Origin of the sequence: Citrifermentans bemidjiense Bem, assembly GCF_000020725.1 — a bacterium.
GTDB lineage: Bacteria > Desulfobacterota > Desulfuromonadia > Geobacterales > Geobacteraceae > Geomonas > Geomonas bemidjiensis.
The window spans coordinates 3,704,605-3,762,275 of sequence record NC_011146.1 but is presented as its reverse complement, the minus strand read 5'-3'; the positions used below and the strand labels follow the sequence as shown (position 1 = coordinate 3,762,275).

The 57,671-nt window shown below is 57.7% G+C and carries 52 protein-coding genes, 1 tRNA gene, 1 pseudogene and 1 riboswitch (2 of these 55 only partly in view); of the genes and pseudogenes, 44 read left to right on the top strand and 10 right to left on the bottom strand.

Translation table 11 applies throughout. The features are described from left to right. A protein-coding gene (locus tag GBEM_RS16305) for an HDOD domain-containing protein (protein WP_012531697.1) crosses the window boundary here: on the bottom strand, window positions 1–744 show its 5' portion. 87 nt of this gene lie to the left of the window's left edge; only the first 744 of its 831 coding nucleotides appear in the window; it begins with the start codon at window positions 742–744; the stop codon falls past the left edge of the window. 220 nt (window positions 745–964) lie between these two features. Between GBEM_RS16305 and mnmA the strand changes: the two genes are divergently transcribed. Next, on the top strand, window positions 965–2,032 hold the full coding sequence (mnmA, locus tag GBEM_RS16300; protein ID WP_012531696.1) for a tRNA 2-thiouridine(34) synthase MnmA: 1,068 nt from the start codon (window positions 965–967) through the stop codon (window positions 2,030–2,032). Window positions 2,033–2,218: 186 nt separating this feature from the next. Here mnmA and rdgC read toward each other — a convergent pair whose 3' ends face one another. After that, on the bottom strand, window positions 2,219–3,409 hold the full coding sequence (gene rdgC / locus GBEM_RS16295) for a recombination-associated protein RdgC (RefSeq protein WP_012531695.1): 1,191 nt from the start codon (window positions 3,407–3,409) through the stop codon (window positions 2,219–2,221). 359 nt (window positions 3,410–3,768) lie between these two features. On the opposite strand from rdgC, the gene GBEM_RS16290 reads away from it, so the two are divergent. From GBEM_RS16290 to GBEM_RS16215, 16 genes are all read left to right on the top strand, one after another. Beyond that, window positions 3,769–4,050: a DUF503 domain-containing protein gene (locus GBEM_RS16290; RefSeq protein ID WP_012531694.1), complete on the top strand. Its 282-nt coding sequence runs from the start codon at window positions 3,769–3,771 to the stop codon at window positions 4,048–4,050. Window positions 4,051–4,130: 80 nt separating this feature from the next. Next, window positions 4,131–5,345, top strand: a complete 1,215-nt coding sequence (locus GBEM_RS16285) for an efflux RND transporter periplasmic adaptor subunit (protein ID WP_012531693.1) — start codon at window positions 4,131–4,133, stop codon at window positions 5,343–5,345. A gap of 2 nt (window positions 5,346–5,347) precedes the next feature. After that, window positions 5,348–6,037, top strand: a complete 690-nt coding sequence (locus GBEM_RS16280) for an ABC transporter ATP-binding protein (protein WP_012531692.1) — start codon at window positions 5,348–5,350, stop codon at window positions 6,035–6,037. Next, complete coding sequence (locus GBEM_RS16275; protein ID WP_012531691.1) at window positions 6,038–7,204, top strand: ABC transporter permease; 1,167 nt, start codon at window positions 6,038–6,040, stop codon at window positions 7,202–7,204. A 202-nt stretch (window positions 7,205–7,406) separates the two neighbouring features. Next, a complete protein-coding gene (locus GBEM_RS16270) occupies window positions 7,407–8,564 on the top strand; it encodes an ABC transporter permease (protein ID WP_012531690.1) in 1,158 nt (385 codons plus the stop codon). A 171-nt stretch (window positions 8,565–8,735) separates the two neighbouring features. Next, window positions 8,736–9,479 carry a hypothetical protein gene (locus tag GBEM_RS16265; protein ID WP_012531689.1) on the top strand — a complete coding sequence of 248 codons (744 nt, stop codon included), beginning with the start codon at window positions 8,736–8,738 and terminating at the stop codon, window positions 9,477–9,479. A gap of 128 nt (window positions 9,480–9,607) precedes the next feature. Next, window positions 9,608–10,687, top strand: coding sequence for a prephenate dehydratase (pheA, locus tag GBEM_RS16260; protein ID WP_012531688.1), 1,080 nt, complete (start codon window positions 9,608–9,610; stop codon window positions 10,685–10,687). A gap of 12 nt (window positions 10,688–10,699) precedes the next feature. Then, entirely contained in the window at window positions 10,700–11,560 is an 861-nt protein-coding gene (locus GBEM_RS16255; RefSeq protein ID WP_012531687.1) for a prephenate dehydrogenase, read from the top strand. Between the two features lie 14 nt (window positions 11,561–11,574). Beyond that, a complete protein-coding gene (gene aroA, locus GBEM_RS16250; RefSeq protein ID WP_012531686.1) occupies window positions 11,575–12,864 on the top strand; it encodes a 3-phosphoshikimate 1-carboxyvinyltransferase in 1,290 nt (429 codons plus the stop codon). Next, complete coding sequence (gene cmk / locus GBEM_RS16245; protein WP_012531685.1) at window positions 12,861–13,562, top strand: (d)CMP kinase; 702 nt, start codon at window positions 12,861–12,863, stop codon at window positions 13,560–13,562. The genes aroA and cmk overlap by 4 nt, the downstream gene beginning before the upstream one ends. A 2-nt stretch (window positions 13,563–13,564) precedes the next feature. Beyond that, window positions 13,565–14,416: a 4-hydroxy-3-methylbut-2-enyl diphosphate reductase gene (locus tag GBEM_RS16240; protein WP_012531684.1), complete on the top strand. Its 852-nt coding sequence runs from the start codon at window positions 13,565–13,567 to the stop codon at window positions 14,414–14,416. Window positions 14,417–14,484: 68 nt separating this feature from the next. Continuing rightward, window positions 14,485–16,239, top strand: a complete 1,755-nt coding sequence (locus tag GBEM_RS16235; protein ID WP_012531683.1) for a 30S ribosomal protein S1 — start codon at window positions 14,485–14,487, stop codon at window positions 16,237–16,239. A 50-nt stretch (window positions 16,240–16,289) separates the two neighbouring features. Next, window positions 16,290–16,571, top strand: coding sequence for an integration host factor subunit beta (locus GBEM_RS16230; protein WP_012531682.1), 282 nt, complete (start codon window positions 16,290–16,292; stop codon window positions 16,569–16,571). Between the two features lie 18 nt (window positions 16,572–16,589). Further along, window positions 16,590–16,676, top strand: a tRNA-Leu gene (locus GBEM_RS16225). Between the two features lie 178 nt (window positions 16,677–16,854). Next, window positions 16,855–18,075, top strand: coding sequence for a tyrosine-type recombinase/integrase (locus tag GBEM_RS16220; RefSeq protein ID WP_012531681.1), 1,221 nt, complete (start codon window positions 16,855–16,857; stop codon window positions 18,073–18,075). Window positions 18,076–18,089: 14 nt separating this feature from the next. Next, window positions 18,090–18,653, top strand: a complete 564-nt coding sequence (locus tag GBEM_RS16215; RefSeq protein ID WP_012531680.1) for a hypothetical protein — start codon at window positions 18,090–18,092, stop codon at window positions 18,651–18,653. 134 nt (window positions 18,654–18,787) lie between these two features. On the opposite strand, the gene GBEM_RS22205 is transcribed toward GBEM_RS16215, so the two are convergent. Beyond that, the gene (locus GBEM_RS22205; RefSeq protein WP_041262833.1) at window positions 18,788–19,093 is read right to left on the bottom strand and encodes a hypothetical protein; all 306 of its coding nucleotides are present in this window, start codon (window positions 19,091–19,093) and stop codon (window positions 18,788–18,790) included. Between GBEM_RS22205 and GBEM_RS16205 the strand changes: the two genes are divergently transcribed. Together GBEM_RS16205 and GBEM_RS16200 are read left to right on the top strand one after the other, a co-directional pair. Then, complete coding sequence (locus GBEM_RS16205) at window positions 19,083–19,430, top strand: immunoglobulin domain-containing family protein (protein ID WP_226373880.1); 348 nt, start codon at window positions 19,083–19,085, stop codon at window positions 19,428–19,430. The genes GBEM_RS22205 and GBEM_RS16205 overlap by 11 nt on opposite strands. Before the next feature lie 169 nt (window positions 19,431–19,599). Then, window positions 19,600–20,241: a hypothetical protein gene (locus tag GBEM_RS16200; protein ID WP_012531677.1), complete on the top strand. Its 642-nt coding sequence runs from the start codon at window positions 19,600–19,602 to the stop codon at window positions 20,239–20,241. A gap of 7 nt (window positions 20,242–20,248) precedes the next feature. Here the strand turns inward: GBEM_RS16200 and GBEM_RS22120 are convergent, their stop codons facing one another. Further along, on the bottom strand, window positions 20,249–20,581 hold the full coding sequence (locus GBEM_RS22120) for a helix-turn-helix domain-containing protein (RefSeq protein WP_012531676.1): 333 nt from the start codon (window positions 20,579–20,581) through the stop codon (window positions 20,249–20,251). A gap of 179 nt (window positions 20,582–20,760) precedes the next feature. Here GBEM_RS22120 and GBEM_RS16190 point away from each other — a divergent pair, with 179 nt between their 5' ends. The 10 genes from GBEM_RS16190 (at window position 20,761) to GBEM_RS16145 (ending at window position 33,364) form a co-directional block, all read left to right on the top strand. Next, the gene (locus tag GBEM_RS16190) at window positions 20,761–23,007 is read left to right on the top strand and encodes an N-6 DNA methylase (protein WP_049762689.1); all 2,247 of its coding nucleotides are present in this window, start codon (window positions 20,761–20,763) and stop codon (window positions 23,005–23,007) included. Between the two features lie 53 nt (window positions 23,008–23,060). Beyond that, a complete protein-coding gene (locus tag GBEM_RS16185; RefSeq protein ID WP_041262830.1) occupies window positions 23,061–24,425 on the top strand; it encodes a restriction endonuclease subunit S domain-containing protein in 1,365 nt (454 codons plus the stop codon). Beyond that, window positions 24,422–24,838, top strand: a complete 417-nt coding sequence (locus GBEM_RS16180; protein WP_012531674.1) for a hypothetical protein — start codon at window positions 24,422–24,424, stop codon at window positions 24,836–24,838. The genes GBEM_RS16185 and GBEM_RS16180 overlap by 4 nt, the downstream gene beginning before the upstream one ends. Before the next feature lie 237 nt (window positions 24,839–25,075). Next, window positions 25,076–26,023, top strand: a complete 948-nt coding sequence (locus tag GBEM_RS16175; RefSeq protein ID WP_012531673.1) for a hypothetical protein — start codon at window positions 25,076–25,078, stop codon at window positions 26,021–26,023. A gap of 3 nt (window positions 26,024–26,026) precedes the next feature. Then, window positions 26,027–26,641 carry a hypothetical protein gene (locus GBEM_RS21325; protein WP_012531672.1) on the top strand — a complete coding sequence of 205 codons (615 nt, stop codon included), beginning with the start codon at window positions 26,027–26,029 and terminating at the stop codon, window positions 26,639–26,641. Between the two features lie 361 nt (window positions 26,642–27,002). After that, window positions 27,003–28,295, top strand: a complete 1,293-nt coding sequence (locus tag GBEM_RS16170; protein WP_012531671.1) for a hypothetical protein — start codon at window positions 27,003–27,005, stop codon at window positions 28,293–28,295. Window positions 28,296–29,043: 748 nt separating this feature from the next. Continuing rightward, window positions 29,044–29,571 (top strand): Fic family protein, encoded by a 528-nt coding sequence (locus GBEM_RS16165; RefSeq protein WP_012531670.1) that lies wholly within the window; start codon window positions 29,044–29,046, stop codon window positions 29,569–29,571. Between the two features lie 94 nt (window positions 29,572–29,665). Then, a riboswitch (M-box (ykoK) riboswitch) is annotated at window positions 29,666–29,835 on the top strand. 342 nt (window positions 29,836–30,177) lie between these two features. Beyond that, complete coding sequence (locus tag GBEM_RS16155; protein WP_012531669.1) at window positions 30,178–31,428, top strand: magnesium transporter; 1,251 nt, start codon at window positions 30,178–30,180, stop codon at window positions 31,426–31,428. A 61-nt stretch (window positions 31,429–31,489) separates the two neighbouring features. Beyond that, entirely contained in the window at window positions 31,490–32,716 is a 1,227-nt protein-coding gene (locus tag GBEM_RS16150; protein WP_012531668.1) for an Nramp family divalent metal transporter, read from the top strand. A 75-nt stretch (window positions 32,717–32,791) separates the two neighbouring features. Then, window positions 32,792–33,364 (top strand): dihydrofolate reductase family protein, encoded by a 573-nt coding sequence (locus tag GBEM_RS16145; RefSeq protein WP_201764284.1) that lies wholly within the window; start codon window positions 32,792–32,794, stop codon window positions 33,362–33,364. A gap of 49 nt (window positions 33,365–33,413) precedes the next feature. On the opposite strand, the gene GBEM_RS16140 is transcribed toward GBEM_RS16145, so the two are convergent. Both GBEM_RS16140 and GBEM_RS22200 read right to left on the bottom strand, forming a co-directional pair. Beyond that, entirely contained in the window at window positions 33,414–33,848 is a 435-nt protein-coding gene (locus tag GBEM_RS16140; protein ID WP_012531666.1) for a pyridoxamine 5'-phosphate oxidase family protein, read from the bottom strand. A 135-nt stretch (window positions 33,849–33,983) separates the two neighbouring features. Next, window positions 33,984–34,427 (bottom strand): hypothetical protein, encoded by a 444-nt coding sequence (locus GBEM_RS22200; protein ID WP_041262828.1) that lies wholly within the window; start codon window positions 34,425–34,427, stop codon window positions 33,984–33,986. 108 nt (window positions 34,428–34,535) lie between these two features. On the opposite strand from GBEM_RS22200, the gene GBEM_RS21535 reads away from it, so the two are divergent. Then, the gene (locus GBEM_RS21535; RefSeq protein ID WP_169308691.1) at window positions 34,536–34,706 is read left to right on the top strand and encodes a hypothetical protein; all 171 of its coding nucleotides are present in this window, start codon (window positions 34,536–34,538) and stop codon (window positions 34,704–34,706) included. Window positions 34,707–34,807: 101 nt separating this feature from the next. Here GBEM_RS21535 and GBEM_RS16130 read toward each other — a convergent pair whose 3' ends face one another. Then, window positions 34,808–35,251, bottom strand: a complete 444-nt coding sequence (locus tag GBEM_RS16130) for a BON domain-containing protein (RefSeq protein WP_012531664.1) — start codon at window positions 35,249–35,251, stop codon at window positions 34,808–34,810. A gap of 382 nt (window positions 35,252–35,633) precedes the next feature. Here GBEM_RS16130 and GBEM_RS16125 point away from each other — a divergent pair, with 382 nt between their 5' ends. Together GBEM_RS16125 and fusA are read left to right on the top strand one after the other, a co-directional pair. Then, complete coding sequence (locus GBEM_RS16125) at window positions 35,634–36,569, top strand: 1-phosphofructokinase family hexose kinase (protein ID WP_012531663.1); 936 nt, start codon at window positions 35,634–35,636, stop codon at window positions 36,567–36,569. Between the two features lie 41 nt (window positions 36,570–36,610). Then, window positions 36,611–38,700, top strand: a pseudogene (gene fusA / locus GBEM_RS16120) (elongation factor G). A gap of 173 nt (window positions 38,701–38,873) precedes the next feature. Here the strand turns inward: fusA and GBEM_RS16115 are convergent. Further along, window positions 38,874–41,618, bottom strand: coding sequence for a PAS domain S-box protein (locus tag GBEM_RS16115; protein ID WP_012531661.1), 2,745 nt, complete (start codon window positions 41,616–41,618; stop codon window positions 38,874–38,876). 308 nt (window positions 41,619–41,926) lie between these two features. Between GBEM_RS16115 and GBEM_RS16110 the strand changes: the two genes are divergently transcribed. The 10 genes from GBEM_RS16110 (at window position 41,927) to GBEM_RS16065 (ending at window position 54,825) form a co-directional block, all read left to right on the top strand. Next, entirely contained in the window at window positions 41,927–42,877 is a 951-nt protein-coding gene (locus GBEM_RS16110) for a YbgA family protein (RefSeq protein ID WP_012531660.1), read from the top strand. 49 nt (window positions 42,878–42,926) lie between these two features. Continuing rightward, window positions 42,927–44,912: a heterodisulfide reductase-related iron-sulfur binding cluster gene (locus GBEM_RS16105; protein WP_012531659.1), complete on the top strand. Its 1,986-nt coding sequence runs from the start codon at window positions 42,927–42,929 to the stop codon at window positions 44,910–44,912. Between the two features lie 233 nt (window positions 44,913–45,145). After that, a complete protein-coding gene (locus GBEM_RS16100) occupies window positions 45,146–46,975 on the top strand; it encodes a transporter substrate-binding domain-containing protein (protein ID WP_012531658.1) in 1,830 nt (609 codons plus the stop codon). A 2-nt stretch (window positions 46,976–46,977) separates the two neighbouring features. After that, window positions 46,978–48,384 carry a sigma-54-dependent transcriptional regulator gene (locus GBEM_RS16095; protein ID WP_012531657.1) on the top strand — a complete coding sequence of 469 codons (1,407 nt, stop codon included), beginning with the start codon at window positions 46,978–46,980 and terminating at the stop codon, window positions 48,382–48,384. A gap of 490 nt (window positions 48,385–48,874) precedes the next feature. Further along, entirely contained in the window at window positions 48,875–50,194 is a 1,320-nt protein-coding gene (locus tag GBEM_RS16090; protein WP_012531656.1) for a dicarboxylate/amino acid:cation symporter, read from the top strand. 495 nt (window positions 50,195–50,689) lie between these two features. Then, window positions 50,690–51,859, top strand: a complete 1,170-nt coding sequence (gene sucC / locus GBEM_RS16085; protein ID WP_012531654.1) for an ADP-forming succinate--CoA ligase subunit beta — start codon at window positions 50,690–50,692, stop codon at window positions 51,857–51,859. 12 nt (window positions 51,860–51,871) lie between these two features. Further along, a complete protein-coding gene (sucD, locus tag GBEM_RS16080; RefSeq protein ID WP_012531653.1) occupies window positions 51,872–52,744 on the top strand; it encodes a succinate--CoA ligase subunit alpha in 873 nt (290 codons plus the stop codon). Window positions 52,745–52,783: 39 nt separating this feature from the next. After that, on the top strand, window positions 52,784–52,948 hold the full coding sequence (locus GBEM_RS16075; RefSeq protein ID WP_012531652.1) for a DUF6290 family protein: 165 nt from the start codon (window positions 52,784–52,786) through the stop codon (window positions 52,946–52,948). A gap of 361 nt (window positions 52,949–53,309) precedes the next feature. Next, on the top strand, window positions 53,310–53,879 hold the full coding sequence (locus GBEM_RS16070; protein WP_012531651.1) for a DUF4124 domain-containing protein: 570 nt from the start codon (window positions 53,310–53,312) through the stop codon (window positions 53,877–53,879). 25 nt (window positions 53,880–53,904) lie between these two features. After that, window positions 53,905–54,825 carry a M28 family peptidase gene (locus GBEM_RS16065; protein WP_012531650.1) on the top strand — a complete coding sequence of 307 codons (921 nt, stop codon included), beginning with the start codon at window positions 53,905–53,907 and terminating at the stop codon, window positions 54,823–54,825. On the opposite strand, the gene GBEM_RS16060 is transcribed toward GBEM_RS16065, so the two are convergent. Further along, window positions 54,737–55,714, bottom strand: a complete 978-nt coding sequence (locus tag GBEM_RS16060) for a CHAD domain-containing protein (protein WP_012531649.1) — start codon at window positions 55,712–55,714, stop codon at window positions 54,737–54,739. The genes GBEM_RS16065 and GBEM_RS16060 overlap by 89 nt on opposite strands. Before the next feature lie 77 nt (window positions 55,715–55,791). Continuing rightward, window positions 55,792–55,956, bottom strand: coding sequence for a hypothetical protein (locus GBEM_RS21530; protein ID WP_012531648.1), 165 nt, complete (start codon window positions 55,954–55,956; stop codon window positions 55,792–55,794). A gap of 314 nt (window positions 55,957–56,270) precedes the next feature. On the opposite strand from GBEM_RS21530, the gene GBEM_RS16055 reads away from it, so the two are divergent. Further along, a complete protein-coding gene (locus tag GBEM_RS16055) occupies window positions 56,271–56,645 on the top strand; it encodes a hypothetical protein (protein ID WP_012531647.1) in 375 nt (124 codons plus the stop codon). Between the two features lie 312 nt (window positions 56,646–56,957). After that, window positions 56,958–57,671, top strand: partial view of a UDP-glucose 4-epimerase GalE gene (galE, locus tag GBEM_RS16050; protein ID WP_012531646.1) — the 5' portion only. 276 nt of this gene lie beyond the right edge of the window; 714 of the gene's 990 nt are visible here — the first part of the coding sequence; the start codon lies at window positions 56,958–56,960; its stop codon lies off the right edge, out of view.

Here is a 57,671-nt window from a genome sequence, read left to right as displayed (position 1 = left end):
CTCGCTTTCGAGATCGATGGTCGGGTCGACGACAAGCCCGATTCCCTTCAGCTTGCATGCCTTGTTCACCAGCCGCACCGCCGTCAACACGATGTCCGTGGTCTCGAAATTCTCGTCGTGATGGTTGGCCACTACGTTGTAGTACACCTTCGGCATGTTCCAGTGCTCCATCAGGCGGCACCCCTGCTCCACGTGCAGTTCCTCGAAAATCTCCAAAAGCAGGTCATCCTCCAGCGCGGCTTGCGCCACACCCGACTGGTTCAGCCGCTCTAGTGCTTTCAGCAGGTAGAGCTTCCCGATGTCGTGTAAAAGCCCCCCCATGTACGCCTGGTCCGCGTGCTGCGGATAGCCGGCGCTGCGGGCCAGCCAGCGGCTTCCCATGGCGCAGGCATGGCTGTGCAGCCAAAGCGACTGCATGAATCCGTTGATGACGCGGTTGTCCGATACATGGAGCCCTGCCTGCGAAGCCGCCATCGCCAGGTTGCACACCTGCTGGGCGCCTAGCCTGATTACCGCGTCCTTGATGGTCTCGGTGCGGACCCGCCCGATGTACATGGCGGAGTTGGCCATCTTCAGGATCTGTCCCGCCAGCGACTGATCCTCGTTGGCCAGCGTGACTACCTGGGCCATCGAGAAGTCCGGGGTTTCAAGGAGGTGCTGCAGCCTCAGCGCCACCGGGTGGAAGACCGGCAGATCTATCGGCTGGTTGGTCAACAGGCGCCTGATGGTGAGCGATAAGGGCATAGCGGTTCTCCTGAGCAAGGATTCGAGCCACTCGACAGTTTAAAGCAAGTGCCGGAAAGATAACAACAGCAAACTGTTGTGTAGCCGGAACTTTCTGATCCTTTTTTCATCTGTTCCTCTGACTGGCAAGGGAAGCGGCACTGTCCGATAAAAACAGTTGCCATGGGAATGCGAATTGGTCAACTATGGATGCGCCTGTAGTAAAGCAAACGGAGATGTTATGTCAGGGAATTTTAAAGGGAAGAAAGTAGCCGTCGCCATGAGCGGCGGAGTCGATTCGTCCACGGTCGCCGCCCTCCTCAAAGAGCAGGGTGCGGAGGTGATCGGTATCAATATGAAGCTCTTTGCGCGCGACGGCGAGGATCCGCAGGCCAAGGGCGACGCGCAGATCGTCGCCGAGTACCTGGGGATCGAATTCCACCTGGTGCATCTGGAGGAACAATTCTCGCGCCTCATCATGGAAGACTTCCGTGCGCAGTACCTGGGGGGCGAGACCCCCAACCCGTGTGTCCGCTGCAACCGCTACGTCAAGTTCGGGCTTCTGTTGGACAAGGCGCTGGAGCTGGGGGCGGAGTACCTGGCCACCGGCCATTACGTGAGGACCAGCAGGGACGATGGCGGTAGCTATCACCTGCTGAAGGCGGCTTTTCTCGCCAAGGACCAGTCCTACTTCCTCTACACGCTGACCCAAAAGCAGCTCTCCCATGTGGTCTTCCCGCTGGGGGACATGCCGAGCAAGGACGAGGTGCGCAGGCTTGCGGAAAAGTTCGGGCTCCCGGTGGCGCAAAAGAGCGACAGCCAGGAAATCTGCTTCGTTCCCGGCGACGACTACGTCGCCTTCCTGGAAAAAGGGGGGCGGGTTGCGGGAAAAAGCGGCGACATCGTCCATGTCGACGGGACCGTGCTGGGAAGGCACGGCGGCACCCACCGGTACACCATCGGCCAGAGGCGTGGGCTCGGCGTTGCCTGGAAAGAGCCGCTGTACGTGGTGTCGATCGATGCGCTTCAGGGGAGGGTGGTGGTCGGCGAAGCCGGACAGCTCTTTGCGTCTGGGCTCGTGGCCTGCGATCTGAACTGGGTGGTGCCGGTAGAGGGGGAGACCTTCGAGACAACCTGCAAGATCCGCTATCGGCAACAACCCATAGCGTGCCGGGTCAAGCTTTTGGGCGAGGGGCTGGGCGAGGTTTACTTTGCCGAGCCGCAGAAGTCGGTGACGCCGGGGCAGTCCGTGGTCTTCTACCGCGAAGACGAGCTCCTGGGCGGCGGCCGCATCGTCGGGAAGATCTAGGCGAGGGAGTTACAGGAGCTCCTCCCCCCGGAGGGGGGAGGTTGGGAGGGGGGATTGTGGCAGAACCGTCTTCCCCCTCCCTGTCCCTCCCCCTCCGGGGGAGGGGACGTCTAGGCCACCGAAGGGGGGAAACCTGGAGGCAAGGGGGACAGGCACCTTGCGGAGCCAGTCCCCTCACACCCGCCTCTACGCCAGCGACCCGTTGCAGAAGCTGCAGACGTTGAGCCACTTCTGGATCGCCTTCTCCTGCTCGACCCACTCGCTGCCGAGCCTTAACTGCAGGAAGGTGGCGAACACCGAATCGAAAAGCTGGGTCCCTTTCTCCAGTAGCATCATCCTCTCGAAGAAAACCGCCTCCCGCTCCATCGCCTCGTCCACGCTGCTGTCCTTTTCCAGCTTTACCGCCGGCGACTTGAAGGACGCCAGGTGGAAGAGCTCGCCCTTGAGCGTCAGCTTCCAGTGGTCGTCGCCGGTCTCAAGGTGCAGCGTCGCCTCGGTGATCTGCTTCTTGTTCAATAGCGCGCTTCTCACCTCGTTGAAGTGGTCCTGCGGCCCTGCGACCGTGATCTTCTGGGCGCCGTTTTCGCCGGAGCCTAACAGCACCACGCGGTCGTCCAGGTAGGCCACGAACGGTTCCTTCGCCAGCAGGATACCTTCCTGGTTGACGCTGTACTCGGAGGCCTCGTTCATGGTCTGGTACATGAGCCAGAGCATGAAGTCCGTGCCCAGCCACTGGTTCTCCTTGATCAGCTCCAAATAGTTGTCGCCGCCGGCCTTGTTGGCCTTTTTGAGGAGCACCAGGTTCCCTTCGTCCAGAACGTTCTCGGCGCGGGCGTAGGGGTGGAACGCGGAGACGCGAAGCCCTTCGAAGGTCTTCTTGAACTGCTCCTCGAAGAGTTCGATGACCTTCGGGGAAAGCGAGGTGAAGGTGAGGATGCCGCTTCTGGTGTCCCACACAGCGTCGTAGGTGGCCGGGGTCGGGAGCGTCTGCGAAAGGAGCATCGCCTGCACCGCTTCCTTCAGGTCCTCCCGCTTCTGCTTGGGGACCTTGGTGAAGCCGGGGTTCTCCGCGAGGAACTCGTCCTGCGCCTTCTCCAAGTGTGCCTTCAGGATGGCCGAGGGGACCGAGCGCTTGTCGCGGCGCAGGGTGAACATGAGGTAGTGCTCGCGGCAGCAGGCCGCGGGGGTCTCGAAGTCGCTTGCTTTCGGGTCGTCCAGGTGGACCCAGCCGATCGACATTTCTTCGCTTCCCTGGTCGATCGGATTGAAGCGGTTCGCCGCCAGTTGTTTGGTGACCCAGGTGTAGAGGTCCTGGGTCGGGAGTTCTCCCTGGACCTTGAAATGGCAGACGCTTACTGTGTTGGCGAGGATGCCCATCTTCTTCTCCTTCGGATTGTGCGTTTATCTAGTCCGCTTTAGCGGGACAGCATGGATACACCTTTTGCCGGTTGCGGGCAAGCCAAAACTAAAAGGCCAAACCCTCTGCCACGAAGAAAATCTGAGAGAAACAAAACCTAGGCGAGGGGGGTAAGGCGATATCCGTGCATGGCGCCCCGTTTTTGGCACTGCGCAGTTTAGCTTAAGTCGCGCCGGCAAGACAACAGTAACTAGATCGTTCGCGTCCCGTGCGCCAGTATACGCCCCCCTGCCTGCGCGCCCGGTATGGTAGAATCCTGAAGTTCGAATAGAAGGGGCTGTCAGATCTTCGCGGCCTGTTGAAGATGAAGGGGGGATACATGCATGTGGCACTGTTGCAGATGAGGCTGTTACTGCCAAGCCGCACGCTCAAAGAGAAGCGCGCCATCGTAAAGAGTGTGCTCTCCCGGGCGCGCAACCGGTTCAATGTCGCCTGTACTGAGAGCGAACTGCACGATCAGCCCATGGATGCCGAGCTTTGCTTCGTGACCGTCGCCCCCAGTGTTGCCCGCGCGAAGCAGATACTGCAGGAGCTCGAATCCTGGCTGGTATCTGAGCGTCCTGACCTGGAAGTAAGCGACGTGCAGGTGGAGGAGTTGTAGCCTCATTTGCACGCTATACAGTCCAGGCGAAATGTGTTAGCTTCCGCTCGTTATGATCTTGTAAACCGGGGTGAAACCGCATGGCACAGGACGACCTTAACAAGCTCACCATCGACAAAAAACGCTATTCCCCCGCAAGCGGCGGCAGCCCTTGGCGCTCAAGGATCATAGCGGCGTCGCTGGTGATCCTCCTCTGCTTGGCCCTTTTCGCCTGGGCCATGCGGCGCAGCGTCCAGGTCGAGGTCGCCACCGTCTCCCTGGTTTACCCTTCCCAGACTTTTTCCCTCTTGAACGCGAGCGGCTACGTGGTGGCGCAGCGAAAGGCCGCCGTCTCCTCCAAGGCAACCGGCCGCCTGGAATGGTTGGGGGTCCAGGAGGGGAGCGTGGTGCGGCAGGGGGAACTTCTGGCCCGTCTGGAAAACCGGGACGTCGCCGCGCAAAAGGGGCAGGCTGCGGCGAGCGTCTCTGCGGCCGAGAAGAACCTGGAGCAGGCCCGGGTGGAGCAAAAGGACGCTGCGCGCAACTTGGCGCGCATGAGGGAGCTCGTTTCCCAGGGGATCGTGGCGCAGGCCGATTACGATACGGCGGAGGCGCGTTACCAGCGCGCCGTTGCGTCGAGCGCCGCTGCCCAGGCGAATCTGAAGGGGGCTGCCAGCGCCCTGCAGGGGGCCGAGGCGTCGCTTGACTACACGTTGATCCGCGCCCCCTTCGACGGTGTGGTGCTCACCAAGAACGCCGACGTGGGGGATATCGTTTCCCCGCTTGCTGCCGCCGCCAACGCCAAGGCAGCCGTCGTCACCCTGGCCGACATGGGGTCCCTCGAAGTCGAGGCGGACGTATCCGAAGCGAACCTCGGCAAGGTGCGCGTGGGGCAGCCCTGTGAGATCCTCCTGGACGCCCTTCCCGAGGCGCGCTTTCGCGGGGCGCTGCAGACCATCGTCCCGACCGCCGACCGCAGCAAGGGGAGCGTCATGGTTAAGGTCCGCTTCCTGGACCAGGACAAACGCGTCCTTCCCGAGATGAGCGCGAAGGTAGCTTTCCTGGAGCGGGAGCTGAAGCCGGGAGAGGGAAGGCCGCGGATAGCGATCCCTCCCGCCGCGGTGGTCAAGCGCGACGGCAAGGAGTTCGTCTTCGTCGTCGCAGGCGACCGTGCGCGGCAGACCCCGGTCACACTGGGAGGGAAACTCGGGGACATGGTCGAGGTGGTTTCCGGCATCAAGGCGGGGGACCGCATTGCCACCAAGCCTCTGGATAAGCTCAAGGACCAAAGCCGCGTCAAGGCGGCGGAAAAATAGCCATGGCAGAATCCACCCCTCCCATCGTCCGCATCCGCAACCTTTCCAAGGGTTACCGCCGCGGCACCCAGGTCATCCCGGTTCTCACCGGCATCAACGTCGACATCGCCCAGGGAGAATTCGTCGCCCTCATGGGTCCCTCCGGCTCGGGAAAAAGCACCCTCCTCAATCTCATCGCCGGCATCGACACCGCCGATGAAGGCTCCATAACCATCGGAGAGGTGGAGATCACCCATCTGAGCGAGGGGGAACTGGCCCGCTGGCGCGCCGGCAACGTCGGTTTCATCTTCCAGTTCTACAACCTGATACCGGTCCTGACCGCCTTCGAGAACGTGGAGCTTCCCCTTTTGCTCACCCCCCTGAAAAGGCGCGAGCGGCGCGAGCATGTCGAGGCGGTCCTCTCCGTGGTGGGGCTTGCCGACCGGATGGATCACTACCCCTCTCAGCTCTCCGGCGGCCAGCAGCAAAGAGTCGCCATCGCGCGCGCCATCGTCACCGACCCCGAGATCCTGGTGGCCGACGAGCCGACCGGGGACCTCGACCGCGCCTCCGCCGAGGAGATCCTGCAGCTCATGGACCGCCTGGTCCACGAGTTCGGCAAGACCGTCATCATGGTCACCCACGACCCGCGTGCCGCCGAAAAGGCCCACCTCATCAGGCATCTCGAGAAGGGCGAGTTGAGCGTGAGCTAGATGGGGATCCCTTACTCCTACAGTTTCCGCAACCTTTGGACCCGGCGGCTCACCACCCTTCTCACTGCGAGCGGGATGGGGCTCGTCGTCTTCGTCTTCGCCGCCACCCTCATGCTCACCGAGGGGTTGCAAAAGACCTTGGTGCAGACCGGCTCTCCCGACAACGTGGTGCTGCTTAGAAAAGCTGCCGGCTCCGAGGTGCAAAGCGGCGTGGAGCGCTCCCAGGCGGCCCTTTTGGAGAGCCAGCCCGAGGTCGCCATCGGCGCCGACGGAGAGCCGCTCTTAGCCAAGGAAGTAGTGGTGCTGATCAACCTGAAAAAGCGGGTGGGGGACAAGCCTTCCAACGTCGTCATCAGGGGGGTGACCCCGACTTCGCTCAAGCTGCGTCCCGCCATCCGGCTCAAGGAGGGGCGCATGCCGCGGTCCGGTTCCGCCGAAGTAATCGCCGGCGAGAGCATAGCCCGGCGCTTCAAGGGGGGCGGGCTGGGAGAAACCATCAGGTTCGGGATGAGGGACTGGCGGGTTGTCGGCGTCTTCGACGCAGGTTCCACCGGCTTTTCCTCCGAGATCTGGGGGGACGCCGACCAGTTGATGCAGGCCTTCCGGAGGCAAGCCTACTCCTCCATCATCTTCCGGTTGCGGGACTCCACCGCTTTCGATTCCTACAAGGCGCGGGTGGAGAGCGACCCGAGGCTTACCGTCGAGGCCAAGCGCGAGACCCAGTATTACCTGGACCAGTCCGAGGCGATGTCCAAGTTCCTCAACATACTCGGGATGGTGTTGACCGTGGTCTTTTCCATAGGCGCCGTGATCGGGGCGACCATCACCATGTACGCCGCCGTCGCCAACCGCGTCACCGAGATCGGGACTTTACGCGCTTTAGGGTTCCAGAGGAAGAGCATCCTCTCCGCCTTCATCGTCGAGGCGCTTTTTCTGGGGCTTTGCGGCGGGGGGCTGGGGCTCTTTGCCGCGAGCTTCATGCAGCTCATCACCATTTCCACCATGAACTGGGCCTCCTTCTCCGAGCTGGCCTTTTCCTTCACGCTCAACTTTTCCATCGTGTGGAAGTCGTTGCTTTTTTCCGCCGTAATGGGGCTAGTGGGAGGCACCCTCCCGGCGTTCCGTGCCTCGCGGATGAATATCGTGGAAGCTCTGAGGGCAACATAGGGGCAAACCGAAAACCGTTAACAAGGAGGACATCTGAGGACTTCTGAGACGACAAAAACAGGAGAGATTCTTTTTTATGTTTTTCTCTCAAGGTTGTAGTTTCATTATGTTACAGGATGTTAGGTTCTCTCAAGCCTTTGCTTTTACTCAGACGTCCTCAGATTTTCTCCTTGTTAATGGTTTGGTTTTTTGAGGGTTTTTGATGTTCATGCTGAAATACATCATACGGAACCTCTTCCGGCACAAGCTCCGCTCGGTGTTGACGGTGGTCGGCGTCGCCGTCGCTGTACTCGCCTTCGGGCTTTTGCGCACCCTGGTCGGGCTTTGGTATGCCGGCGCGGAGCACGCTTCGGACACGCGGCTCGTCACCCGCAACGCCATCTCGCTCGTCTTCCCGCTCCCCATCTCCTACCTGGACCGCATCCGCGGCGTCTCCGGGGTGAGTTCGGTCTCCTACGGCAACTGGTTCGGGGGGATCTACATCGAGGAGAAGAACTTCTTCGCCAACTACGCCGTCGAGCCGCGCACCTACCTGGCCCTCTACCCCGAGCTCGTCCTCTCGGAGAAGCAGAAGAACGACTTCATCCTCGACCGCAAGGGGTGCATCGTCGGAGAACGGCTGGCGAAGACCTACGGCTGGAAGGTGGGGGATCTCATCACCCTCAAAGGGACCATCTTTCCTGGCAACTGGGAGTTCGTGCTGCGCGGGATCTACCACGGCGCCGAGAAGGCGACCGAGGAGCGGCTGCTTCTTTTCCACTGGAGCTACCTGAACGAGAGCGTGCGCCAGAGCTTCCCCAGCAGGGCCGACCAGGTCGGGTTCTTCATGATCGGAGTGAAGCGCCCGGAGCTCGCCCCCGAGGTTTCCCTTGCCGTCGACTCCATGTTCAAGAACTCCCTGGCCGAGACCTTGACCGAGACCGAGAAGGCTTTCCACATGGGGTTCATCGCCATGACCGAGGCGATCATGGTGGCGATCCAGATCGTCTCCTACATGGTCATCGCCATCATCATGGTGGTCGCGGCCAACACCATGGCGATGACGGCGCGCGAGCGGATCGGCGAGTACGCGACCTTGAAGACGCTGGGTTTCAAGGCGGGGCATCTGGCGGGGCTCATCTTCGGCGAGTCCGTCGCCATCTCCGTTTTGGGTGGCGTCTTGGGAGTGGCGGCAACCTTCCCCGTTGCCCACTGGATCGAGGTGGAGCTCACCCAGTACTTCCCGTTTTTCAGCGTCTCCATGGAGACCCTGCTGCTGGAGTTGCTGGCCGCCCTTTCCGTCGGAGTCGTCTCCGGGATTTTCCCCACCTGGCGCGGCGCCACCATCCGCATCGCCCAGGGACTGAAGCGTATAGGCTAACCCCCTAAACCTCTAACAAGGAGAACATCTGAGGACGTCTGAGTAAAAGCAAAGACTTGAGAAAACCAAAGATTAGTTTCTCTCAAGATTCTGTTTATCCTCAGATTTTCTCAGAAGTTCTCCTTGTTAAAGGTTTTCGGTTTTGTTTTTCTCGTCTTCTAGGAGGTTTAATTGAGATTCATCCGCATGCCCCACGACCGCATCGTCTACCTGCTGCTCCTCGTCTCCGTCGCCCTCTACCTCATGGATTACTTCCTCTTCGGCCGAATGGGCGAGATCGGCTTCGGCTTCATGTCCAACGTCGCCTTCCTCCCGGTCTACGTCCTCTTCGTCACCCTCATGATCGAGCGGGTCTTGAGGGAGCGCGAGCGCGAGGCGATGATCAAGAAGCTCAATATGGTGATCGGCATCTTCTTCAGCGAGGTCGGCACGCAGCTTTTGCGGGACTTCCTCGAGTTCTTTACAGACGGACAGGGCCTTAGGGGAAAGCTCAACGTCACCGTGCGCTGGCGCGAGGAGGACTACCGCGCCGCACGCGACTTCATCAAAAGCCATGAGATCCGTCTCGACGCGCGCCTTGGGGACCTCCCCCGCCTGAAAGAGTTCCTCTCGGAGAAGAAGGGGGTGATGCTCTCGCTCATGGAGAACCCGAACCTCCTGGAGCACGAGTCCTTCACCGACCTGCTCTGGGCCGTCTTCCACCTGATCGAGGAACTGCAGGCGCGCCAATCCTTAGCCTCCCTCCCCGCGAGCGACCTGGAACACCTGGCAGGAGACATGAAAAGGGCTCACAACCATCTCCTCATCGAGTGGCTCTCGTACATGGCCCACCTGCAAAAGGATTACCCCTATCTCTTTTCGCTGGCCGTCCGGATGAACCCGATGAACCCGCAGGCGCATGCCGAGGTGGCCTGAGCCGGGTTAAAAAAGTCAGAAAAAAGTTGCATATTTGCATCCGGTGTCTTATAAATATCAGCCTCGCTGAATGCCGCATCAGACTCGTGTAAAGCCACTATCCCCCTCCTGAAAGGTGACCGAACGCTTTGAAAGAAAAGCAGACCCTGGAAAAACTCCGTCAGGAAATAGATACCGTCGACGACCATATCCTCGACCTTTTGAACCAGCGGGCCAAGCTGGTGATGGAGGTCGGCGCGGTCAAGGCCAAAAGCCACAGCGATTTCCACGTCCCCAGCCGGGAGAGGGAGATCTACGAACGCCTCACCGCGCAGAACCCGGGCCCCTTCCCGTCGGACGCTGTGCGCGGCGTATTCCGCGAGATCATCTCGGCTTCGCTCGCGCTGGAAAAACCCCTGAACGTCGCCTTCCTCGGACCGAGCGCCACCTTCAGCCACCTGGCTGCCATGCAGCACTTCGGCCTTTCGGCCTCGCTTTCCCCGGAGCGCTCCATCCCCGCCGTCTTCGAGGCGGTGGAGAAGGGTGAGGCATACTACGGCGTGGTGCCGGTGGAAAACACCACCGAGGGGATGATCTCCCACACGCTGGACATGTTCATGGAGAGCGAGCTGAAGATCAACGCCGAGGTGCTCCTGGAGGTTTCCCACTTCCTCCTTTCCCGCACCGGGCGCTTCGAGGACATCAAAAAGGTCTACTCGCACCCGCAGCCCTTGGCCCAGTGCCGCAAGTGGCTCGCCGAGAACCTCCCCAACGTGCCGCTGGTCGACGTCGCCTCCACCACGCTCGCGGCGCAGATCGTGTCCGAAGACTACACCGCCGCGGCCATCGCCAGCGAATACGCTTCCTCCATCTACAACCTCAAGGTGGTCAAGGCCCGCATCGAGGACCAGGTCAACAACTTCACCCGCTTTTTGGTCATCGGCCGCAAGATGGCCGACAAAAGCGGAGACGACAAGACCTCGCTCATGTTCTCGGTTCGCGACGAGCCCGGCATCCTGCACCGGATGCTGGAGCCTTTCGCCCAGCGCGGCATCAACCTCTCCAAGATCGAATCCCGCCCCCTGAAGCGCAAGGCCTGGGAATACATCTTCTACCTCGACCTGTCCGGCCACATCTCCGATCTGGAAGTCGCCGATGCGGTCAAGGAACTTTCCGTCTGCTGTCAATTCGTCAAGGTGCTGGGCTCCTACCCCCGGGCGCGTTCATGAGGGAGAGCTAGCATGGTGGTATTCAATCGGATGGCCGTGATCGGCGTCGGACTGATCGGGGGCTCGCTTGCCCGCATACTGCGCGAGAAGGGTGCGGTAAAGGAAGTGGTCGGGATCGGCCGCGGCGAGGAGAACCTGAAGCGCGGCGTCGAATTGGGGGTCCTGGACCGCTACACCACCGATGCCAGGGAAGGCGTTGCCGGAGCCGATCTGGTCTTCGTGGCGACGCCGGTCTGTTCCATCCCCAAGGTGGTGGCCGAGATCGCACCGTTTTTGGCGCCGGGCTGCATCGTGACCGACGGCGGGAGCGTGAAGGAATTCGTGGTCGAGGCGTGCGAACCGCTCATGCCCGAAGGGACCTTCTTCGTCGGGGGACACCCGATTGCCGGGACCGAGCACTCCGGGGTCGAGGCATCCTTCTCGACGCTGTACCAGGGGAAGCGCTGCATCGTAACGCCGACCGCCAAGACCAATGCCGCGGCGCTGGATAAGGTGGTGGAACTCTGGAAGATAGCCGGCTCCTCGGTACCGCTCATGGACCCGGTCCAGCACGACCGCGTCGTCGCCGCGATCTCGCACCTGCCGCACATGGTTGCCTATTCGCTGGTCAACGCCGTCGACGGTTACGACCGTTTCGGCGGGGATCTTTTATCCTTCTCCGCCGGCGGTTTCCGGGACTTCACCCGCATCGCCTCGTCCGACCCCGTCATGTGGCGCGACATTGCGCTCACCAACCGCGACGCCATCCTGGAGATGATGGATTTCTTCTCCGGGTACCTGGAAACGCTGCGCGGTCTGGTCGCGGAAGGTGACGGCGAAGGGCTCCGCAGCTTCTTCCTGAACTCGAAAGAAAAGCGCGACGCCATTTTGTAGAACCAGGGGTACTCATGCAAAACTATACCGTTCGACCCGCCAAGTCGGTGCGCGGCGAAATCAGCGTCCCCGGCGACAAGTCCATATCGCACCGCTCCATCATGTTCGGCTCCATCGCCTCCGGCGTCACCACGGTGACCGGTTTCCTCCGTGGCGAGGACGCCCTGGCCACCCTCGAAGCCTTCCGGGCCATGGGAGTGCAGATCGATGACGACGGCGAGACGGTCACCATTCAGGGACGGGGGCTGCACGGACTGAGCGAGCCTACCGACGTCCTCGACTGCGGCAACTCCGGGACCTCGATGCGCCTTTTGACCGGCCTGCTTGCCGGGCAGAACTTCTTCTCTGTCCTCTCCGGAGACAAGTACCTGCGCGCCCGTCCCATGAAGCGCGTGGTTGGGCCTTTGGCCCAGATGGGCGCCCGCATCTCGGGGCGCGCCGGCGGCGAAAAGGCCCCCCTTGCCATCCAGGGCTCTAAACTGAAAGGGATCGAATACGACTCCCCCGTTTCCAGCGCACAGGTCAAGTCGGCCATCATGCTGGCAGGGCTTTACGCCGGAGGCGAAACGGTGGTGCGCGAGCCGCATCTCTCCCGCGACCATTCGGAGCGGATGCTGCGCGCTTTCGGCGCCCATGTCGAAACCTTCCCGGGCGGCGTCAAGGTGCGGGGCGGGGCGGAACTTACCGGACGCGACATCGTGGTGCCGGGCGACATCTCCTCGGCCGCCTTCTTCCTGGTCGCAGGGCTCATCGTCCCGGGTTCAGATCTCCTCATCCGCGGCGTCGGCGTCAACCCGACCCGTACCGGCATCATCGATGTGCTGAAGGGTATGGGGGGCGACCTGGAACTTATAAACCAGCGCGACGAATCGGGGGAGCCGGTCGCCGACATCCGGGTGCGCCACTCGAAACTCACCGCCATGGAGATCTCCGGAGACGTAGTGCCCCGCGCCATCGACGAGTTTCCCGCCATCTGCGTCGCCGCTTCGCTGGCACAAGGGACCACCGTGGTGCGCGACGCCGCGGAACTCCGCGTCAAAGAGACCGACCGCATCTCCGCCATGGCCGACAACCTGAAGCGCGCGGGGGTCAGCATCGTCGAGACCCCGGACGGCATGGAGATCACCGGCGTTTCCTCTTTAAAGGGATGCGCCGCCGACAGTTTCGGTGACCACCGGATCGCCATGTCCATGATGGTCGCCGGGCTCGTCGCCCAGAATGAGACCAGCGTTTCGGACGTCGAGTGCATCGCCACCTCGTTCCCCGGCTTCGTCAACCTCCTTGAGGGGGTGGTGCAGCGGTGAGCGCAGTAAGGGAAAACGGAGTAATCGTAGCCATAGACGGCCCGTCCGGGGCCGGCAAAAGCAGCCTCACCAAGCTCCTCGCCAAACGTCTGGGGTATATCCACATCGACACCGGCGCCATGTTCCGCGCCGTGGCCCTTTCGGCCCAGCGCGCCGGCATCAAGAGCGACGACGACGCGGGACTGGCCGAACTTTGCCGCGGCCTTGAGATCGCTTTTGCCCGCGACGGCGAAACCTGCCGGGTACTCGCCAACGGCGAGGACGTATCCACGAAGATCAGGACCGAGGAGATCGGGCTTTTGACCTCGACCATCTCGGCCAGGAAGCCGGTGCGCCAGGCGCTTTTGGAAATGCAGCGCAAGATGGGGGCCAAGGGGGGCGTGATCCTGGAAGGTCGCGACATCGGCACCGTGGTTTTTCCCGATGCCGAGGTGAAGTTCTTTCTCTCTGCCAGCGCCGAGGAGCGCGGCCGTCGCCGTTACCTGGAACTTGCCGCCCGCGGCGAGAGCGCGACCCTCGAAGAGACCATAGCCAAGGTGATCCAGCGCGACCGGCAGGACGAGGGGCGCGAACACGCTCCACTTAAGCAGGCGCAAGACGCCGTCCCCATCGATTCCACCAGCCTCACCATCGAGCAGGTCCTGGAACTGATGGAAAGTACCGTGAAAGAGCGCCTGGCCCAAGGCGATAAGGGGTAATCATGCAAGTGATATTGGCCAAGCACGCCGGGTTTTGCTTCGGCGTCAAAAGGGCTACGCAACTGGCATTCCAAGCAGCCAACATCGGGAGCGAAACCTACACGCTCGGGCCTATCATCCACTCGCCGCAGGTAGTGCAAAGGCTTGAGGAGATGGGCGTGATACCGGTCGATAACGTGAGCGAGGTGGAGACCGGGGGCACCATCATCATCCGTTCCCACGGCGTCGCAGCCGAGGAACTGGAAGCCGCAGTTCGTGCCAACCTCGAGGTGGTCGACGCCACCTGCCCCTTCGTCAAGAAAGCGCAGGAGCATGTGGCGACTCTATCCAAAGAAGGGTACGACATCGTGGTGGTGGGGGACGCGGTGCACCCCGAGGTGCAGGGAATCGTCTCCTACGCTGCCGGGAGGGTGTACGTGGTCAGCTCCCATAAAGACGTGGAGCGCCTCCCGCGCATGTCGAAGATCGGCGTCGTGGCCCAGACTACTCAGTCGTTCGAGCATCTGCACGAAGTCGTCGCCGCCTGCCTTGCCAGGGGAGGGGAGGCCCGGGTCTACAACACCATCTGCGACGCCACGGCGGTCAGGCAGGAGGAGGCCAAGAAACTTGCCGGCGCGGTGGACTGCATGGTGGTGATCGGCGGCTTCAATTCCGCCAACACCATGAGGCTCGCCCAGATCTGCCTGGAGCTTTTGCCCCGCACCCACCACGTCGAGACCGCCAGCCAGATCGACGAGCAGTGGTTCAAGGGGGTGAAGAAGGTCGGAGTCACGGCCGGCGCCTCCACGCCGAAATGGATTATCGATGAAGTGATCGATCGTATTTCGGCGATAGATAAAGATAAAATAAGTTGATTTTTCTCGACGATGTGCTAAATTAGCCCGATTTTATATGGAGATTACACGAGGGGGTACACGTTTCAATGGGTGACGAAAAAAGGACGTTCAAGAAAAAAGATATGCCTATCAGGCGGTTACACGATAATGACGAGGAGCTGGATCAGGCCGAAATGGGTGGCGAGTTTGCCGACCTTTTCCAGGACAGTCTGAGGCAGCCGCAGAGCGGCGAGGTAGTTAAGGCCGTCGTGGTCCAGATCGAGCAGGACGTGGTGCTCGTGGACGTCGGTTACAAGTCCGAAGGCGCTATCCGCATCGGCGAGTTCATCGACGAGAACGGCGAACTCAACGTCAAGGTCGGTGACGAAGTAAACGTTTACTTCGAGCGCGGCGAGAACATCCGCGGCCACATGGTCCTCTCGAAGAAGAAAGCCGATTCCCAGGTTGCCTGGGAGACCATCGCCGCAGCCGGCGAGGGTGGCGTTATCGAAGGCAAGATCACCGGCAAGGTGAAGGGCGGCATGACCGTCGACGTCGGCGTCGAGGCATTCCTTCCGGCGTCCCAGGTTGACCTCCGTCCCGGCGGCAACATGGATCGCTTCGTCGGCCAGACCTACCAGTTCAGGATCCTGAAACTGAACAGGAAGCGCGGCAACCTGGTTCTTTCCCGTCGCGTGCTGCTCGAAGAAGAGCGCGACAAGGCAAGGACCGAGACCCTGGCGACCCTGAAGGAAGGCGACATCGTCAACGGCGTGGTCAAGAACATCGCCGAGTACGGCGCGTTCGTCGACCTGGGCGGTGTAGACGGCCTGCTGCACGTAACCGACATGTCCTGGGGCCGCCTCGGCCACCCCTCCGAGATGGTCAAAGTGGGCGACACCCTGAACGTGATGGTTCTCAAGTACGACCGCGAGAAAGGGAAGATCTCCCTCGGCCTCAAGCAGACCGTGCCCGATCCCTGGCTCAACGTCGGCGATCGCTACAAGGAAGGCGAGAGGGTGAGCGGCAAAGTCGTGAGCCTGACCGACTACGGCGCGTTCATCTCCCTGGAAGACGGCATCGAAGGTCTGGTGCACGTTTCCGAAATGTCCTGGACCAGGAGGGTGCGTCACCCGTCCGAGATCCTCAAGGTCGGAGAGGAAGTCGAAGCAGTCATCCTGGGCGTCGATCCGGGCAACCGCAGGATCTCCCTGGGGCTCAAGCAGACCGAGATCAACCCCTGGACCGTGATCGGGGAGCGTTACCCGGTAGGCACCAAGATCGAAGGTCAGATCAAGAACATCACCGACTTCGGCGTCTTCATCGGCATCGAAGACGGCATCGACGGCCTGGTGCATGTCTCCGACATCTCCTGGACCCGCCGCGTGAAGCACCCGGGCGAGATGTTCGCCAAAGGGCAGACCGTGCAGGCAGTCGTTCTCAACATCGACGTCGAGAACGAGCGTCTCTCCCTGGGCATCAAGCAGCTGGCAGCCGATCCGTGGGAAGAGATCCCCAGGAAGTACCGTCCGGGTTCCAAGGTCAAAGGGCGCGTCACCTCCGTGACCGACTTCGGTATCTTCGTCGAGATCGAAGAAGGGATCGAAGGCCTGATCCACGTTTCCGAGATCTCCTACGAGAAGGTCGCCTCCCCGAAAGACTTCGCCAACGTGGGCGATGAGCTTGAGGCAGTAGTGCTGAACGTGGACATGGTCGAGAAGAAGATCGCCCTTTCCATCAAGGCGCTGCAGACCGCCATGGAGAAGGCAGAGATGGCCTCCTACATGGGTAGCCAGGGTGAGGCCACCTCCAGCTTCGGCGACCTGCTGAAAGAGAAGCTGAAGAAGAACACCGAGGAATAGAACCAGTCACTTCGCCGACTGATTAATTTAATAGTAATTGAGGTATGCAAATGACAAAGAGCGAACTGATCGACAAGCTGGTTGAAGTACGTGGCGTGCTGACCCGCAAGGACTCCGAAGCCGTCGTTTCCATGGTGTTCGACGCCATGAGCGAGGCGCTCACCAATGGAGACAAGGTAGAGATCCGCGGTTTTGGGAGTTTCACCATCAGGGATCGCGAGCCGCGCGAGGCAAGGAACCCGAAGAGCGGCGAGATCGTCAGCATCCCGTCCAAGAAGACCCCGTTTTTCAAGACCGGCAAGGATCTTAGGGAGCGGGTGAACAACCTGTAGCAAAAGAAGACCGGATCGGCCCGGATGGCGGAATTGGTAGACGCAAGGGACTTAAAATCCCTCGTCTGAAAGGACGTGCCGGTTCGACCCCGGCTCCGGGCACCACGTAAGGCTTTAATCGAATATTAAGCAGTCCAAGAGGCTCTGAGAAATCAGGGCCTTTTCTGTTTCTAGCGTCCGATGTGGTGTGATTTGGGGTATTGACATCCGGGGGTATTGGGGGTATTTCTGTGGCTATGATACCCCCTTGTCTTTCTGTATACCCCCAGCTGGAGGCGAAACCATGGCTCTGACTGATGTTAAGGTGCGAAATGCAAAACCTGGAGAGAAGCAGGCAAAGCTATCCGATGGCGACGGCATGTATCTGCTGGTCACACCGCAAGGTGGAAAATGTTGGCGGTTAAAGTATCGGATTGCCGGGAAAGAAAAAGTCCTGGCGCTAGGCACATATCCCGAAATCTCCCTTTCAGAGGCTAGGGAACGGAAAGACGCAGCCAGGAAGCTCATTGCCAATGGGCATGATCCTGGTGAGGTAAAGAAGGCACAGAAGGCAGCTAAGACTGCTGAAGCTGAAAACACCTTTCAGGCGGTTACGCAGGAGTGGCATGGCCGCTTCAAATCGCAATGGTCGGAAAAGCATGCTGAGCAGATCCTGAGACGCCTGGAACTCGATGTTTTCCCATGGCTTGGTACACGTCCGGTTGGCGAGATCAAAGCTCCTGAATTGTTGGCGGTTTTGCGTCGGATAGAGATGCGGACTCTTGAGACCGCCCATCGGGTGCGAATTGCTTGCAGCCAAGTATTCCGATATGCCGTCGCGACCGGTCGCGCCGAACGTGACCCTGTTGCTGACCTTAAGGGGGCGCTGCCGCCGGTCAAGAACAATCACTTTGCAGCGCTGACCGATCCGAAAGCTGTTGCACCGCTCTTACGGGCAATTGACGGGTTTGAAGGATCTTTCGTAGTCAAATGTGCCTTGAAGTTAGCCGCTCTCACTTTCGTTCGACCTGGTGAATTACGGCATGCTGAATGGTCAGAGATCGATCTGGAAGCTGCGAGGTGGGAGATCCCTGCGGAACGCATGAAAATGAAAGTTGCCCACCTTGTGCCGCTTTCCACGCAAGCCGTCGACATCCTGAAGGAACTCCACCCTTTGACTGGATCAGGGACGTACGTATTCCCATGTCACCGTTCTCCGCTTCGCTGTATGAGTGAGAACGCAGTCAACGCAGCTCTTCGACGGATGGGCTTTGAAAAGTCGGAGATCACCGGCCATGGCTTCCGTGCAATGGCGCGGACCATCCTTGATGAGGTGCTGCATGTTAGGCCGGACTTCATCGAACATCAGCTAGCTCATGCCGTGAAAGATCCTTTGGGGCGTGCTTACAACCGTACCAGCCATCTCGCTGAGCGGCAAAAGATGATGCAAACTTGGGCTGATTTCCTTGATGGCCTTAAAACCGGCGCAAAGGTGCTTCCGTTTCAACGAAATGTCAGCCAGTAAGGCCGGGTGATTCGATGGAAGAAAAAGGACTGTGCTCGCTGATTATCAAGACTTTCGAAGGGGAGTGTCCCCTCGATCCTGAATCGGAGGCCGGAACGACTCGGCTCGCAGGCATCAATGCCAGCATTAGGAGGCAGATAGCTGCTGGTTATTTTGACGATGTTGTTTCTCTTCTTCAATCCGAAAGGATCGGTTATTTCGACACCGCAACCTGGAATTGCCTTGCGGAACATCTTGCAGGACGGCTGCACAAAAAGAGGGGTGCCAAGAACAAACTGACCTATTATCGTGATGAATTGATTACCCTCAAAGTCATGGAATTGGTTCTGGAGGGTAAGACGGTGACGGAAGCCATTGCCATTGTCGAAAATATCATTGGCTGTGATATGGGCTTCAAGGCCATCGAGGCAATTTATTACTCTAACAGAAATGTTTTTGCAGGTGCGCAAACTGGTGAAGGATCATTGACCCTGGAGCAAGTGAGACAGTGGGGCATAGAAGCCCAGTTGCAGGAAAATGAGCAGCGAAAGCGTCGCGGCGACAAAATGATGTTCTTCTTCTCTTCTGACCTAAAATGATCTTCGCTAGTCCCCCTCCCTAAAATATTTATATCTCTTTTTATTAGGGTTACACCAGCCTCAGACAAAACTATAACGGACCAAGCAATCCAACGAAATGCAAGGAGGTCCGTTATGTCTCTCCCCAAAACCGGCTATGTCCGGCTTTCCCAGATCCTTGGCAATCCCAAGGCAAATCCGCCGATACCTGCCATCATCCCTGTGAGCAAGTCAACTTGGTGGGCGGGGGTTAAATCTGGAAGGTATCCCGCCCCGGTGCGCCACCTTGGTCCGAGAATTACAGCCTGGAGGGCGGAAGATATCCGAGCCTTCATCGAAAGCCCCTCCAACAACCACCACGGCGAGTAGCTCATGAGTAGAGCCAAACGGTCAAAAGACAATCCGAAATTGCCGCCGTTCGTGGCGATGACCTGGGAGGTGCTGAACTCTATGGCGTACATAGACTTGCCTCCTTCCGCAGCGAAGGCACTTCCTTACTTTTATGGTAAGTATGGTAGGAAATTCAAAGTCGTCCTTTATGGAAAACGTGGCGATCACAACATTGCAGGCGACTTCGAGTTTTCTTATGAAGAGGCGGTTAGGCTCGGGTTTGCCAAGAGAACTTTTGCCCGCGTGATTGATGAGCTAATAGAGAAAGGCTTTATTGAAATGGCCGGGTATGGCGGTCTACGCGGTTTCTGCAAATCGTATAACAAGTTCAGGCCGTCTTATCGGTGGCAGCGGTACGGCCAGCCAGATTTTGAGGCAGTGCCACGCTACCCCTCAGAACTGGCGTAAGGAATGGCTATATATAGAAATGCGTTCAAAAGTGGCCGTGGCCAGCATGGCCAGATTTACTCTGTAGGTGCAAAAATGGCATCTGTGAGAATCCCAAAGTTCCTGTACCAATGCCAAAACTGAACTGAAACTGATGCCAAAACTGAACTTGACCAACGGGAGGCACAAGATGGCACATGATAAGGTAAAAAAGGGAGGGGCTGCTCCAAGGCAAAGAAAGTTTCTATGTGCTTACGGGGAGAGTTCGACGTTCAACATATCCGAGGCTTGCAAAGCCGCAGGCATTGGCCGGAGAACATTTTATAACTGGCTCACTGACGATTCCAAGTTCAAGACAGACTTTGAGGAACTGACCGAGTCCAGGCTGGATGCTATTGAATCCGCACTGCACAGTAGAGCCGTCATCGAGAAGGACACCACTGCCCTCATCTTCCTGGCTAAGACGCTCCTAAAGGACCGGGGGTACATAGAGGGTAGAGGGGCCATAGGAGAGAACGCTCCCATAGTAAGAGAGGTGATTGACGAAGTCATTGCCGGGAGCTGCACTGTTGAGATGGCGGCTCTGAGGATAGCTAGGGAAGGCAAGCCGCTCCCAAAGGTGTTGGAGATAATGCTTACAAAGCCAGATCTTGGCAACCATGAAGAGGAGTCTCCTCCGATCTCCGATGAAGAACTGGAGGAAAAGTACCAGGCGGCGTTACGTCAGGTCGCTGAACAGAGGGACAAATTTGTCCCTCAGCGCAGGGAGGAGGTTGTTGCCCTGAAGGAGGTTCTGCGTGATCAGGATTCGTTTAAACCTGGGGGGGAATAGGGGGCTATCACGCTTTTTGCCGTTGCGGAATGTCTGCTCTGGCGTTTCCAAGTACCCTGTTCAGCACAGCCATAGAGGTCTCGACATCGGCGACATCTGTGTCACTCAGCACCAGAAGGCCCCGATGTAGGAAAAGCTCAGCAATAGGTACGGTCAGTGCGTTCGCAATGCCAACCAGGGAATCCAGGCTCGGATTCCCGGTTCCCCTTTCAATCTCCCCTACGAACTTATAGCTTAAATCGGCATGCTCCCCTAATTCTTCTTGGCTCCAACCCCTCACTTTTCTTAGCGTCCGAACGTTATCCCCTAAAAGTTGTCTAATCGCTACCGGGTTTTTCATGGTGGGAATTATATGTGCCTTATCTCTGGCGGAAAACCCTCCATATGTGCTAAGGTCTAGTCGTTTTGCCACATATAGGTGCTAAGTTGTGGCGTTGATGACCAATAACGGTGCTGGAACGCATCCCTCCCCATTTTGTCGGAGGGATGCGCCAAAAACACCGGCAATAGGGAGATGTTGTGTCGGCCTTAACTATTCACACATTAGCTTCAATTTTTCGAGACGAGAAGGCGGCATTAAGCCTCACCCTTTTTAGCCAGGAGGATATTTCTACCATAGAGGGAGGCGTCTTCGACAAGAATGGAAAGGCGTATATCAAATGCTTGGTCTTAGGGAAGGAGAAACAGGCTAAACCGGAAGAGATCGTTCGCCAGCTTTGGTTGTACCGGCTAATTCATAACTATAACTATCCGGTGTCCCGAGTCACAGTCGAGTACCCTATCACATTTGGCCGTGACACAAGCAAACGTGCAGACATTGTGGTCTTTGACAAGGACCGGCCAACAGTTCCATATCTCATTGTCGAAGTGAAGAAGACAAAGTTGAAGGAGGGGAAAGAGCAACTTAAATCCTATTGCCATGCGACGGGTGCCCCGCTAGCCTTGTGGTCTGACGGCTCTCTTGTGACTTTCTGGCATCGCAAAAATCCGAATTACTTCGTCGAAATTCCTGAGATTCCATCCGCCTCCCAAACTATCGAGGAGGTGGCTGAAACCCCATGGAACATCAAGACCCTTCTGTTATTCGAACAGCAAAGGGAGCAGGACCTCCACCATACCCGTTCTTTGCGCGACCTTATTCTGGATATGGAAGACGAGGTTTTGGCAAACGCCGGAGTTGACGTATTCGAAGAGGTTTTTAAGCTGATCTTCACAAAGCTGTACGACGAGCTTACGGTCTACTCTGGGCGGCACAAGTACCTTCGCTTCCGCAACACCAATACTGCCAGTGAATTGCGTGATCGAATCCAGGCTCTCTTTGAGGAGGCTTGCGACAGATGGGAAGGGGTATTCCCTCCCGGAGACCGACTCCGCTTAACCGCTGACCATTTACAGGTCTGCATAGGCTCGTTAGAAAAATACAAACTTTTCAATTCCAACCTCGATGTCATCGACGAGGCATTTGAATATCTGGTCAGTAAGTCATCAAAGGGTGAGAAAGGGCAATATTTCACTCCTCGTTGGGTTATTGATATGTGTGTGAAGATGCTGAACCCGCAGGTTGATGAAAGTATGATCGATACCGCCTGCGGGTCTGCTGGATTCACAATGCACGCCATTTTTAAAGTCTGGCGCGACATCCTTGACCGTGAAGGGCTTGCTGCTTCCCACCTATTCACGATGGAGCGCAAGCCGGAAGCTTGTTACGATTACGTGCGAGAAAAGGTCTTCGCCATCGATTTTGACGAGAAGAGCGTCCGTGTTGCCCGCTGCCTCAATCTCATAGCTGGCGATGGTCAGACAAACGTCATGCACCTCAATACCCTTGATTGGAAGAAGTGGGATGAAACCGTCAAAGAGGAAAATTGGAACGATACTTATAACCAGGGATGGAAGAAGCTCCGCAAGCTGTTGATCGATCCGAAAGGGAAGGATTACCGCGCCTTTGGCTTTGATCTCCTAATGGCCAATCCCCCTTTTGCAGGTGACATCAAGCAGAGCGACATGCTTTCTCTCTACGAAATGGGACACAAGGAGAACGGCAAGGCAGAGTCTAAAGTCGGTCGTGATCTTCTCTTTATAGAGCGTAACCTTGACTTTCTCCGCCCCGGCGGTCGAATGGCGATAGTCCTCCCCCAAGGACGATTCAATAACGCCGGTGACAAGCGGATACGACGCTACATCGCCGAACATTGCCGGATTCTCGCGGTGGTTGGCCTCCATCCCAATACCTTCAAGCCTCACACGGGCATCAAAACGAGTGTGCTGTTCGTGCAAAAATGGAACGAAGACCCTACAGCGGGGCTCCTTTGCCCTAGGGTGGATGATTATAATATCTTCTTTGCTACGCAGAAGCTGCCGTCCAAGGATTCCTCCGGTGACAAGATCTACGTAACCAAGCCGGTCGTTTCGATTTTCGAGGAAGGCAACCCTAACGGAGAAAGTAAGCTCGTAAAATACGACCACGATGATTTCCTGAAGAGGTATGGCAGCATCAAAGCAGCTACGGTTTATCAGTTCCGGGTGAACGGCAAGAAGAAACGAATGAGCCTGGAGGAAATTGAAGAGCAGTACGGCGGTCTGGCGAATGTTGAAAAACCCATGAATATGGTCATGCCGATTGAATCCAAGGAACTTGTCCGGGATACCCACGGCCATTGGATTGTGCAGCATGACCTGTTCAATCACGAGGGACTCACGCAAAATGGTGTAGCTGAGGCGTTCATCGAATTCGCCAAGAAGGAGGAGTTGAATTTTTTTCCCTAAGCCCCTTTGACGAGGCCCGTTACCGGGGCTTGCTGGAGGGGCTGGAGGCAGTAGTGATACGTTTCTCTGAGCTGGAGCGTACTCTGCGAGTCGATGCAGAGTATTTCAGCAAATCGCGTATTGATGCTGCAAAGCGTCTGGACCAAATCCATACAGAAGCACTAGATCGCGTAGCCGACATCTCAGACGGAAACCATTTCAGTATCAGTGAAGAGTTCCAGGAAGAAGGAATCCCGTATTATCGAGGGCAAGACGTCACCGGGCATTTTTATATTGAGCAGTCACAGCCGGTCTTTATTCCGCAGAAAGCCTTTTCGGTGTCGCACATGTTGCGGTCTCACCTGCACAAGGGTGATGTGCTGCTATCCATTGTTGGCACCATTGGGGAGTTAAGCCTTGTCAGCTCTGAGTCAGATGCAACTTGTAGTTGTAAGCTAGCAATACTACGTCCTCAAACGGTTAAACCGGGTTACTTGGCTGTTTTCCTCAAGTCTAGATACGGGCAAGATCAAATCCATCGTCTCAAGCGGGGAGCCGTGCAAATGGGGTTGCTGCTGGAGGATATGGATCAACTACGCATCCCCCGTTTTTTGGGTAAGTTGGAGATCGCTGTAGAAAGGGCCGTTGAAAAGGCAAAAAACGCGCTCGATAACAGCTTCAATCTCTACCGTCAGGCCGAGGAAATCCTTCTCCGCACTCTCGGTCTTGAAGACTGGACGCCGCCGGAGCCGCTGACATATGAGCGCAATGCCAGCGAAACATTAACCGCTGGACGGCTGGATTCTCAATATTTCAGTCCACGGGTGCAAACCCTGATACAAATTCTCAGCCGAGATAACCTGAGCGTCGGCGATGTGGCGCGTCTTCGCAAAGAATATTTCATTCCATCCCGGCATGAAACCTTCGAGTACATCGAAATCGGCGGTGTTACGGCCAGCGGCGAAGTCAATAGTTCCAGCGTTCCCGCCGACGAGACGCCGGACCGCGCCACTTGGCATGTTCGTAGTGGAGATGTCATTACCTCCACCGTCCGCCCAATTAGACGCCTGAGTGCCGTCATCTACCCGGAACAGGATGGTTTTGTCTGCTCGTCCGGATTTGCAGTGCTCGAACCCTATCGTGCGTTCTCTGAACTTTTGCTGGTCTATCTACGCCTGCCGGTTATCGCTGAATTGATGGACTTGCACACTACGGCTTCAATGTACCCGGCTATTTCTGTACCAGATATTTTGAAACTGCCTTTTGTTCAACCGTCATCGGATGTAGCTGAAGAGGTTGCAAAGCTTGTACGCGATTCACACGCCGCACGCAAACAGGCCCATGCTCTGCTGGCGCGAGCCAAGTGGGCCGTGGAGATTGCCATAGAGGACAACGAAGCGGTGGGGCTCACTTTCCTTCAAAATGGAGGGTATCAATGACCAATCCAGAAATCATCGTCAACCTTTGGTACTACGTAGATGAAAATCAACAGTTTATCTCTGCTCTTGCCGGTCGGGCATACATCGCCGAGGGAAGCGATGAAGAAAAGACCTCGTTGTTGAGACACCTTGCGGGTACGGATTATCCCTTGGCTGTTCATCGTCCTGTTCCTGATCGATACGTAACCGATTTTGTGGATAGAGCGCGTCCGGGTATAGCCCAATTCTCGGAACTAGATAATCCAGCAACTCAGCTGTTTGAAGAAGTGTACCAATTTATCGAACTTGAATTGGCACAGATGGCTGAAAAGCAGAACTGGCCGGTAGACTTCAAAATTCCCGAGAATCCTCTTTACGTTATGACCGCTCTCTATCGAGATGACTTTGGGGAGGTCCACGTTTTGGGAGCTTGACAGCTCGCACTCTGAAAGAGAGATGCGGTCTGTCAAATGGAAAGGTCTTGCCGAGACGGTTCCTCTGCTGGTGGATTACATTGCCTTTTTCCCTTCCCCATGTTAAAACCCGTTATCCAGATTAAACCAACGAAGTCCTAATAACTCCAGGGGGGGCTGTTGCAGGGAACCTCTTTCTACCCCACATACCAGCCTCAAATGGGGTGCTGAGCAATACGAAAATAGGAGCTTTTCCTGATGGCTTTAACCGTAAGAGGATCGGCCTTTTATTTTGGCAGGGCCGTGGAAGCACCTGCCGCTGCCTTTCCTGATTTCTTCCGCTGGATCAAACAAACCGGAGCCGGTGTCCAATGGCCGTTCATTGTCCGGGAAGGTGATGTCGAAATTAGAAGGCGCATTTTCTGCGACCTGACCGCGACCCATTTTTACGGCATCTTCCTTTCGGCGAGAAATACAGAGTTCCAGCATTTCGTTCGCAGAGAAAATGGACGGGTGATTATTGAGGCCATCTCAACAGCTGGCAATCCACCCATTGAGATGAATTTTTTCGCGATGCGCATGGATAGCAACAAGGGGCTCTTTTCTCACTATCTGGGATCGTATCGTTTCCAACAGTTCTTGAGTGACCTTTGGGCCAGCTACCAGAATTTCGTTCAGTTGAAAAAGGCGGAAACGTTAAATGGATTAGAGGGGCGCGCGGCCAAGGCGGTCGCTGAGGCGTTTTCCTTGCGTGGGAGGTGTATGCACTCTCCCTTGTATACCCCTGGATCTTTTAATGATCTTGTTGAGCGACTTGGTACAATGTCTGAACTCAGGATGACAACGTACGATGTCGAAGATCCAGCCGACAGGCCGGTCAGTAACGTACTGAAGTCAGTCCATCGGGTTTATCGTTTTGACGCTGTTCGTGTTGATGCTGGCATAAGAGGATGGCTTCGGGATCGTAGATCAGATACCTTGCATCAACTTGCGTCAGGCAGAACAGTTTACAATGGCAGCGTTATCGGACTTCACAATGATGGTAGCCCCTTCAGTATTGACTTTGAAAATTCTCTTGAAAACTTCCTTGATTGCAAGTATGACGACATTGGTACATTCGAACTCGAAAATATTGCTGACCATCAAATCATTCGAGACATGCTGAATGCCTTAGACAATAGAATACTTTTTAGACCAGCGGGTTAGACAATGACTTTTTTGGATACTAAAAACAAACATTTTGTATATTGGGCTCTTGTTTGTGTTTGCATTGTATCCACCAAATTTTCAACCTTTTCAAATCTGAGACTCAGCCTTGATTCTATTTTCTCCGGTCTCCTAGCATTAACTGGATTTGTTTTCACTGCTAGAACATTCATCACATTTAAACTCAACGAGGTAGTATACGGTAGCCCGGAATATCGACAGTATGTAGAAAAATTAAAAAAAGATGGGGCTTATACAAAAGAGCTGTATGACCCGTTAAAGCAGATTGACACTAGCCTTGGTACAGCAACGTATATGTGTTTATGGTCAACTATTATGTTTGTGGTTGTTGCTTTTTTTCCAAAGACTGAAGCTGCCTTAGCTGTATCGAAAACTATTAGCGTTGATTATGTCCTTGAGCTTTTTAGAGTGGGCGGCTTTAAACTGTTGTCAGATGCTAATGTTTTGAAACCTACAGTGTTTAAGGTTTTTACTGATGCCTCCATGGTCTATTTTGGTTTTTGCGTGTATCAACTCATAATTACCGCTAAAGCTCTTCATCGCAACATTTCGGATATCATTTCCCACTGGGAAGAAAATTACAAGAAACCCAGTTAAATCGCGTTCCCCCTGGGATTAAATCAAGGGGTTCGGAAGGGGCTCAGATGTTACGGGCCATGTCCCCTGCAAGGTGCAAGCATGCCTCCTGACTGCTATGTGCCACAGCTAGTTCAGGGGATTTATAAGATCGTGAATCGCTTGGAAGAGCTGTTTCCGGGTCGCCTTTTCCTTGGCGAACAAGATGTTGTTACCTTTGCAGACTCCTCTAAATAGTGAGGTCTCAGGGGGGGCGGAATCATCGGAATGGGTGGCCGATTTCGATCCGAATGGGCGGCCTACTTGCCGCGGAATACGCATCCCTTTCAAGATGAGGTTGGCAGTTAGCTTTAACTCCTTCTTGTCCAGAGGATATCGACAGGTGAGTAGCGAAAGACCCACAGTTAGCCGGGAATTGCTTTACGACGAGGTTTGGGCCGAGCCAATGACGACGGTGGCGAAGCGGTATGGTGTCTCCTCCAGCTTCATGGCCCGTGTCTGTACCTCCCTCAATGTTCCGCGCCCGGATAGAGGATACTGGGCAAAGCTGGCTGCCGGGCACAAGATGCCGAAGCGCCCGTCACTGCCGGTACCTGAAACCGGGGCGTTGATTGAGTGGGTGCAGTATGGCGAGGGGAGGCGGGCTCCCATAGTTCTGCAAACTCATCAAGTGAAGGTGGTCCGCCGCAACCGCAGCGAACTTCCGAAGCTTCACCCGTTACTTGAGGGCGTCCAAAAGCAGTTGAAGGATGGGCGAGAGTCATTCTTCACGGAATTCATAAAACCGACCAAGCGGATTTCCCCCGACATAGTTGTATCTAAGCACAGCATTGATCGCGCGATAGAAATTGCCAACGAGCTTTACCTGCTTTTCGAGGAGCGCGGGCATCGAGTTATGCTAAAGCCACCAGGACCATATATGTGGCGTGCCGCCGTGGATGAACGAGAAAAAGGGGGTAGGGAGCGGCATTACTCGGATTTGTGGAGTCCTACTCGACCAACCGTGGTTTTTATCGGCAAAGTAGCTGTAGGGCTTACCATATTTGAAATGACCGAAGAAGTTGAGGTCGTACACCTCGACGATACGTACGTTAAGGTCTCTGATCTCACCCTGCGGCAATCGAAGAGGGTGCAGAGGGGGTACGGCTGGAAATCTGTTCGCGAAATGCCGACTGGCAGGCTTTGCATTCAGTTTTATTCACCATATCCCGGCGCCGGTTGGCAACGACAGTGGCGGGAGTCAAAAAATGGAGATTTTCCTGGAAAGCTGAAAGGAACTGTAAAAGAAGTTGAGGCAGAGACCGTAACTATCGTGAAGCTCCTTGGGGAGGCAGAGAAAAGGGCCGAAATCGAGAGGCAGAGGCGCAGGGAGCTTGAGATCCACTGGGAAGCAGAGAAGCTCGAAAGGGCGAAGGTGGAAGCTGAGCGCCAGCGTGTTCAGTCCATAAAGGAGAGCAGGGACAATCTGCTACGAGTGATTAGGGGATGGAGTGAGGCGAATGGTATCCTGAAATTCTTTGAGGAGATCGAGTGTTTGGCTTCTGATCTTGATCAAGAAGAAAGAGCCTGTATTATTGAGCGGCTGGAGCTGGCTCGTCAACTCCTTGGGAACGTGGATCCGTTGCAACTGCTTCGGCTGTGGAAATCGCCCGAAGAGCGGCTGATGCAGGATTGAAGATCCGATAAGCTTTGCTTCTTTGATCGGGGCGACCCAAGTTAGAGCCTACCCCCCCTGGGAATCAAATCGCATGTTTTTGAGTCTTCGAGCAGTGAAGTTTTTTTTGGTGGGGGTATTTTTAGGGGTATGTTAAAAAACCGTCTTTGGGTTTAGCGTTTAAATTCAGAATGTTACCTGGCGTATTCGACCCCGGCTCCGGCACCACGGGAAAAACTGAATATTGAAGACCAATAGTAAAGGGCCACGCGAAAGCGTGGCCCTTTTTTGCCGTCTGCTGCCGATATGTTTTCCCCGGCAAAATTGCATTCGCCGCACGCGTTTCGTCTACCTGTGCCCACCGTGTCACCGATTCTGGGGTCTTCTGCCTTCGCGCCCTTATGTAGCCGATAGGGCATTTACACAAAATCCTTCACACGCCCGACCCCGGGCAATAATGGATTGGGTGGGAATATGTCATATTCGAACCAGAAAATGACGGATTTGAATTCAAATACGTCACATTTAGAAAGAATGTGACGTATTTGAATTCAAAAATGACGCATTTGAAAAAAATGTGACGTATTTGGACCCAAAAATGACACATTTGGAAAAAATATGACATATTTGAATTGGAAAACGACATATTTAAAAAAAATGGGACCGATTCGACCCGTACACGCCCAATTCTCACTGACTTCATTAGATAAATTGACCGTTGCCTTTGTCTTGGGTAAATTGGGGCGATCTTATTGGGTAAGGCTACGGCATGATTGATGATATCAACAGGACTCTCTGGGTAACAGCCAACAAGCCGCACGCAAAGCAGGCCGGAATCCTGGCGGCTCTGCTCCCTCGCCCCCTCATCCTTTCCAGATGGAACCCTGTCTTCGCAGAAATACCCGTTGAAAGCCTGGTTCACCAACACCAACAGGAGTATTACGCCGCACTGAGTGAGAGCACGAAGCAAGGCGATTCGGCAGTCTTTGTCGAGTTTATGCTGGGAATGGTGCAACAGGCCATCGCCGAATCTCAGACCCCCCAAGTCACCGCGCAAGTCACACCGCAGATAGCACGCTTGCTTGAGGTACTCGTTGGAGAAATGTCTCGTGATAGCATTCAAAACGCGCTAGGGCTGAAGCACAGGGAATCCTTCCGTCAACTTTATCTAGTGCCCGCATTGGCGGATGGCTGGATCGAGATGACCATACCTGACAAGCCGAATAGTCGACTTCAGAAATACCGGCTGACCGAGCAGGGGAGGGCATGGCGTTCCGAGAGGATGAAAGGCAGGTAGAGTCGATGTCACAGATGTTCAGATGTGTTAAACAAGTTATAATTTCCACAGCTTTCAAAAACATTGACATTAAATGCTGTCGGAAGTATCTAAAACTGTTCCTCGTTAGCATGAGGCGTTTGCACAAACAGAGGCTACTGCCCAAAAACGTCGAAAGACGCCAATGGGTAGACCAGGGCTTGCCGGATTAAGGCTTGACCTAAGGTAGCTGGTTCTTCCTGACCTACGTTGTGCACTGCTGAAAACCTACGAGTGGGGAACCACGGCATGATATGTATCCAGGCCACGGTTCCCCGTGGCCTTTTTTCGTTGTACCCATGCCGAAACGAAAGGTGATGGTTATCTCAATTGGGCAGTCATAGTTGTATCTTAGGCAATCAATATCGTTCGTTCCGGCATTAATCCATACACCTCCGCTCTGTTATGGCCTTTGCTGACACGCGAACGTTGGCCATAACGGGGAATATCAGGCAACCTCTGCCATTCCCTCCATTACACACAATTCATCGCTGTCCTTTTTCCAGGGCATGCTCCTGCATGCGCGTGGATTTTGGTATGGTCTTGATTAGATTCGCACGGGCTTTGGTCTGTGTATCGGGGTGTCGCATGCAGATTACAACGGAGTTGTATGTCAGCTCAGTGCTGAACAAGCAGGTCATCAACCCGGCTGGTAAGTCGGTCGGGAAATTATGGGATATTGCCATTGTTCCTGGTGAAGGGCTGCCGGTCGTTACCGGACTCCTGATAAAAAAGGGGAAGAAAATCCATATTGCTTCCTGGCACTCGGTACTCCTGTTCAACCCGATTGTCGTATCAATTGCCGGAGCAATTGAAAAGATGCCCCTCTATGAACGGCAATCCGACGCGATTCTTTTGGCCCGTGATGTACTCGACAAGCAGATAGTGGATGTGAATGGTGCCAAGGTCGTCAGGGTTAATGACGTGAAACTTGCACCATACGGGAAAATGTTATGCATCTTCTCGGTCGATATAGGTTTCAGAGGTCTTTTGAGAAGGCTTGGTTACGAGAAGGTCTGGTCTCTTGTGCAGAAAGAGATTCCGCAGAAGGAAATCGGCTGGCAGTTTGTCAATGCTCTGGAAATAAACACTGCCGGACTCACCCTCTCCAAGGCCCGTGAGCAGTTGGCGGAAATGCATCCGGCTGACATCGCCGGTATCATATCTTCTATCCCGAGAGCGTCCATTCAAAACCTGCTGAACAATCTTGACTATGAAACAGCAGGGGAAGCCATTCATGAACTGGAGCCGGAACTTCGCACCCAGATAATCAGCCAATTGGACAGTGAACAGGCTTCTGACATCCTCGAAGAGATGCCGCCTGATGAAGCTGCCGATGTGCTGGGCGACTTGCCGGAAGAGATGGCGCAGGAACTGCTGGGATTGATGGACAAGGAAGAGGCAGATGAAATCCAGGAACTGATGGAGCATGAGGACGATACGGCTGGCGGTCTCATGACCAGCGAGTTCATTGCCATATCCGCTGAAACCACCGTGGCACAGGCTATGGAAGAATTGCGGCGGCAGGCGGAAGAAATTGAAATGCTTTATTATGCCTACGTTCTCGATGCCCAAGAAAAACTGGTCGGAGTTGTAAACTTCAGAGACCTGCTTATCAGCAATCCCGACCTTCCAGTATCCGAACTTATGACCGAACAGCTCAAGACGGTCACTGTCGATGCCGAGCCGGAAGATGTGCTGGAGTTGCTGGCTAAATACAACCTTGTTGCCGTTCCGGTACTTGAGGATGACAGGACGATGGCTGGTATTATTACCATAGACGATGTAGTTGAGCTGTTTCTCCCCTATGCCCTGAAGCGGAGACGGTACCCCTCGTAAGAGTGGCAACTTGCGAATAAAAGGCAAGACCGTATTTCAGGCATAGGAATGGAGAATAGATATGAAGCTCAACAAAAAAAACATCCTGATGTTTCTCGCAGTACTCGGGCCGGGGATAATCACGGCAAACGTAGATAATGATGCAGGCGGGATTACTACTTATTCTGTTGCCGGGGCGCAGTTCGGCTATTCGCTGCTCTGGACGTTGATTCCGATTACCGTTGCCCTGGTGGTTGTTCAGGAGATGGTTGCCCGAATGGGAGTGGTTACGGGTAAGACCCTTGCCGACCTGATACGGGAGCGGTTCGGCGTAAAGACCACCTTTTATCTGATGATTTGCCTGCTGCTTGCTGATTTGGGGAATACGGTTGCGGAGTTTGCCGGATGGGCGGCAAGCATGGAGATATTCGGGGTCAGCAAGTACATCTCAGTGCCGATAGGTGCTTTCTTGGTCTGGTGGCTGGTAGTGAAAGGTACCTACAGGATTGTAGAGAAGATATTCCTCTTCTCCTGTACCATCTTTGTCACCTACATCGTTTCGGCAGTTCTGGCTGCTCCACCATGGGCACAGGTGTTGACGGAAACAGTCAAGCCGACCTTCTCCATGAAACCGTCCTATCTGATGATGATTATCGGGGTGGTTGGAACAACTATTGCGCCATGGATGCAGTTCTATCTGCAATCGGCAGTGGTGGAAAAGAACATCAAGATAGAGCAGTACAAAGCAAGTCGTCTCGATGTCGTAGTCGGCTGCATTATCACTGATGTGGTGGCGTTTTTCATCATTGTCGCCTGTGGTGCAACCCTCTATGCCCACGGCATAACCATCAATGATGCTGCTGATGCGGCAAAAGCCCTTGAACCGCTGGCTGGGAAATATGCATCGGTGATGTTTGCCATCGGTCTGGCAAATGCCTCTCTGTTTGCCGCCTCAATTCTGCCGCTTGCTACTGCCTATTATGTTTGCGAAGGGATGGGGTGGGAATCCGGCATTGACCATAATTTCAAGACAGCACCGCAATTCATGTGGCTTTACACTGGACTAATCGCTATCGGTGCCCTGATCATTCTGTTCCCAAACGCCCCATTAGTGGCCATCATGCTCATCTCTCAGGTGGTTAACGGCGTGATGTTGCCGTTCGTTCTGATATTCATGCTGATTCTCATAAACAGCAAGAGCCTGATGGGAGAATATACCAACTCGAAATTCTACAACGTCATATCCTGGGCTACAGTATTGGTTATGGTCGTTCTGACCCTGGCACTGGTTGCAACTTCAATGACATAAAATTAATCTATGAACGTGATGTAGGGTCCGAAGTGGGGTTAAGGGCGGCGACGATGAGAGCCGGCACGAGAGGTGATGGAAGTTATGAAGACCCAGTACTACACCGCATCGAGTCTGGATGGATTTATCGCGACAGAGGACGACTCGTTGGAGTGGCTCTTTTCTCTTGGGAACCTGGAGGAGTCCAGCTACCCGGAATTCGTTGCTGAGGTTGGCGCACTGGCAATGGGATCGGCCACCTACGAGTGGATGGTCCGCAATGCAGCCAAGGTCGCTGCCGAGACCGGTTCTCCTTGGCCGTACACCCAGCCTGTATGGGTATTTACCAGTCGCGCACTCTCGGCAATTGAAGGTGCAGATATCAGGTTCGTGAAAGGCGACGTATGCCAGGTTCACAACGATATGCGTCTGGCCGCAAGGGCAAAGAACATCTGGATTGTCGGGGGCGGGGACTTGGCGGGTCAGTTCTATGATGCAGGGCTTCTGGACGAACTCATTATCCAGATTGGCTCGGTTACGCTGGGCAAAGGCAAGCAGTTGTTTCCGCGCCGTGTCCTGAGCCCGATCCTGCGCCTTTCCTCCGTTCGCCAGATGGGGACCGGCATGGTTGAACTGCGGTATGAGGTAGGGAAACAGGGTGGTAGTTAAAAAAAAGGCCGCTCCAGGGCGGCCATTTCGTTCCTGAGTGCTCTTTTATCTACAGCTGGATGAACTCTTTGGGCTCGGTGTTGGTGGCCATGGTCCAGACGGTCGCCACGCCGTTTCTCAACCTGTACACGGCCAACTGCTCGTACCCCACCTTGTCTATCCACGGCTTCAGGAAATCGCGCTTTTGCACTATCTCCTTCTTCAGTTCCAGGTCCTCCAGCGCCTCGACTATTCCGGTCACCCTCACTTGGATCAGGTTTTCGAAGATCCCGTTGGTGAAACACATTTCAACTTTGGGGTTTACGCCCAGCTGCCGGTATAGGTCCTTGATCTTGCCGGTATTGAAGACGATGCCTTCGTCGTCGGCCCTGAACAAAAGCATCCCACGCACGTGAGGGGTGTCGCCGTCGACGGTCGCCATGTGGAAAATGGGATTTGCGTTAATGAACTCCAAAATCTGTTTCTTATCCATCTCTACTTTCATAGCTGCCTCCTTATCTGCAGTTCCAACGCAGCGGCCTCCTTCGTCGCGACGCTGAAACTTGATCTTTGCTGCACTGCCAAGTGAATATATACAACTAATCTCCGTCGCGCAAGCCGGTGTGCTCGGATGGCCATACTACCTGTGAATGCTGGCTGTTACAACCCGCATCTTGACAGCATTGTGTATACGGCAGTAGGATTTCAGTACTTCTGACTCTGCCACGTCGGGTTTTGTTGTTGCTTCTGCACAATGGGGGGCATGACGATGCTTTTTCACAGTCGAGTCAAAGACAAAAGGCACGGACTGCTGCTGGACAAACCGCTGGATGATCCTTCCTGCTGCGGCGTCTGTGCTGCCTTGTGTTGCCGCTCCTTTCCCAATGTCGACCTCTCCTGGGAGGAATACCAGCTTCTTGAGAGCATGGGTGCGACTCGCCTCCATTTTTCCATTCACGGCCCACACAAGTTGATTATCGAGAACGGCTGCGAGTTTCTTGTCGGCAACAGGTGCGGCATTTATGACCTGCGGCCGGAGATCTGCCGCCGTTTCATCTGCCGCAGCGACTGAGACCTTCTGCATATCCTCAGCCTAGTTTATGTTTAGATCAATCTGCCGTTATCCGCGTTATCCGCTAAATCCGTGTGCATGGTTGATGGTTATTACCGTCTCTACAGGTACAATAGGGGCATGAAAACTCCTCCCAAGGCAGATCCGGCGCAGCGATGGCTTACCACTTTCACCTGGCAGGACAAGTTCATCGCCAGGTGCTTCCCACGCTTTTTCCAGCGGTACGCTCCGGACGAGATCAAGGAACAATGGGAGGCGTACCTGGCCCAAAAGCAGAAACGGACCAAGTAGGGCCACACATTTTCCAGATACAAAAAGGCTAAACCGCTTCAAGCGGTCTAGCCTTTTTTGATCCTTTGGCCCGAAAAAAGGGGGCCTTTCTCCTGGGGCTTCTATTTCCCTTTCTCTTTGTCGCTCTTGCCCTTTTCCTTCTCCTTGCCTTTATCCGTCGGCGGCGCGACTTCGATCTCGTTGGTTATGTTCCCCTTGCCGACGATCCCTTCGGCAATCTTCTCTATGGTCGTTTTCTCCGATTCCGATTTTACCGGTCCCTTCAGCGTGACCTTGCCGTTGGTGGTAATGATCTTCACATTGTGAGCCTTGATCGAAAGGGATTTGTCCTTGACCACGGCCCTTCTGATCTGCCTGGTGGTCTCCCGGTCGGGCTTGTTTTCCTTCTGCTGGTCGGCGGTGACTCCCTTGCTCGCTTCCTTGTTCTTCTTCGAGTTGTCGGCTTTGGTGGCGCTGGAGTCCTGCGCGGCTGTGGCTTGGGGCGGTGCACTGAAAACAACAGCGGCTGACAGTGCCATGGCGAACAACAGGGTTACTTTTTTCATGTCTTGGTTTGCCTCCTTTTCCGGTTGATAGGGATTATTCCCTTGTGATCTTGCTGTTGGGCTTTGCCGCAATCAATGCGTCCTGTTTCTCTCAGCGTTTTGCGGCGCGATGACAAAATTGGCAGTGGCTGGTGTGGAAAAAAGATAAGAAGAAATTAATATAGTATTCGTCTTTGTCAATAGCTTTCGTTCCTTGCGCTGCGTCTGCAGTTCGTGCTTTCGGTTTTAGCTGCTGAACCTGCAGATGCGGCAATAAACGCAGCCTCTGAGCTTGATCCCTATCGCTGTGCCAGTTTTGACTTCGGCGGTCCTTCGGATACCATTGAACTTTTCCTCAAATCCCCTGCTCTGTCAGCGTTGTTAACGACGAGGAGCTGTCGCTATGAAAACGATCGTGACCATAACCATGAATCCTGCCATCGATAAGAGTGCGACGGTGGATCATGTGGTGGCAGAAAGAAAGCTTTATTGCAGCGAGCCCCTTTTCGAGCCTGGGGGAGGGGGGATCAACGTCTCGCGGGCAGTGCGGAAGCTTGGCGGGGAGTCCCTGGCTCTTTATCCGTCGGGAGGGCACAGCGGACAGACGCTGCGCTTGCTGCTCGATCAGGAAGGGCTTACGCACCGTCCGATTGAGGTCGCCGGCTGGACCAGGGAGAACCTGATCGTGCTGGAGTCCGCAACGGGGCAGCAGTACCGCTTCGGGATGCCTGGGCCGGATCTTTCCGCCAAGGAGTGGCAGGCTTGCCTGGAACAGATCTTTGCCGGCGGAGCAAGGCCCGATTACCTGGTGGCGAGCGGCAGCCTCCCTCCGGGCGTACCGCAGGACTTTTATGCCCGGATAGCGCGCCTTGGAAAGCAGCACGGCGCCCGGGTGGTGGTGGACGCTTCGGGCGAGCCCATGCGCCTGGCGCTGCGCGAGGGAGTCTTCCTGATCAAGCCGAACATCCGGGAGTTTCGCGAGATGATAGGCGAGGGGGGGGAAGACGAAGCCAGGGTGCTGGCGCTTGCCAAGAAGATTGTCCTGGATGGGCAGAGCGAGGTGGTGGTGATCTCGCTCGGCGCGGCCGGGGTTCTCATGGTGTCGGACTCGGGAGTGGAGCGGCTGCATCCCCCCACGGTTCCCATTATCAGCAAGGTCGGCGCCGGTGACTCCATGGTGGCCGGCATGGTATTGAGCCTTGCGCGGGGGAATACCCTGCGTGACGCCGTCCGTTTCGGGGTGGCTGCCGGGACCGCCGCGGTGATGACGCCCGGAACGGAACTCTGCCGCCGGGAGGATGCCGAGAGGCTGTACCGGCAGATGCTTCCGGGCGAATAGACGCGGGGCTTTTGTCTATCCCCAGTAATGTTGCAAAGGAGATTGCCATTTCACCCATCGACGTTTCCCATACCCGCAACATCGGGATCATTTCCCACATAGATGCCGGCAAGACCACCGTTACGGAGCGGATCCTCTTTTACAGCGGAGAGACGCACAAGATGGGGGAGGTGCATGACGGCCAGGCGGTCATGGACTGGATGCCGCAGGAGCAGGAGCGCGGCATCACCATCACCGCCAGCGCCACGTCCTGCCGCTGGGGGGAATATCGGCTCAACCTGATCGACACACCGGGACACATCGACTTCACCATCGAGGTGGAGCGGAGCGTGCGCGTCTTGGACGGAGCGGTGGCCATCTTCAGCGCGGTCGAGGGGGTACAGCCGCAAAGCGAACTGGTCTGGCGCCAGGCGGACCGCTACCGTGTCCCGCGCGTCTGCCTCATCAACAAGATGGATCGCATGGGGGCGGATTACCGAAACGTCCTCTCCCAGATGGAGCAGCGACTCGGGGCACGGCCGGTGCTGCTGCAACTCCCTTTCGGTGCCGAAGCCGGCTTCTCGGGAGTGATCGACCTCCTCACTGAAGAGTTTTTGACCTTTTCGGAGCAGGACCAGGGAAGGACGATGGTGAGTGGAGCGGTGCCGCAGGAGGCCGTCGAGGCGGTGCGAGAGGCGCGGCTGCAGTTGACGGAGATAGCAGCGGATTTCGACGACCGGGTGATGGCGGCGTTTTTGGAGGGGGCGAAGGTGGAGACGTCGCTTTTAAGGGAGGCGCTGCGGCAGGGGACCCTTACCTGCCAGGTCTTTCCGGTGCTCTTCGGTTCTGCGCTCAGGAACAAAGGGGTACAGCCGGTGCTCGATGCTGTTTGCCTTTATCTCCCCTCCCCAAGCGAGGTGGCATCGCTGGTGGCGCGCAAGCCCGGCGGCAGTGATCCCGAGCCGGTCCTGTGCGACCCGGAGCGCCCGCTGGCCGCACTTGCCTTCAAGGTAATGGCGGAGGAGGGACGGCGGCTGACCTACCTGCGCATCTACAGCGGGACCATAAAGGCGGGGGCATCGCTTTTGAACGCGACCCGGGGCAACAGCGAACGGGTCCGGCACCTGTTCCACATGCACGCCCACAAGCGCGAGGAGGTAGCCGAGGCGGCCGCAGGCGACATCGTCGCCGTCACTGGCTGCCAGTCGACCTTGACCGGCGATACCCTTTGCGATCCTGCGCATCCCCTGGTTCTTGAGGGGATGACCGTGCCCGAGCCGGTGGTGTCCATCGCGGTGGAGGCCAAGGGGGTCGAGGACCGGGCGGGACTTCTCACTTCCCTGGAGTACTTCCAGTGGGAGGACCCGACCTTCCGGGTGCACGAGGACCAGGAGACGGGACAGACGATTCTCACCGGGATGGGGGAGCTGCATCTAGAGGTGGTCATCGATCGTCTGCGTCGCGAGTACGGGGTGCAGGTGAAAACGGGAAGGCCGCGGGTGGTGTTCCGGGAGGCGCTCAGGCGAGAGGTCGAACGGCGCGAGGTGTTTCAGGCCCTGACCGAGAAGCGGCAGGAGAGGGCGGAGATCCTGCTGCGTCTGGTCCCTCTTTCGCGCGGAAGCGGGGTCCGCATCGTCTTGCCGCAACCGGCGCCGCCTATAACTGCCGAACTGCTGGCAACGGTGGAACAGAGTCTTTTGCAGGGATGTCAGGGGGGGGGCGGACCGGGTACGCCCTGACCGATCTGGAAGTGCGGGTTTTGGAGCTGCCGGTGGATCCGGGGATGCCGGTACCCGGCGAGCAGACGCTGAGTGCGGCGGCGCAACGCGGCTTGGCGCTCGCGGCGCGGGAAGCGGAGCCGTACCTGCTGGAACCGATCATGAAGCTGGAACTGGAGACGCCGGCAGAGTACCTGGGAAAGGTGCTCGGGGGGCTGCAGCAAAAGCGCGGGAGGGTGGAGGGGCTCGACCGCAGGGGCGAACTGGAGCTGGTGAAGGCCACGGTGCCGCTGGCGGAGATGTTCGGCTACATGACCGAGCTTAGAAGCGCCAGCAAGGGGCGGGGGAGCTATACCATGGAGTTCCAGGGGTTCGAGGAGGCGCCTGCCCAGGTGCAGGAGCAGTTCGGGCTTAAGGGAAGTATTCACAGCTGACCGCTACTTCAAAATCCCCCCATTACCAGCAAATCCCCCCTGTCCCCCCTTCGCTGAGCTACCGCTTCGGGGGGCAGGCCCCCCTTGGCGAAGGGGGGGACGCAATAGCCCCGCCTAGTCCTTCGAGGGAAGAGCACCCTGGTTCCTCGGTATTCCCTGATTACGCCTCCGGCTTACCTGTCGCACCTCTTCATCACTTCGAGAAGGGCCTGCATGCTGTACGGCTTCTGGATGAAATCGAGCAGACCGGTTCCGGTGAACTTCCCGGTTACTTCCTGGGCACTGTAGCCGCTGGACATGATCACCTTCACCTCTGGGTCGAGCGCTCTCAGCGCGTCGAAGGTCTGCTCCCCGTCCATCTGCGGCATGGTGAGATCCAGGATCACGAATTTGATATCCGGCCGCGACCGGTAGGTCTGCAGCGCACTGCTGCCGGAAAGCGCCGTCACCACCTCGTATCCCAACTGCCCCAGCATCATCGCCCCGATGTCGCAGATGGTCTCCTCGTCGTCGACCAGAAGGATGGTCCCGCTCCCCTGCCAGTTGTCCATCTTCTGGTCGGCTTCCTTCACCAGCACCGGGAGGTCGCTCGCCGGAAGCAGCACGGTGAAGGTTGTTCCCTCCCCGGTCTTGCTTTGCACCTTGATGGCGCCCTTGTGCCCCCTGATGATACCGAGTACCGCCGACATGCCGAGCCCGCGACCGGTGAATTTGGTGGTGAAAAAGGGGTCGAAGATGCGCAAAAGCGTGCTCTCGTCCATGCCGCAGCCGGTATCCGCCACCTGCAGGAAGACGAACTCCCCTTCGGCGAGCTCGCAGTCGAACCAGGCCTCTTTCAGGTAGCTCTGATCGAAATACCGGTATCCGGTGCTGATCGATATGGTCCCCCCCTGCTCTCCGGTGGCCTCCGAAGCGTTGATGACCAGGTTCATCACGATCTGGCGCAGCTGCGTCGGATCGGCCTGCACCGGAGGGAGCTCCTGGGCCAGGGAGAGCTTCAGCTCCGCCTTTTTCGATACCGAGACTTCCAGCAGGTGGATCATCTCTTCCAGCAGCAGGTTGAGGTTCACCGGTTCCACGACGAACATCCCCTTGCCGGAGTAGGCGAGCATCTGCTTGGCCAGGTCAGCCGCCCTGACGGCGGCCTTCTCGATGTTCTGCAGGTTTTCGGCGGCGGGAGAGTCTGGGTCTATGCGCATAAGCCCGAGGCTGGAATTCCCCAGGATGCCGGTGAGGATGTTGTTGAAGTCGTGCGCGATGCCGCCGGCAAGGATGCCCAGGCTTTCCAGCTTCTGCGCGTGCAAAAGCTGATGCTCCAGCCTCAGCCGCTCCTCTTCGTGCAGGCCGCGCTCCATCTCCGCCGCGGCACGCGAGCTGACCATCTGGAAGATTTCCTGAGGCAGGTCCCGGTTTCCCAAGGGCTTCTTGCCGATGGCAGCGATCAACCCTATCGGCACGCCGTTGGATCCCCAAAGTACAGTCCCCATGTAGCTCTCCGCCTTGATCTCCTGCAGCAAGGTGTCGGTCGGAAAGAGGTGGCGCACCCCCTGGCGGTAGCAGCAGACGCTGTTTCCCACCACCTCGCCGCAGGGGGTGTCCCGCAGGGTGTAGCGGATGTTGTCCTCGAAGCTGCCGTCGAAGTAGACCGCGAGGGTGCGCGCGTACTGGTTCCCCTCCTCCAGCTGGTCGATGCAGATGAATTCCATGTCGAGGGCTTGCGCCAGGTATTTCGCCAGCCGGTGGAAGAACTGCTCACCCGGTTCGGAGACCGCCTGGGCCAGGAATGCCAGGCACTCCTCGGTCCTCTTGCGCTTGGTTATCACGTCGAAGACCGCGACGAAGCACCCCGGTTCCGGGCTGTACACGGAGACGGCCAGCCACTCGTTGATGGCGCAGAGGAAGTACTCCACTTGCTCGGGCTCCCCGCTCAGGGCGACGCGCCTGAAGGCGGCGAGAAGCTCCGGGTCCGAGTTGCCGACCCCCGGCAGCACCTCGCTCATCCGCTTCCCCTTCACCTCGCGCAGCCCCGTCAGCTTCTCGAAGCTCTGGTTCACTTCCAGGAAGACGAAGTCCATGGGGAGATCGGAGTCAAGGATCATCTTGCAGTAGGCGAAGCCGTTCAGCATGTTGTCGAACAGCGAGCGGTACTTCTCCTCGCTTTGCTGAAGGGCTCTTTCCGCGTCCTTCTTGCTGGTTATGTCCTGCAAGAAGGTGAGGAACCGCCTGTTCTGCGGCATGAAGGTGGTGCTCACCTCCACTTCGATCAGGGTGCCGTCCTTCGTGCGGTGTACGGTCTCGAAGCGGTCGTAGCGTGTCGCAGCTACCTTCTCTGTATGCTGCCTGACCTCGTGGCGGTCCTCCCGCGCCTCGATCTCGTAGACGAACATGGAACTGAACTCGTCGCGGCTGTAGCCGTACATGCGGCAGGCGGCTTCGTTCACCGAGAGGATCTCTCCTTCCATGTCGACGACCCAGAAGCCGTCCATGGAGGTATTGGCAAGAAGCTCGTACTGCAGCGCGGCCTGGTGTTCCTGCTCCTTTATCAGCTTTTCTTGGGTTATGTCGTTCAGGACGACGCAGACAAGTCCCTGCTGGATCGGGATGGCATCGATCTTTACCCAGATCGTGGCGTCATTGTGGGGGGTGTAGATGCCGGCGGTGAAGCCGGTTACGGCCTCTCCTTTAGTAAGCGCTACGGAGGCCGGGTGTTGTTCCGGGGGAAGGTCGCCTCCGTCCTGAGCGAGGAGGCGCCATTGCGGCTTTTGCGGGGTGTGCGCCATGAACGCTTCGCGGTCCAGGCCCAGAAGGGAAAGTGCCGATGCATTTGCCTCGACGGGGCTTCCCTCCGCGTTCTGGCAGAACATGCCCTGGGACATGCTGTCGAACAATGTCTGCCAGTTCTGAAGCGAATGAAACATCGGCCCTCCTCGGAAAGGTGGAAAAGGCTCAGCACTGTCAGCAGAGTATGAACCTATCGATGCTTATAACAGGATACAGGTGACGGTTCAACGTTTTGTGTCAGAGCTGTTTTGCTGGAATTGCTTGTTTCATAACATCTTATCGGTGTGGTGCTGCCGTAGCTTTAATTGAACCATCCGCAGGCGACACAGCAGCACTCATAGCCACTGCAGATAGAGCTGAAGTTAGTCCCCACTGATCCTGTCGCACCGGCTGCTACTGTGGTATCATGTGCCTTCGTCGAATCTGCCATGCAAGGAGAGTTTTAATGACTTCACCTATAAAGATCGGTGTGAGTTCGTGCCTTCTGGGTGAGAAGGTCCGCTATGACGGAGGGCACAAGCATGACCGCTACATCACGGACGTGCTGGGCAGGTTCTTCCTCTTCGTCCCGGTCTGTCCGGAGGTGGAGTGCGGCATGCCCGTGCCGCGCGAGGCGATGCGGCTGGAGGGGGATCCTGCGGCGCCCAGGCTTTTCACCCACAAGAGCCGGGCGGACAAGACCGAGCAGATGCTGGCCTTTTGCCGGGCCAAGGTGGAGGCGTTGGCCTTGGAGGATCTCTGCGGCTTCATCTTCAAGAAGGGCTCCCCCAGTTCCGGCCTGTTCCGGGTCAAGGTCTACGACCAAGCCGGCGTGCCGTCGAAGACCGGCAGCGGCCTTTTCGCGGCCGCCGTGGCCAGGCGTTTCCCGCACCTTCCCATGGAAGAGGAGGGGAGGCTCGCCGACGCCTTTTTGCGGGAGAACTTCATCGAGCGGGTCTTCAGCTACCGGCGCTGGAAGGACTTCCTGGCGCAGGGACCGGACCTGGGGAAGCTGGTGCAGTTCCATACCCGGCAAAAGCTATTGGTCATGTCCCACAGCACGCAGCTCTACCGCGAAATGGGGGCGCTTGTCGCGCGCGGCAAGGAGATCGCCTGGCCGGAACTCGCGGAGCGCTACCAGGAGCTTTTCCTGCGGGCCTTGGAGCTGCAGGCCACGGTGAAGAAGCAGACCAACGTGCTGATGCACATCATGGGGTACTTCAAAAAAGAGCTGGGGGCCGAGGAAAAACAGGAGCTTTTGGAGTTGATCGGGCAGTACCACGACGGCCTGGTCCCCCTGGTGGTGCCGGTCACCCTCCTGAGGCACTACGTCAACAAGTACCGGCAGCAGTATCTGCAGCAGCAGGTTTACCTCTCCCCCCATCCGGCGGAGCTGATGCTGCGCAACCACGCTTAAGCACCCGCAAAAGGCAGCGCCCATCCCACCGATCCAGAGAGGTCTCATCATGCATGCCACCCGCGAAATATACTGGAACGTGAATCACGCCCTGATCTGGGTGATGTACCTCTTCGCCTTCATTGCCCTGGCGGCTTGCGCCTGGGGCTTTTGGAGGCGTCTCCCCATGTACCGGCAGGGGAAAGAGCCGCTTGACCGGCTGGACCGGCTCCCCGAGCGCGTCCGGCACTTCCTAAAGGGGATGTTTTCGCAGGTGAAGGTGCTGCGGGTTCCCGTGCCGGGGATGCTGCATGCATTTTTCTACTGGGGCTTCCTGCTCCTTTTCATCGGGACCCTCTTGATCATGCTGCAGGCCGACTTCACCGCGCCACTGTTCCACAGGGTGTTTTTGCAGGGGAACTTCTACCGCGGCTATTCGCTGGTGCTGGATCTGGCGGGGCTGGTGGCGATCGTCATGCTGGGGGGGCTTTTGGTGCGCCGCTGGTTCGTGAAGCCGAAGGGGCTCCCGACCAGCGGAGACGACTACCTGGCGCACGCCCTCCTCTTTGCCATCCTCGTCACCGGGTTCGTGGTGGAGGGGCTTCGCATGGCCTCGACGGAGATCGGGATCAACCCGGAACTCGCGCGCTGGTCCCCGGTAGGGGGGCTCTTCGGCCAACTGTTCGTGGGGATGGACTGGGGGCGGATTTCCCTGACCCACAAGGCCCTGTGGTGGGGGCACCTGTTCCTGGCGCTCTCCTTCATCGTGGCCATCCCCTTCACCAAGCTACGCCATCTCTTCACCACGCCGGTCAACTACCTCTTTACCGACTTAAGGCCTAAGGGGTCGATTGCGACCATCAACCTGGAGGACGAGGGGGCGGAGCAGTTCGGCGTGGCAAAGGTGGAGCACTTCTCCTGGAAGGATCTCTACGACCCCGATGCCTGCACGCTCTGCAAGCGCTGCCAGGACCGCTGTCCGGCCTGGAACACGGAGAAACCGCTTTCCCCCATGAAGGTGGTATTGCAGATAGGCGAGGTGGCGGCCGCGACGCCGCAGGCCGACCTCTGCCGGACCGTCACCGAGGATGTCCTTTGGGACTGCACCACCTGTCGGGCCTGCCAGGAGATCTGTCCGGCCGAGATCGAGCACGTGAACAAGATACTGGAGATGCGCAGGAACCTTGCGCTCATGGAAGGCTCCTTCCCCGGCGACGAGGTGCGCGTGGCCATGGCCAACTACGAGGTGAACGGCAACCCCTTCGGCATGGCCTATGCCGAGCGCGGCGCCTGGGCCGACGGCCTTGACGTCGCCGTGATGGAGAAAGGAGCCGCGGTCGACGTCCTTTACTTCGTCGGCTGTTACGCCTCCTTCGACCGCAGGAACCAGGAGGTGGCCCGCGCCTTCGTGAAACTCTGCACCGCCGCCGGCGTCAGGGTCGGCATCCTCGGCAAGGAGGAGAAGTGCTGCGGCGAGCCCCCCAGGAAGCTCGGGAACGAGTACCTGTACCAGGGGATGGCGCAGGAGAACATCGAGAAGATCAAGGGGTACGGGGTGCCGCGGGTGGTGACCACCTGCCCGCACTGCTTCAATACGCTCGCCAGGGACTACCGCGACCTCGGTTTCGACATCCCGGTCGAACATTACACCACCTTCCTCCATGACCTGGTGCAGCAGGGGAGGCTGAAGCTGAAGGCGGAGCCCTTTGCCTGCACCTATCACGACTCCTGCTACATCGGGCGCTACATGGACATCTTCCAGGAGCCGCGCGAGCTCCTCGGCCGCGCCGGCGGGAGCATAACGGAGATGGGGGCGAGCCGCTTGGAGAGCTTTTGCTGCGGCGCCGGAGGGGGGCGCATCCTGGCGGAGGAGAAGCGCGGCACGCGGATCAACGTGGCGCGGGTGCAGATGGCGCAGGAAACCGCCGCTCCCATGCTGGTCTCCAACTGCCCGTTCTGTCTAACCATGTTCGAGGACGGCATCAAGACCGGCGGCGCGGAGGGGAGCGTCGCCGCGAGGGATCTGGCGGAGATTCTCGCGGAGCGGATCGCCTGAGGCCACTGAGGCAAGGGGGACAGGCACCTGGCGGAGCCAGTCCCCTTGCCACTGTCTAAGGGGGATAGGCACCTGGCGGAGCCAGTCCCCTTGTTTTCTCATGAGCTTCATTGACTTGTCCCGGCGCATACTATATTGTCGTAGCCGTAGCCCTTACCTCCGAAAAGGGGACAGGCTACTTTTTCATTTAAAAAAGTAGCCTGTCCCCCTTTTTTTAAGCACAAGGATTCACAGTGTCTCACTGCGTCTTCACTGACACACCAAAACCCGCATCGAGGTTTCGTTTCTTCCCTCCTTTCAGCACGAATCCTTCCCCCGCCGCCGGCAACCGGGCGCTTTTCTCGCTCCTTCTGCTGGTCCTGCTGCTCTCTCTGGCCCCGCTTGCTCAGGCGCAGCAATCCGCCCCGGTCCACTACGACCCCGCGGCCACCATCGTGGTCGGCGGCGACCGCTCCTATCCTCCGTACGAATTCATCGACAAGGACGGCCGCCCGGCAGGCTATAACGTGGATCTCACCAAGGCGATCGCCGAGGTGATGGGGATGAAGGTGGAATTCCGCTTCGGAAGCTGGGCGGAGATGCGCGCAGGTCTCCAGCAGGGAAAGATCAACATCCTGCAGGGGCTCTCCTATTCGGATGAGCGCTCCCGGAGCGTCGACTTCTCGCCCCCCCACGCCATGGTGCACCACGCCATCTTCGCCCGCAGGGACTCGAAACGGGTCCGCACCCTGGAGGAACTGAAGGGGAAGAAGGTGATCGTCTTCCAGGACGGCATCATGCACGAGCGCTTGAAGCTCTTAGGCTTCGGGAAGGACCTGGTGCTCACCCCGACGCCTGCGGAGGCCCTCAGGCTTTTGGCCTCGGGTCAGTACGACTACGCGGTGGTGGCGCAACTCCCGGGGATGTACCTGATCCGCGAACTGCACTTGACCAACCTGGTTCCGGTGGCAAAGGCCGTGGTGAGCGAGCAGTACGGCTACGGAGTCGCCAAGGGGAATAAGGAGCTTCTGACCCGCTTCAACGAGGGGCTCGCCATCGTCATCAAGACCGGCCAGTACGCCCAGATCTACAACAGGTGGCTCGGCGTGCACGAGCCTCCCCGGGTCACCAGGGAGATGGCGCTCAAGTACGGCGCCATGATCCTGGTGCCGCTTTTGCTGGTCTTGGCGGGGACCGCGCTTTGGAACAAGACGCTGCACAAACGTGTCGTCGAGCGCACCACCGAGCTGGCGCAGGAGGTCTCGGAGCGCAACAAGGCTCTGGAGGCGTTAAGGCGCCACCAGGACAAGCTGATCCAGGCCGACAAGATGGCCTCTCTCGGGACGCTGGTTTCCGGCGTCGCCCACGAGATCAACAACCCCAACGGCCTCTTGCTGCTTGATATCCCGATTCTGCGGCGCGTGCACGAGGACGCGGAGGAGATCCTCGAAGCCCGCTACCTGCAGGAGGGGGATTTCATGCTCGGGGGAGTTCCGTATTCCGAGATGCGCGAGGAGATCCCGCGCATCCTGGAGGAGATGCAGGACGGGGCGCAGCGCATCAAGAGGATCGTGAACGATCTGAAGGACTTCGCGCGGCGCGACGACGCAGGCTACATGGAGCCGATCGACGTGGAGGCGGCAGCCAAGAGGGCCGTGCGCCTGGTCGAGCCGACTATACGTTCCGCGACCAACAGGTTCGAGGCGCTTTATGCGGGGAACCTCCCGCCGGTATTGGGCAACGCGCAGCGCATAGAGCAGGTCATCGTCAACCTGGTGCTCAACGCCTGCCAGTCCCTCCCCGGCCGGGACCAGGGGGTGACGCTTACCACCTCGCTGGACAGCGAGAGCGACAGCGTGCTGATCGAGGTGCGGGACGAAGGGGTGGGGATAGCGCAGGAGCACCTGCCGCAGCTAGTGGATCCCTTCTTCACCACCAAGCGGGAGACCGGAGGCACCGGGCTCGGCCTCTCCGTCTCCGCGGGAATCGTCAAGGAGCACGGGGGGACGCTCTGCTTCGCGTCGACGCCGGGGGAGGGGACCACGGTCACCCTTTCCCTTCCCGTTACTTCCAGGAGGTCGTGAAAATGAAGTCAACGCCGTATCCCAGCTTCAGCATACTGCTGGTCGACGACGAGCCGTCCTGGCTCAAGTCCTTCTCGCTCACATTGAAGAGCCGGGCGGGGATCAACAACGTGCTCATCTGCCAGGACAGCCGCGAGGTGATGGGGCTTCTGGACCGGGGGGGAGTGGGGTTGGTACTCCTCGACCTGACCATGCCGCACATCTCCGGCGAGACGCTTCTGCAACAGATCGCGGAGAGCCACCCGGAGATCATGACCATCATCGTGAGCGGTATGAACCAGCTCGACACCGCGGTGCGCTGCATGAAGCTTGGCGCCTTCGACTACATAGTTAAGACCGACGAGGAGGACAGGCTGGTTGGGGGGGCGATGAGGGCGATCCGGATGCTGGAACTGCACAACGAGTTCCGCGCCATGTCGGACCGGATGATCTCCCGCGAGTTGAAGCACCCGGAGGCGTTCGCCGAAATCGTCACCAGCGACCGCGGCATGCACGACTTGTTCAACTACGTCGAAGCGGTGTCGCCCAGCCATCAGCCGCTTTTGATCACCGGCGAGAGCGGAGTGGGGAAGGAACTGATCGCCCGCGCCGTGCACGCCTTGAGCGGCTGCCAAGGGCCGCTGGTCGCCGTCAACGTCGCGGGGCTCGACGATACCGTCTTTGCCGACACGCTATTCGGGCACGTGCGCGGCGCCTATACCGGCGCGGACCAGGCGCGCCTCGGGATGATCGAACAGGCGGGAAACGGGACGCTTTTCTTAGACGAGATCGGGGACCTGAGCATCGCCTCGCAGGTGAAACTGCTGCGCCTGCTGCAGGAAGGGGAGTATTTCCAGCTGGGGAGCGACCGGCCGAAACGGATGAACGCGCGCATCGTGGTCGCGACGCACCGCGATCTTTCCGCCAAGGAGGCCGCCGGGGCTTTCAGGCGCGACCTTTACTACCGTCTTTGCACGCATCGCATCCAGATCCCGCCGCTTCGGGAGCGGACCGCCGACATCCCGCTTCTGCTCGACTATTTCCTGGAGCAGGCGGCGGAGTCGCTGGGTAAGAAGAAGCCGACTCCTCCCAAGGAGCTGGCCCAGATCCTCGCCACCTACAGCTTCCCAGGCAACGTGCGCGAATTGCGCGGCATGGTCTACAACGCGGTTAGTCTGCACAAGGAGAGGATCCTCTCCATGGACAGCTTCCTGAAGGCGATCGGCCGCTCCCGCGTGGAGCAGCCGCTTCCCGCACTGCACGAGAACCCGTTCCAGTCCTTCGAGCGCCTCCCCACCTTCGCTGAAGCGGCCGAACTGCTGGTGGAGGCGGCTGTTTCGCGCGCGAACGGCGTCCAGGCCATCGCCGCGAGGCTCTTGGGTATCTCGGCCCCCGCGCTGAACAAGCGGCTCAAGCTCAAGCGGAAGTAGTTAACACTTCTCTCCCCTCATTGCGGTTCCCTCACCCCGACCCTCTCCCAGAGGGAGAGGGAGAATTCCTGGTTCCCAAGCTGGACCTTGGGAACGAGATCAAGATCAAGTAGTTTCATCCTTCCCTCACTCCGGCCCTCTCCCAGAGGGAGCCTGACTTTCGTGGAGTATTCCCTCTCTTTTCATGCAATATCAACCACATCCCTCAATGGTGTTAACCAAGGTTAAGGCCTTAACCATGGTTAAGTCGGTTATCTTTCCGCTTTCACGTCCCTTTTGTCGCTGTTCCGCAATGGTATTTACTTTGGTTAATACCATTGCGGTGCCCCTTTTCTTCTAAAACACTATTTTCTTGTGTTCTCACAGTAACTTGTAAATGTAAACAGATGATTGGTACTCCTCTTGCTGATATGTGGTGTCGAGAGCCGCTGCGATTTTTATGCGATGACGCTTCATTGAAGTTGAAATAGTCACAGTAAAAGGAGAGCCCATGAAAACAAAGAAGTTTTACCAGCATCTGTACTTCCAGGTATTGACGGCGATATCTATCGGCGTAGCGGTCGGTTATTACATGCCGGACACCGGTACCGCGATGAAGCCGCTGGGTGACGGGTTCATCAAGATGATCAAAATGATCATCACCCCCATCATCTTCTGCACCGTGGTCACCGGCATCGCCGGCATGGACGACATGAAGAAGGTCGGCCGCGTTGGCGGCAAGGCGCTCCTCTACTTCGAGGCGGTCTCCACTCTCGCGCTTGCCATCGGGCTCATGGTGATCAACGTGATCCAGCCGGGAGTCGGCATGAACGCCGATGTCACCAAGCTGGACACCAAGGGGCTCGCCACCTACACGGCTACCGCCGCCAAGTCCCACAGCTTCGCCGATTTTGCGCTGGGGATCATCCCCAATAGCGTGGTCGACGCCTTCGCCAAGGGCGAAATCCTCCAGGTGCTCTTCTTTGCCATCCTGTTCGGCCTGGCGCTGTCCGCCATGGGCGAGAAGGGCAAGCCGGTGTACCGCATGATCGACGATGTGGCTCACGCCTTCTTCGGCGTCGTGAACATCATCATGAAGTTCGCTCCCATCGGCGCCTTCGGCGCCATGGCCTTCACCATCGGGAAGTTCGGCCTGGGCTCGCTGACCAAGCTCGGGATGCTGATGGGGAGCTTCTACCTGACCTGCCTGCTCTTTATCTTCGTGGTGCTCGGGACCATCGGAAAGCTGTGCGGCTTCAACATCTTCAAGTTCATCTCCTATATCAAGGAAGAGCTCCTCATCGTGCTGGGGACCTCCTCTTCCGAATCCGCGCTTCCCCGCTTGATGGCGAAGCTGGAGAACCTCGGCTGCTCCAAGTCCGTGGTCGGTCTGGTGATTCCCACCGGCTATTCCTTCAACCTGGACGGCACCTCCATCTACCTCACCATGGCCGCGGTGTTCGTGGCGCAGGCGACCAACACCCCGCTGGATCTGACCCAGACGCTGACCATCCTGGGCGTGCTGATGCTTACCTCGAAAGGGGCCGCAGGCGTCACCGGCAGCGGTTTCGTCACCCTGGCAGCAACCTTTGCCGCCATCCCCACCATCCCGGTTGCGGGGCTTGCCCTCATCCTCGGGATCGACCGCTTCATGTCCGAGGCGCGTGCCCTCACCAACCTGGTCGGCAACGGCGTCGCTACCGTGGTCGTCTCCCGCTGGGAAAACGAGCTGAACGCGACCCGCATGTCGCAGGTGCTGAACAAGGAATTGGATGAGGCTGCCGTGGAGGCTGACCTGCTGATGATGGACCCCGAGCCCGAAGAAGCTTAGGGCGTGTAATTCCCTCCTGCATATTCTGACCTCGTGTCGAACCCCCATCCCCATTGCAGGGATGGGGGTTTTTTTATGCTGAAAAATGCGGTCACGATCAGTTTCGTTTACGGTGTGTTTTATTTTGGTCACACTCTTGTTTGTGCGTGGGTAGACTTCGTGCTCGTGTTTTACCACATACCCAATGACTGGTAGCTGCGGATGTGGCAGATTGTCGCTGGTAGTGTCTTTGTTTGTATGATGATCTAACTCACTGTTACTGCGCGAAAAAATATCAAACTCACCTCGCCTTTAGCTGTAGCTTTCAGTGGTGTTTTCGGTAGGACCAATTTTCTCATAAATTGTTTATAAAACTGTTTGCTAAAACGATGCTGGCATATTATGCTATGCCCCATTCTTTCTTGGCCGCTTTTGAACCAAAATAAAACAAGCGATGGTTAATGCTGTTGGCAGTTTGCTGGTGATATGTCAGAACCCGATCTTTAAGGAGGGAGTATGAACGTCCACGAGTACCAGGCTAAAGCAATTCTGCGCAAGTTCGGGGTGCCGGTTCCGGATGGCCACGTGTGCTACAACGGTGCCAGTGCCAGGGAATGGGCCAAGCGGCTCGGCGAGGGACCTTGGGTGGTCAAGGCCCAGATCCATGCCGGGGGCCGCGGCAAGGGGGGAGGCGTCAAATTGGCGCGCACCTCGAGCGAGGTGCAGATGATCGCCCGCGACATGCTCGGCATGACCCTCAGGACGCACCAGACCGGGCCGGAAGGGAAGGTGGTGCACCGGGTCCTGGTCGAGTGCGGCTGCAACATCGGCAGCGAACTGTACGTGAGCCTCTTGGTGGACCGCGCCACTTCACGCGTCACGGTCATGGCCTCCACCGAGGGGGGGATGGACATCGAAGAGGTGGCCGCGAAGACCCCGGAGAAGATCTTCACCGAGGCGGTCGATCCGCTGGTGGGGCTGACTCCCTTCCAGTGCCGCAAGATCGCCTTCAGCTTGGGGCTCAGGGGGAAGCTCACGGGGAAGGCCGTTAAGGTTTTCACCTCCCTCTACAACACCTTCATCGCTACCGACTGTTCGCTCTTGGAGATAAACCCCTTGGTCGTCACGGCCGAAGGGGAACTGATCGCGCTGGACGCGAAATTCGGCTTCGACGATAACGCGCTCTTCCGCCACCTGCAGATAGGCGACATGCGGGACTTCGACGAGGAGGACGCGAACGAGATCGAGGCATCCCAGCACGACCTCTCCTACATCTCCCTTACCGGCAACATCGGCTGCCTTGTCAACGGCGCCGGCCTCGCCATGGCCACCATGGACATCATCAAGCACTACGGCGGCGACCCGGCGAACTTCCTGGATGTCGGGGGCGGGGCCACCATCGAGCGCGTCACCGAGGCCTTCAAGATCATCCTGTCGGATAAAAACGTGAAGGGGATCCTGGTCAACATCTTCGGCGGGATCATGAAGTGCGACGTCATCGCTACCGGGGTCATCGAAGCGGCGCGGCAGGTCGGCATCCAGGTGCCTCTCGTGGTCAGGCTGGAAGGGACCAACGTGGAGTTGGGCAAGCGGCTTCTGGCTGAAAGCGGGCTGAACATAGTAGCTGCCGACGGCATGGCCGACGGGGCGCAGAAAATAGTGCGGGCCGTAGCGGCCCAAGCCTAGGGGGGGATGACCATGAGCATAATGATCAACAAGGAAACCAGGGTCATCACCCAGGGGATCACCGGCGCCACGGGGCTCTTCCACGCCCAAGGGGCGCGCGAGTACGGAACGCAGATGGTCGGTGGGGTAACGCCGGGGAAGGGGGGGACGGTCATAGACGGTTTCCCGGTATTCGATACGGTAGCCGAAGCGGTTCACGAGACCGGCGCCACCGCGTCCGTCATCTACGTACCGCCCCCCTTCGCTGCGGACTCCATCATGGAGGCGGTCGACGCCGGCGTTGAACTGGTCTGCTGCATCACCGAAGGGATACCGGTTCTAGACATGGTGAAGGTGAAGCAGTACCTGGTGGGGAAGAGGACCCGCCTGGTGGGACCCAACTGCCCCGGGGTGATCACTCCCGGCCAGTGCAAGATCGGCATCATGCCCGGTTACATCCACAAGCCCGGCAGGATCGGCGTCGTGTCGCGCTCCGGCACCCTCACCTACGAGGCGGTATGGCAGCTCACCTCCATCGGGCTCGGGCAATCCACCTGCGTCGGCATCGGCGGCGACCCGGTGAACGGCACGAGCCATATCGACTGCTTGAGGCTCTTCGAGGCGGATCCCGACACCGATGCGGTGATCATGATCGGGGAGATCGGGGGGAACGCCGAGGAGGAGGCCGCGCGCTTCGTGAAGGAGAATATGAAAAAGCCGGTGGCGGCCTACATCGCCGGCGTCACCGCTCCCCCGGGTAAAAGGATGGGGCATGCCGGCGCCATCATCTCCGGCGGCAAGGGGACCGCGACCGAGAAGGTAGCTGTCTTGAGGGAATGCGGCATCAGCGTTGCCGACAGCCCGGCGGAGATGGCCCAGGCGCTGCTGCAGGTCTACAAGCCGTAAGTACTTACTGCCACGGCGAGGTGGCAATGGGGAGTGCGTATGAGAAAGAAGAAGAAGGAGAACGTACGCTACCATGTGGTCTCGGTACGGGTAACCCATGAAGACCGCGAGACCCTGGAACACCTGTCGAAACAGACCAACATGAAGGTCTCGGACCTGATGCGGGAGGCGCTATTGGCGGTCCCCGCGAAGGATCCTTCCTGACCGGGGAACGATCCTCTCCCCCCTCCTTTGACGGGAGGGGGCCGGGGGGTGGGTGAAGCTGCCAACGAAGTCGTACATGGCGCTTTTACCCCCCACCCCAACCCTCCCCCGCAAGGGGGGAGGGGGCTTGCGACGAAGGCCGGGGAGACACTTCCCGGCCTTTTTTACGTCTGGCTTCTTTGCGCCAGAATGCGGCGCAACCCATGAGAGTATTTAAAAGAAAATTGACAATTTCGACGATATGCATATTATCGTCCCTGCCTCGGATGCCGGTCAGGCGAACCTTGTACCGGAAGCGTCGCTTTGACTTTGATGTTCTTGGATTTTCTCCGTGGCTGACGGTTCGTTTCTTGGGGGACATATGCGACATCTCGTGATTAGTACCCTGCTTCTCGCATTTTTGACGCCGGCCCTCGCCCCTGCTGCGAGTTACCAGTGGCGCGACGACCAGGGCGTGACCCATTTCACCGACGATGCCGACCGCGTGCCGGAGAAGTACCTGAATCGGGCGAGGGAGATTCAATCGGTCGCCGGGGAAAAGAAAACTGCCTCCCCGACACCACCCGCAATTAAAGGGGAGGGTGCTCCCGCGGCAGCGCCCGCGCCCACATCTCCTGAGGGGGATCACGCGAGCGCGGAGTTGAACAAGCTCAGAGAGGACCTGGCGGCGAAGCAGGCCGAACTGGCCCGCCTGCGTCGCAAGTGGCAACTGGCCAAGGGGCGCAACCCTTCTCAGAAAGAGATAAAGGAATTCGAGAAGAAGCGAGCCGATGGTAAAGCGACCTTCGAGGACAACCCCTACGTCAACAGATCGCCGCTCTCGTCCCCCATTCCCGCCCGCATCGCTTACTTGAGGAAACTGGAAGAGGTGCAAAAGGACGAGGAGCGGATCCGGCAACTGGAGCAGCAACTTAAGGCGCAGGGAAAGTAAAGGCAGATAGGCGTAAGGAGCGAGGATGGAACTGGTTCGGCAGGCGTTGGCGAAGATCTCGGTGGAACGGATAAGAAAGCACATCGAGGTGCTGGAAGGGGTGAGGCACCCGGTGGCGGCCCCGGCCGCCCTGGAGCGCGCGCGGGCTTATGTAAGCGACAACCTGAAAGCCTTGGGGTACAGCATCGAACAGCACCTGTTCCTCGACAACGGCAGCGAGTTCAGCAACGTGATTGCTACCCGGCGCGGCAGGCTTTTTCCCAGGCGCCGGCTGCTGGTGCTGGCTCATTACGATACCGTTTCCAACTCCCCCGGGGCCGACGACAACGCAAGCGGTGTGGCGGTTCTCCTGGAGATAGCCACTGTTTTGAGCGGGCTCTCCATGGAAAAGACGGTCCAGTTCGTGGCGGTGAACCTGGAGGAAAATGCCGACGAAGAGGTTTCAGGCAGCGGACTCAGGGGGAGCCGGGCGCTCGCTGCCCGGGCCAAAGAGGAAGGGTGGGATATCGAGGGGGTGCTGGTGCTGGAATCGGTCGCCTTCGCATCCGACTCCGCCTTGCAGACCGTGCCGGCGGGGCTGCCGCTGGAGGTGCCTTCTCAGGGGAACTTCCTCGCCGCGATCGGCAACGAAAACTCAAAGGCGCTGCTGCAGGGGTTTTCCCAGGCGATCAAGCGCCATGGCGCCGCTCTTCCGTTAGTTCCCCTGGCGGTTCCGGGCAACGGGGAGATGTTCCGCGACACCAGGAGGTCGGATCATGCCCCCTTCTGGGACCTCGGTTTCCCCGCGGTGATGCTGACCGACACGACAAATTTCAGAAATCCCAACTACCACGAGCCGAGCGACACGCTCGACACCCTCAACCTTTCCTTCGCGGAAAAGGTCTGCCGCGCGACTGCCGGCTGCCTGCTGGATCTGGCTGGGGGCGTCGAGGAAAGAGAAGTCTGACCTCTTCCGGCACCGCCGCCAATGGCATCGCCTGGAGCTGCTCCATAAACCGTTTGAAAAGCTCATGCCTTAGCTGCTCCATTACGTCCAGCAGTTTCTCCTTGGCCGACCCCTCGGCCATCCTTTCCCGCACCATCCCGGTAAAAACGTCCAGGTCGTGCAGTTTCCCGAGCACCTCCTGGTGGCTCTTCAGCTTGTCCCTCAAGGCACCCGCCGATGGCAGCTGCGGTTCCATGAGCTCCACCCGGTAACGCATCTTCTTCACCGCAATCCTCAGCCTGTGCTGTGCTGCGGGATCTCCTTCAATGGCCGCCGCCGGGAGGAGTAGCGCGAGAGTTTCGGCGCGCTCCGTGAGCGCCCCCTCCGCGAAGGTGCGGAAGTCGAGGAAGGGATTTGCCTTCTGGCCCCGGAAGAGGTTGAGCCGGTCGTGCAGAGCGTCCAGCAGCGTGGTGGTCTGCCTGCGCTCGCGGGGGTGGCGCAAGGTCGCGGCGAGTTGGCTGCGCGCTAGCTCGCGCTCCTGCTCAAGTGCGCGCAAAAGCTCGTCCAGCACCGCCGTGTCGGTCTGTGGCCTGCTTTGCTTTAGTTCAAGGAAAAAGAGATGGGCCTCGTCGGCATTGCGTATCGGGCCCAGCATCCGGGTCACCTTTCTGACCCGCTTTGACAGCTTGCTCGCTGCATCCGAGGGAGAGCAGGGTTCGAAGAGTGCCAGTGCCTCCCGCAGGCGGCGTGAGGCGACGCGCAGGTCGTGGAGTTGTTCCTCCTCCAGCGTCTTCGATACTTGCTTCCAGTTGGCGAAAAAGAGTTTTGCGGCTGCGGTAAGTATGGTGCGGGAGGCGAACCAGGTCCGAATGGAATCTGGTTCGCCTGTGCTTGGAATGGTGCGGGCCATGACCTTCGCCTTTCATGTAAGTGCCGATACTGTGACAGGCAGGATTATAGCACCATCTTCATGTCAGGATCTCTGTCTTAAGAAGATTTGTTAACTGTGAGGAGAAATTCCATCACGGCAAGAAGGTTGGCCAGTCTGCGGAAGAGCTTGTTCTTCTCCTGAACGTCGCGGGTTGACTTTAGCTTTGTCATAAGAATCTGGTACTGGTCGATCACTAGGTCGAGCGGCTTCGGGGTCTTCAACGCTTTTCCTCCTTTGTTTGATTTTTGGTTAGAGAAATATAACCATTGTTTTCGACGTGTCAAGGTGTCGGGGCGCTGCCGCTGCTCCACTTCGAGGGCGTGACGCAGACAAAAGCTCCACCACAGAGGAGAATCAAAAACGAAATACAGTACAGGCAAAACTGAAAACGTCAGCTTTGGCCTTGGTTCTCCTCTGTGTACCTCTGTGGTGAGTGGGGTTCAACGGTGCGCGGGAAAAAATCGGGTAAAAATTTGCATTTTTTAATTTCATGATATAGTGGGGCGGTTGTTTAATAAACAAGGGGAGGCTCATCATGAAAAGAGTGCTGTCCATCATTGTTAGTGCCCTGGTTGCCGTGTCGTTTGCTGGTATTGTCTCGGCCGTAGATAGTCCCAGCGTGCCGGCGGAAACCATGGACACCAAAGGCCAACCACCCTATGACGTCCCGACCGCGGGTGCGGCGGGGGACAAGACCAAGACCCAGGACACTACCAAGAAGAAGAAAAAGAAAAGAAGCAAGAAGTCGAAGAAATCGACGCGCCGGGCAACTACCGGGACCACTAACACTACCGAGCCCAACTACGGCACACCTGCTACCGGCGGCCCGAGCGGGACCATGGGAACCCCGGGCGGCACCGAAGGCGGGGCAGGCGCAGGCGGCGCGGGGACCGGTGGTGGCGGAAGGTGACGCTTTGGTTCCTGAACTCGGAAAGGCCGCATCAAACGATGCGGCCTTTTTGTGTGCGAGAGCTATATGCGAAATAGCAGATGCTGCGACCGGTAGGGGGGGCGGTTCAATCGGTTCTTGGACCGAATTAATCGTTGCGCGGGGAGTGGGTAGATGCTATAAATATTCGCCTTATTGGCTGTTGATACCGTCCGCGCTGCGGTTGTGGCTTCGGGTTTGCACATGTGGCCTTGCCGGCGAGAGCGCCGAAGTATCGAGGGTCTAGTCCAAGGGCTAGACCCTCTTTCATTATCCAAAACGATGGAGGCATCTATGGGTGCGATTCTTGTTACAGGTGGGGCTGGCTACATTGGAAGCCATGTAGTAAGACAGCTTTCCGAGGCGGGCCACGAGGTGATTGTCTTCGACAACCTTTCGACCGGGAGCGCCGACGCCTTGATCAACGGGGAGCGGCTCATAGTCGGCGACCTGGCGGACGAAAAAAAGATAGGCGAGGTGCTGCGGGAAACCGGGTGCAAATCGGTGCTGCATTTCGCCGCCGCCATCGTAGCACCGGAATCGGTGCTGCTGCCGCTCAAGTATTATTCCAACAACACCCGCAACACCCTGAACCTGATCAAGGCCTGCGTCGACAACCAGGTGGAGCGCTTTATCTTCTCCAGCACCGCCGCCGTCTACGGCATTCCCGAGGGGGGGCATGCCGCCGAGGATAGCCCCACCGTCCCCATCAACCCCTATGGCACCTCGAAGCTGATGAGCGAATGGATGCTGAGGGATGCCGCCTTCGCCTACGGGTTTTCCTACGTGGCGCTACGCTACTTCAACGTGGCCGGCGCCGATCCGCAGGCGCGGATGGGACAGCGCACCCCGGACGCGACGCACCTGATCAAGGTCGCCTGCCAGGCGGCTCTGGGGATGCGCGACAGCGTTTCCATCTTCGGCACCGACTACAATACCCCCGACGGGACCGGCATCCGCGACTATATCCACATCGAGGATCTCGCCGCCGCCCATCTCTACGCTCTT

Excerpts from the sequence above, each read along its gene's own strand:
- GBEM_RS16150 (WP_012531668.1), top strand. The coding sequence starts at position 31,490 with ATGAAGCTCAACAAAAAAAACATCCTGATGTTTCTCGCAGTACTCGGG.
- GBEM_RS16230 (WP_012531682.1), top strand. The coding sequence starts at position 16,290 with ATGACAAAGAGCGAACTGATCGACAAGCTGGTTGAAGTACGTGGCGTG.
- GBEM_RS22200 (WP_041262828.1), bottom strand. The coding sequence starts at position 34,427 with ATGCAGAAGGTCTCAGTCGCTGCGGCAGATGAAACGGCGGCAGATCTC.
- GBEM_RS16055 (WP_012531647.1), top strand. The coding sequence starts at position 56,271 with ATGAAAAGAGTGCTGTCCATCATTGTTAGTGCCCTGGTTGCCGTGTCG.
- GBEM_RS16290 (WP_012531694.1), top strand. The coding sequence starts at position 3,769 with ATGCATGTGGCACTGTTGCAGATGAGGCTGTTACTGCCAAGCCGCACG.
- mnmA (WP_012531696.1), top strand. The coding sequence starts at position 965 with ATGTCAGGGAATTTTAAAGGGAAGAAAGTAGCCGTCGCCATGAGCGGC.
- GBEM_RS16140 (WP_012531666.1), bottom strand. The coding sequence starts at position 33,848 with ATGAAAGTAGAGATGGATAAGAAACAGATTTTGGAGTTCATTAACGCA.
- GBEM_RS21535 (WP_169308691.1), top strand. The coding sequence starts at position 34,536 with ATGAAAACTCCTCCCAAGGCAGATCCGGCGCAGCGATGGCTTACCACT.
- GBEM_RS16130 (WP_012531664.1), bottom strand. The coding sequence starts at position 35,251 with ATGAAAAAAGTAACCCTGTTGTTCGCCATGGCACTGTCAGCCGCTGTT.
- GBEM_RS16240 (WP_012531684.1), top strand. The coding sequence starts at position 13,565 with ATGCAAGTGATATTGGCCAAGCACGCCGGGTTTTGCTTCGGCGTCAAA.
- GBEM_RS16060 (WP_012531649.1), bottom strand. The coding sequence starts at position 55,714 with ATGGCCCGCACCATTCCAAGCACAGGCGAACCAGATTCCATTCGGACC.
- GBEM_RS16105 (WP_012531659.1), top strand. The coding sequence starts at position 42,927 with ATGCATGCCACCCGCGAAATATACTGGAACGTGAATCACGCCCTGATC.
- GBEM_RS16090 (WP_012531656.1), top strand. The coding sequence starts at position 48,875 with ATGAAAACAAAGAAGTTTTACCAGCATCTGTACTTCCAGGTATTGACG.
- GBEM_RS16175 (WP_012531673.1), top strand. The coding sequence starts at position 25,076 with ATGGCTTTAACCGTAAGAGGATCGGCCTTTTATTTTGGCAGGGCCGTG.
- GBEM_RS16180 (WP_012531674.1), top strand. The coding sequence starts at position 24,422 with ATGACCAATCCAGAAATCATCGTCAACCTTTGGTACTACGTAGATGAA.
- GBEM_RS16285 (WP_012531693.1), top strand. The coding sequence starts at position 4,131 with ATGGCACAGGACGACCTTAACAAGCTCACCATCGACAAAAAACGCTAT.
- GBEM_RS16110 (WP_012531660.1), top strand. The coding sequence starts at position 41,927 with ATGACTTCACCTATAAAGATCGGTGTGAGTTCGTGCCTTCTGGGTGAG.
- GBEM_RS16280 (WP_012531692.1), top strand. The coding sequence starts at position 5,348 with ATGGCAGAATCCACCCCTCCCATCGTCCGCATCCGCAACCTTTCCAAG.
- GBEM_RS16095 (WP_012531657.1), top strand. The coding sequence starts at position 46,978 with ATGAAGTCAACGCCGTATCCCAGCTTCAGCATACTGCTGGTCGACGAC.
- GBEM_RS16200 (WP_012531677.1), top strand. The coding sequence starts at position 19,600 with ATGGCACATGATAAGGTAAAAAAGGGAGGGGCTGCTCCAAGGCAAAGA.
- rdgC (WP_012531695.1), bottom strand. The coding sequence starts at position 3,409 with ATGGGCATCCTCGCCAACACAGTAAGCGTCTGCCATTTCAAGGTCCAG.
- GBEM_RS16235 (WP_012531683.1), top strand. The coding sequence starts at position 14,485 with ATGGGTGACGAAAAAAGGACGTTCAAGAAAAAAGATATGCCTATCAGG.
- GBEM_RS16165 (WP_012531670.1), top strand. The coding sequence starts at position 29,044 with ATGATTGATGATATCAACAGGACTCTCTGGGTAACAGCCAACAAGCCG.
- GBEM_RS16065 (WP_012531650.1), top strand. The coding sequence starts at position 53,905 with ATGGAACTGGTTCGGCAGGCGTTGGCGAAGATCTCGGTGGAACGGATA.
- GBEM_RS22120 (WP_012531676.1), bottom strand. The coding sequence starts at position 20,581 with ATGAAAAACCCGGTAGCGATTAGACAACTTTTAGGGGATAACGTTCGG.
- aroA (WP_012531686.1), top strand. The coding sequence starts at position 11,575 with ATGCAAAACTATACCGTTCGACCCGCCAAGTCGGTGCGCGGCGAAATC.
- GBEM_RS21325 (WP_012531672.1), top strand. The coding sequence starts at position 26,027 with ATGACTTTTTTGGATACTAAAAACAAACATTTTGTATATTGGGCTCTT.
- GBEM_RS16075 (WP_012531652.1), top strand. The coding sequence starts at position 52,784 with ATGAGAAAGAAGAAGAAGGAGAACGTACGCTACCATGTGGTCTCGGTA.
- sucC (WP_012531654.1), top strand. The coding sequence starts at position 50,690 with ATGAACGTCCACGAGTACCAGGCTAAAGCAATTCTGCGCAAGTTCGGG.
- GBEM_RS16270 (WP_012531690.1), top strand. The coding sequence starts at position 7,407 with ATGTTCATGCTGAAATACATCATACGGAACCTCTTCCGGCACAAGCTC.
- GBEM_RS16070 (WP_012531651.1), top strand. The coding sequence starts at position 53,310 with ATGCGACATCTCGTGATTAGTACCCTGCTTCTCGCATTTTTGACGCCG.
- GBEM_RS16275 (WP_012531691.1), top strand. The coding sequence starts at position 6,038 with ATGGGGATCCCTTACTCCTACAGTTTCCGCAACCTTTGGACCCGGCGG.
- sucD (WP_012531653.1), top strand. The coding sequence starts at position 51,872 with ATGAGCATAATGATCAACAAGGAAACCAGGGTCATCACCCAGGGGATC.
- GBEM_RS16145 (WP_201764284.1), top strand. The coding sequence starts at position 32,792 with ATGGAAGTTATGAAGACCCAGTACTACACCGCATCGAGTCTGGATGGA.
- GBEM_RS16115 (WP_012531661.1), bottom strand. The coding sequence starts at position 41,618 with ATGTTTCATTCGCTTCAGAACTGGCAGACATTGTTCGACAGCATGTCC.
- GBEM_RS16125 (WP_012531663.1), top strand. The coding sequence starts at position 35,634 with ATGAAAACGATCGTGACCATAACCATGAATCCTGCCATCGATAAGAGT.
- GBEM_RS16255 (WP_012531687.1), top strand. The coding sequence starts at position 10,700 with ATGGTGGTATTCAATCGGATGGCCGTGATCGGCGTCGGACTGATCGGG.
- GBEM_RS22205 (WP_041262833.1), bottom strand. The coding sequence starts at position 19,093 with ATGTACGCCATAGAGTTCAGCACCTCCCAGGTCATCGCCACGAACGGC.
- GBEM_RS16220 (WP_012531681.1), top strand. The coding sequence starts at position 16,855 with ATGGCTCTGACTGATGTTAAGGTGCGAAATGCAAAACCTGGAGAGAAG.
- GBEM_RS16215 (WP_012531680.1), top strand. The coding sequence starts at position 18,090 with ATGGAAGAAAAAGGACTGTGCTCGCTGATTATCAAGACTTTCGAAGGG.
- GBEM_RS16205 (WP_226373880.1), top strand. The coding sequence starts at position 19,083 with ATGGCGTACATAGACTTGCCTCCTTCCGCAGCGAAGGCACTTCCTTAC.
- GBEM_RS16155 (WP_012531669.1), top strand. The coding sequence starts at position 30,178 with ATGCAGATTACAACGGAGTTGTATGTCAGCTCAGTGCTGAACAAGCAG.